This is a genomic window from Kribbella sindirgiensis (genome assembly GCF_004331435.1).
GTDB lineage: Bacteria > Actinomycetota > Actinomycetes > Propionibacteriales > Kribbellaceae > Kribbella > Kribbella sindirgiensis.
The window spans coordinates 1-50,629 of sequence record NZ_SJKA01000033.1 but is presented as its reverse complement, the minus strand read 5'-3'; the positions used below and the strand labels follow the sequence as shown (position 1 = coordinate 50,629).

Sequence of the window (50,629 nt, the reverse complement as noted above, 5' to 3'; positions counted from 1 at the left end):
CACCCGCCGAAGCCGAGGCCGACTACTATGCACAAACCCGAGACGACCAACCGGTCGCACTCACATAACCGAGGGCGCACCAAACCCGGGACGGTTCACGTTTCGGTGGCGACAGGGGCAGGTCCACTACTCGGGGTGGTGCATTCTCTTGTCTGCTCTATCCCGGGGTAGTTCCGTCCTTGGGAACGGGATCCTATTTACGGTGGTGCGATGAGCGTGTCATGGGGCGATTACTCGCCCTTCGATCCAGGTGTCACCCGGCCGCTGCATGAGGTGACGGGGCGTGAGGCGCGGGCGGCGTTCAGGCGGTTGATGGACGCCAAGCACGAGCGAGCTTCCGAGTTGCGTCGGTTGCTCGCGGGCAACGGTGTGGTGCTGGCGGGCGACGATGCAGGCTTGCAGTTGGTCAATGACTGGTTCCTGAGCGAGGTGGAGGGGGTTTCGGGGACTGGCCGGCTTCGGAGCCTGTGGTACGCGGTGGTCAACGATCTCGCCTTGTTCCTCGGCGACGTGATGATCGAGCGGAGCCCGAACTTGCAGTGGGTCATGTTCGACAAAGGGGTTCGTGACGTCGCGTTTCAGCGGCACGTGATCATGGGGTTCGAGGGCGTGGCCAACCCGAAGTACAACGTCGACGTCGATCGCCTCCTCGCTACGTACGGGCACCAGATCGTCGCCGGTGCGTCAGACGAGACTGACGCATTTCTCACTTGGATAGCAGCCGCGAGCGACAAGGCATGTGCATGACGACACAGGTCGACTCGAAGAACGCCGGTTCTCATCGTGCGTCGTCGTCTGTGGATCGGGTGTCAACCGCGTGAACTACCTGCTTGGCGTATCAATGGTCCGCATCGTCGAGCTCGGTCGGGAGCGGATCGCCGCGATCGGCGACCAGTTCGACGAGACGCGCCAGACCGGTCAGCTCCGGACGCAGGGTTACCGGGCCGACCTCCGCGCGGCGGGCCGGACGGTGGTTCCCGAGCTTGTCCGACCGACGGAGTACTTCCATCGGGCCGACGGCGCTGCCGCGATGGCTGACCTGCTTGCGCTCCCCGAGCCGCCCGACGCGGTGTTCTGCTACAACGACCTACTGGCCCTCGGTGCACTCCGCACCATCCTGAGCCGCGGCCTCCGCGTCCCCGACGACATCGCCCTGGTCGGCTTCGACGACATCGAGGACGGCCGCTACAGCACCCCGAGCCTCACCACGATCAGCCCCGACAAGACCCAGATCGCCAAGAACGCCGTACGGCTCCTGCTGAACCGCCTGGACGGCGACCGCTCCGCTCCCGCCGAACTGCCCGCCGACTACACCCTTGAGATCCGCGAGAGCACCACGGGGTCAGTGCGATGATGCCGGTATGACGAGCTCGGAGGTCGAGGCGCATCTCGCGAAGGTGCGTTCGGCGACCCGTCGCCGCGATGCCGAAACGATGATCGAGCTGATGCGCCGCGTCACCGGCGAGGAGCCGCGGATGTGGGCCACGGTCGTGGGCTTCGGTGAGTACCACTACAAGTACGCGAGCGGCCGCGAAGGCGACGCTCCCGCGGCCGGTTTCGCGGCGAGGTCAGCGGCGACCACGGTCTATCTCAACGACGGCGTCGGGGCGCACTCTGACCTGCTCGAGAAGCTGGGCCCGCATACGACCGGCGTCGGCTGCGTGTACATCAAGAACCTCGACGACATCGACCTGGACGTGCTCGAGACCGTCGTACGGCGCTCGTACCAGACGCTCACCGCCGGCATCTACACCAACCGCGCCCGCGAGAGCTAGGTGCCGCGCATCAGACGGTCGCCCAGGTCCGAGCGGCGGTAGAGGACGGAGCGGCCGTGGCGTGCGGAGATGAGGAGACCGGCGGCCCGTAGTGCGCGCAGGTGCTGGTTGACGGCGGTCGGGGTGACGTCCAGGCGTACGGCGAGTTCGGTCGACGAGGTCGGTGTTTCGAGGAGGCCCATCAGCCGGGCGCGGACGCGGCCGATCAGGCCCACCAGGGCGATGGCCGGCGTGCTGGTTTCGGTCTCCCAGAGCGTTCCGAGACCGCGCGCCGGGTACATGATGTGCGGTGGTTCGTCGGCGGAGATGGGCGCCGTCGCCCGCCTGCTGAACAGCGAGGGGGCGAGCGTCAGTCCGCGCCCGGCGGTCGACGTGCGGTACGAGAGGTCACTGCGCAGGCGTACGTACACGACGTTGTCCTCGAGGCGGACGTGCTGGTCGAGGTCGGCGAACATCACCGCGAGGCCGGAGCGTGCCGTGACCCGGCCGCGGTGGACGACGTCGGCTTCGAGCACGGTCCGCATGCGTTGCCAGTACGGCTCGAAACACGCCTCCCAGTACTCCCGCAGCCCGGCCAGGACGCGGGTGAGCACCCTGTCCGGACGGCCCCGGAGTACCGCGGGCAGTGTGCCGGGGTGGATCTCGGCGAGGTCCGCGCGGACGACACCGTTCGGGGTGCCGGTCAACGCCGCGAGCTCGTCGTCGATCCGGCCGAGCGGGGTGTACGGCCGCGGGGTGAGGAAATCCGGCGTCCACAGCGCTTCGTTCGTCAAGGCGCGAAGCAGGTCCAACGGCAGTCCGGCGCGGGCCGCCTCGGTGGCGCGCAGCCAGGGCAGCTGCAGCGGGAACCGGCCCGGATCGCGCAGGGTCCGCAGCGACAGGACGAGCTCGTTCAGCGGCGAGATCGCGAAGCGCACCTCGCCGAGATCGTTGCCGACCAGCTCGTACTCGATCATGAAGCAATACGCTACATCGATGGTGGCCTCGCAGGCCCGGATGCGACAACTGTCGCGTGCCCGAACTCCTCCGCGATCCTGTCGTCCGCGCGCTTGCCTCCGCCGTTGCCGCGCTGTCCCTGTCCCGCGGGATGTTCTTCGCGGTCAGCGCGCTCTACTTCACCCGCGGCGTGGGACTGTCCCCGGCGGCCGTCGGGATCGGCCTCACCATCGCCGGAGCAGTCGGCGTCCTCGCGTCGTACGCCGGTGGTTGGCTGAGTGACCGAGTCGGCGCCGACCGTCTTCAGCAGTGGGCCCTCGCGGCGAACGGGGTCGCACTGCTGGGATATGCCCTGGCTCGCGACGTCGTCTCCTTCGTCCTGGTCGCGGCTTGCGTATCGGCCTCCCGCGGTCTGCAGAGCACTGCCCAGATGACGTTGCTCGCGCGATGGTTCGTCGGGCCGGAAAGGGTCGCCGTTCGCGCCCGGTTGCGGGTGGTGATGAACGTCGGGATCGGCATCGGCACGCTGCTCGCGGGCCTGGCGCTGGTGGTGGACACGGCAACGGCGTACCGCCTGACCGTGGTGCTCGTCGGTGTGATCACCATCCTCGGCACGATCCCGCTGGCCGGTCTGCGCCACAGAGTTCCCGGTCTGGCGGAGCGGATGGATGCCTCGGCGAGTATCGAGGCGCCGCGCGGACCTTCGCCGCTGAAGGACCGCACGTACGTCGTGTCGACGGTTCTCAACGCCCTGCTGGCGATCCACTTCGCGCTGACGTCGGTCGGCATCCCACTGTGGGTGGCGGACCACACCGAGGCGCCGACCGTCGTCGTCTCGGTGCTCCTCGTGGTCAACACGGCGTACGTCGCGCTCTTCCAGGTCCGCGCGTCCCGCGGTACCCAGGACCTGCGCACAGCCGGGCGATCGGTACGCCGCGCGGGCCTGCTGCTGCTTGTGGCTTGTTTGCTCTTCGCCCTCGCCGGTCACCTCGGTGCCGCCGCGGCGACCGCTGTCCTGCTGCTTGGCGCGCTCGCGTCCTCGGCAGGCGAGACGCGCGGCGAAGCGGGCAGCTGGGGTATGGCGTTCGAGCTCGCCGATCCCGCCCGCGCCGGGGCCTACCAGGGCCTCAGCCAGACCGGCCTCGCGTTGGCGCTGATGCTCGGTCCCGCAGTCGTCACGACAACCGCCATCGATCACGGCACCATGGGGTGGATCGCACTCGGAGCCCTCTTCGCCATCATCGGCACCGCGACCGCGATCGTCGCAAACCGCGCTGCAGCAAGCAGAATTCAGCCCGCCGAAGCTCCCGCCGTGAGCTGAAGCCTCTCGTCAGGCGGTGTCGGCGGTGTGGGCGATGTTGCGCTGCATCCCGCCGAAGACGATGCCGTGGAACGGTTTGATCGCCCACCAGTACAGCTGGCCGGGCAGGCCGTGCGGGTGGAAGAGGGCACGTTGCCGGAACACCGTGTTGCCGGCCGTGTCCTGATCGACGATCAGCTCGAGCCAGGCGAGGCCCGGCAGCCGCATCTCGGCCTGCAGCCGCAGCAGCTTGAGGTCCTCGATCTCCTCGACCCGCCACCAGTCGAGCGGATCGCCGACGGACAGGTCGCGCGGATTCCGCCGGCCACGGCGCAGACCCGGGCCGCCGAACAGCCGGTCCAGCAGGCCGCGAGCCCACCACCCGAGTCGCCAGGAGTACCAGCCGTTTCCACCGCCGATGCCCTCGATCACTGTCCACAGCTGCTCGGGAGTCGCGCGGACGACGCTCTCGCGTTCGTCGACGTACAAGGAGCCGCCGGACCAGTCGGGATCGCTCGGTAGCGGATCGCTGGGTGCGCCGGGGGTCGAAGCGGAAGCCCAACTGGTTGTGACGTCGAACTCGCGCACCCGTTTCAGCGCGAGCTCGACGGCCCGGTCGAACCCGATCAGGCCCGGCTCGGGATCCGGAACGTACTTCGCGATGTCGTGCTCCTTGCAGATCACCTCGTGGACCAGGCTGTCCACCAGCGGTCGGGCGATGCTGCTCGGTACCGGGGTGACCAGGCCGACCCAGTGACTCGACAAAGACGGCGTGAGCAGTGGCAGCGTGACGATCCGGCGTCGGTTGAGCCGGGCGACCTTCGCGTAGCGCTGCATCATGCCGCGGTACGTCAGGATGTCAGGGCCGCCGATGTCGAAGCCGCGGCTGACCTCGGCCGGCAGGTCGGCGCTTCCGACCAGGTAGTGCAGTACGTCGCGGACGGCGATCGGCTGGATCCGCGTACTCAGCCAGCGCGGAGTGACCATCACCGGGAGCCGGTCGGTGAGGTGGCGCAGCATCTCGAACGACGCCGAGCCCGATCCGAGGATCACGGCCGCCCGCAGCACCGCAACGGGTACGCCGGACGCGAGCAGGATCTCGCCCACCTCGCGGCGGGAGTCCAGATGCGGCGATAGCTCCTCGCCCTCGGGGTACAGGCCGCCGAGATAGACGATGCGCCGTACGCCGGCCTCGCGAGCCGCGGTACCAAAGGTCAACGCGTTGTGCCGGTCGCGGGACTCGAAACGGTGCCCGGTGCCGAGTGAGTGGATCAAGTAGTACGCGATGTCGACGCCATCCATCGCCGTCCGCAGTTGGCCGGCGTCACCCGCGTCCGCCTCGGCGATCTCGACATCGCCGTACCAGGGCCGGTCACGCAGCCGCCGCGGGTTCCGGGCCATCGCACGCACGCGAAAACCGGCCGCGAGCAACTCCGGCACCAGCCGGCCGCCGATGTACCCGCTGACACCGGTCACCAACGCCAGACGCTGCTCCATGGCTCCTCCCAGCTCGAGATCCAGACCTCGCAGTACCCGTTCGAGGCGCCGTTAGTCCTCGGTGACGCCGGACCCATCTGCTGGTGCGGGTGCTCCGAATGCCCACGGGCGCTCGATGTGCCTGACAGCAGAGGGAGGAACAGTCATGAGTGACGCAACACGCCGGGGCTTCCTGGTGGTGGCGGGGGCGGGTACGGCGGCCGCGGTCGGGGCGGTCGCGGTGCCGAAGGTGTTCGGAGACCGGTCGACGGAGGCCTCGAGCCAGCCGCTGACCGCGGCGGACCTGGGGAACGCGGAGTCGTACGTCGTCCACGTGAAGGACGTCCGCGAGGGCCGGATGGCGATCCTGGTCGGCAATCGTGAGGTGCTGGTGACGGACCGCGAGCTCGCCGCGCGGATCGCCGGCGCGACCACCCCCTGATCACAGTCCGACTCTCAGTGAAGGAAACCTGTCATGTCTTCGCACCGTGAGGCGCCCGAGATCTCGAAGGACCCGGTCGCCGACAACACCGATGTCTACGCTTTCGTCAGCCCTGACAAGCCGGACACCGTCACCCTGATCGCCAACTTCATCCCGTTCCAGAACCCGTTCGGCGGCCCGAACTTCTACGAGTTCGGTGACGACGTGCTCTACCAGATCCACATCTCCAACAGCGGGACGGGCAAGGCCGACATCTCGTACCAGTTCCGGTTCCGTGCCGAGATCCGCAACAAGAAGACCTTCCTGTACAACACCGGTCCGATCACCTCGATCAAGGACCCGGCGTGGAACCGGCCGCAGTACTACTCGGTCACCCGGGTGGAGCGCGGCCGGTCCCGGGTACTGGCGCGCAACCTGGCCGCACCGCCGGTCAACGTCGGAGTCCGCGGTACGCCGGACTACGCGAAACTCGCCCGTCAGGGGATCCACACCATCGGCACGAACCGCAAGGTGTTCGCCGGCCAGCGCGCGGACGGGTTCTTCGCCGATCTCGGCAGCATCTTCGACCTCGGGACGCTGCGCCCGTTCCAGATGGCGCACCTGATCCCGTCCGCCGCGGCGATGGGCGTCAACGGGTTGCAGGGCTCCAACGTGCACACGATCGCGCTGCAGGTCCCGATCAGGGATCTCACGCGCGACGGCACGCGGCCGACCGATGTGCTGGACCCGAAGTCGGTGATCGGTGTCTACGCTTCGGCGAGCCGTCAGTCGTCCAGGATCCTCGACGACCAGCTCGGGATTCCGGTCTGGCACGGCCCGTACAAACAGGTGTCGCGGCTCGGCAACCCCTTGTTCAACGAGGTGATCGTGCCGATGGCCGACAAGGACCGGTGGAACGTGCTGCCTCCGCACCTGGACAAGCAGTTCGCTCAGTACGTGACGAAGCCCGAGCTGGGTGGGTTGCTGCCCGTTCTGTATCCGGGGGTGTTTCCGAGGCTCGCGGCGTACAAGAAGCCGCGGGCCGACCTGGCGGCGATCCTGCTGACCGGGATTCCGAAGGGTGTCGTTCCCGGGTTCCAGAACTACACCGGGCCGGTGCAGGCGGATCTGTTGCGGCTCAATGTCGCCGTGCCGCCGTCGGATTCGCCCAACCCGCTGGGGCTCGTGGCCGGCGATGCGGCTGGGTTCCCGAACGGACGCCGGGTGTTCGACGATGTGGTCACGGTCGAGTTGCGGGCCGTCGCGGGGTTGACGATTCCGCTGGTGGATCCGTCGTTCACGCCCGATGATGCGGCCGGGGCGATCAAGGACGGTACGTCGAACACGAACGCCGACTATTTGAGCTGGTTTCCGTACCTGGGCAATCCGGCCGGCGGGTACCAGTCCAAGCCGGGAAGGCCGGCCGCGTGATGTCCGGCGTGGAGAACCCGCATGCGGGCAAGGGGTCGTCGGTCTTGCTGGACATCGGCGGCGATGTCGGCGCACTCGTCGTCGAGATGCCCGCCACCCTTGAAGGGCAGGAGATCGAGCTCCGCGGCCTGCACCACCACGTCGGGCACAGTCATGGGCACGGACACGGGCACCTGCCGCATGTCGGCGTGGTGCCGCGGGCCGCGCCGGACGGGGAGATCATCCATTCGGCCGTGTTCTTCGAAGTACCCCAGGGCAGCTACGAGTTGTACGTCCGCCCGTCGGAGCCGGTGCAGTTGACCGTTGAGGTCGCGGGTGGGGCGGTCACCTACGCCAACTGGTCAGGTCCAGAGGGATAGGAGGACCTTGCCTGAGAGGTTGGAGTCGGCGGCTGTGGTGAAGGCTTCCACGGCTTGGTCTGCCGGGTACTCGTGGGTGACGACTTGCTCGAGGGCGGGGTTCGTGGCGAGGAGTTGAACGGCCTGGTCGATCTCGTCCTTGAAGTGCAACGTCCCGCGGAGTTGAAGTTCACGGGAGACCAGGGGAGCGAGGTTCACGCCGCGCGGCTCGTCGGCGGGGATGCCGACGAGTACGACGGTGCCTGCCCGACGGGTCGCGGTGAGCGCGGCAGTGATCGCGGCCGGCACGGCGGTGCACTCGAGGACAACATCGAAGTACCCCGCCGGGATCTCGTCCACGCCGACCTGGACCGTACCGTGCACTCCGAGGTCCCGGGCCCGCTGCAGCGGGCCCGGGAGCACGTCCGTCGTCACCACCTCGACCGCACCCGCGGACAGGGCCGCCGACGCCGTGAGCAGACCGATCGCGCCCGAGCCGGAGACGAGCACCCGCTTGTCCTTCACCCCGTCGGCAATCGCGATGGCGTGCAGAGCGACAGCCAGCGGTTCGGCCAGGGCGGCCCGGCGAAGCGGTAGCGTCCCGGGCAGGGTACGCACCATGTGATTGCCGACGACAACGAATTCGCTCAGGCCGCCCTGGGTGTGCGGCCAGGTCGAGGCACTCCCGAGATAGGCACCGTTCGGCCACAGGTGCGGGCGGTCCTCGATCCCCGGCTCCGGCGTACCGAAGGTGGCCGGGTGGATCGTGACCGGCGTTCCGGGGGCGAGTTCGCCGGACGGGTCGAGGTCGACGGTGCCCGACAGTTCGTGACCGGGCACCAGCGGTTCGCGGACGACGTACGCGCCGTTCGCGCCCTCGTGGTAGTAGTGCAGGTCGGATCCGCAGATCCCGCCGTACGCCATCCGGAGGCGGACCTGGCCGGCCTGTGGCTCCGGGGTCGGCAGCTCGGTCTCGACGAGCTCGAGCCTGCTCCGGATGACGATCGCCTTCATAGTTCTCCTTCAGGCCGTGGCGGTGGCGGGCGAGGGCGCGTCCTGCAGCGCCGGTGTGCGGTCGGTGGCGTTCTCCGGGGCGAGCAGGTCGCGATCCCGGGTCTCGGGCGCGAACAGTGCGGCACCGAAGGTGATCGCCATCGCGACGGTCATGTAGATCGCGACCGGCACCCAGGAGCCGAACGCGTTCATCAGCGCGACCGCGATCAGCGGCGCGAAGCCGCCACCGAGGACGGCGGCGAACTCGCGGCCGAGGGTGACACCGGCGTACCGGTAGCGGCTGCCGAAGAGCTCCGGGAAGTAGCTCATCGTCACCGCCACACCTCCTTGGCAGGCGAACACGAAGCCGACGATCATGGCCAGGTAGATGACCGTGAGATTTCCGGTGCTCAGGGCAACGAACGTCGGGAACGGCAGGAGCAGCAGCAGTCCGGCGATACCGAGGAACACCGAGCGCCGCCCGAACAGGTCGGACAGGTAGCCGAGTACGACCGCGCCGAGTCCGCCGAAGATCGCTCCCACCAGCAGGATCTCCGGCACGGTCTGCGCGTCGATCTTCACGGTTCCCTTGAGATAGGAGGCCATGAACACCTGGTACGTGTACGACTGCACGCTCAGTCCGACGGTCATCAAGGTGACCAGGGCAACGGCCTTCTTGCCGTTCCGGAACACCTCGCGGACTGGCGCGGCCGCGGCTGTGCGCTCGGCCTTGATCTCCGCGAACACCGGCGTCTCCTTGAGCTTGCGCCGCAGGATGTACGCCGCGACCGTGACGAACGCACTGCTCAGGAACACGAGCCGCCAACCCCACGACATCAACTGCTCGTCCGGGAGCAGCTGCACCAACGCCCACGCCCCGGCGCCGAGCGCCGTACCCGCGGCCGCACCGGTCATGATCAACGCGGCCAGCCGTCCGCGCTTCCCGCGTACCGCCGTCTCGGTCAGCAAGGTCGCGCCGCCGGACTGCTCGGCGCCGGCGCCGAAGCCCTGCAGGAACCGGCTCAGCACGAGCAGGATCGGCGCCCAGACGCCCACGGACTCGTACGTCGGCAGCACGCCGATCGCCATCGTCGCGACGCCCATCAGGGTCAAGGTGGCCACCAGGATCCACTTGCGCCCGAGGCGATCGCCGTACCGCGAGAAGAAGAACCCGCCGAGCGGACGGGCGCAGAAGCCGACCGCGTAGGCGCTGAAGCTGGCCAGCAGGCCGGCCGTCGCGGAGATGTTGGGGAAGAACAGATGGCTGAAGACCAGCGCCGACGCGGTCCCGTAGATGACGAAGTCGTACTGCTCCAGAGCGGTGCCGATCAGACCGGCGAGCGCGGCCCGGCGGGTGTCTTGAGGTTTCGGTTCCATGGCGGATTTCCTTCGGGGTCTCAGGCCGCGGGCGAGGCGTGCGGCCGGGACGTGCGGGAGCGCGCGGCCTCACGGGCCGCGGCGCGGACGCCGTCACGGGTGATGACGGCGACGTACTCGGCCACACGGCCGGTGAAGTCGTTGCTTTCGGCAAGTTCCGTGGGGAAGACCTGGGCGAGGACGGCGCGGACCAGGTCCACGCCGGGGCGGGTTCCGGCCGCGAGCGCCCCGAGCCGCTCGCGGGCCGGGTCGACCATGGCCCGCGCGTGCGGACCGGGGTCGAAACCGGGCAGGGGTACGACGCAGCACAGCCAGGCCGCGCAGGTCAGCGCGAGATGCTCGGGCATCACGCCCTGTCCCAGCAACTGGATGGCCGGTGCGGGGACGCGCTGGGGGAGTTTGACCGAGCCGTCCGTGCCGACCTGCTGGGTGCGGTGGCCGAGCGCGGCGTTGGACCAGCGGTCGAAGAGCGAGGCGACGTACGCCTTGACGTCGAAGTCCCGGGGCAGGGTGACGGTCGGCAGGTACTCGTCCTCGAGCACCGAGCGGGCGGCGGACTCGATGAAGTCGACGGCACGCGCTTCGGGAATCGTCGCGCGGTCGTCGAGCGCACCGAGGTACGCGATCAGCGAGTGGGTGCCGTTGAGCAGCCGGAGTTTCAGCAGCTCGTAGGCTTCGACCTCGTCGGAGAACACCGCGCCGCCACGTTCCCAGGCCGGTCGGCCGGCGGCGAACCGGTCCTCCATCACCCACATCGTGAACGGCTCGGCCGGCACCGGACTGAGGTCGTGCACGCCCAGCAGTTCGTACGCCGCCGCGCGGTCGGCGTCCGTCGTCGCCGGGACGATGCGGTCCACCATCGAGTTCGGGAAGGCGACGTTCTCGGCCACCCAGTTCTCGGCCTTGCTGCCGTGCAAGAACTCGAGCACCAGGCGACGGGTCTGTGTCCCGTTCGACTGCATGTTGTCGCAGTTCAGGACGGTGATCGGGGCGCCGTGTGTCGCGGCCCGGCGTTCCAGGGCACGTGCGATCTGCCCGATGACGGTGCGCGGCGCCGCACCGGACCGGTCCGCCACGATGCCGGGATGATCCAAGGCGAGCCGGTGCGTGCTCGGGTCCATGCAGTAGCCGTGTTCGGTCACCGTCGTCGAGACGATCCGGGTGTCCTCGGCGGCGATGGCGTCGACCACCGCGGCGGGGTTGCCAGCGGCAACGATCGCGCCGGTGTGGACACCCGGGACGCTGATCGAGGAACCTTCGGGTGACCGTTCGAGCACCGAGTAGAGACCGTCCTGGCGGTGCATCGCGTCCGCGACCGCCGCCGAGCGGCTGGCGACGCCGAGGATGCCCCAGCCGTCGCGGGCCTGTGCGGTGTAGACGGCCTGGTGGGCTCGATGGAAGTTGCCGAGGCCGAGATGCACGATGCCCGTGCTCACAGGTCGGTCGGTCAACAGATGCTTGCGGACCGAGGCGCGGTTCAAGGCGCTCACCAGTCGGTCACAGAGCCGTCGAGACGGCGCGCGACGGGCAGGTAGGCGGGTTCGTACGGGAACTTCGCGGCCAATGTCTCGTCGACCTCGACGCCGAGGCCGGGTGCTTCGCCCGGGTACAGGTACCCGTCGCGGAACGACCAGGCGTGCGGGAACACCTCGTGCGCCAAGGCGTCGTACCCCATGTACTCCTGGATGCCGAAGTTGTGCGTCGACAGCCCGAGGTGGACGCTCGCGCCGAACGAGACCGGCGAGACGTCGGACGGCCCGTGCGGTGCCGCCTTCACCTGGTACACGGCGGCGAGCGCGAAGATCGAACGCAGGTGACTGATGCCGCCGGCATGCGCGACCGCGACTCGGATGTAGTCGATCAGCTGTCCGGTGATCAGGTCCTTGCAGTCGTAGATCGAGTTGAAGACCTCGCCGATCGCGAGCGGAGTGGTGGTGTGCTGCCGGACCAGGCGCAGCGCCTCCTGATTCTCCGCGGGAGTGACGTCCTCGAGCCAGAACAGGTCCGCGGGTTCGAGCGCCTTGCCGAGTCGCGCCGCCTGCTGCGGAGTCAGCCGGTGATGCGCGTCGTGCAGCAAGGCCAACTCGGGGCCGACGTGCTCCCGCACCTTGGCCAGTACGCCGGGCACATGGCGCAAGTAGGCATCGGTGTCCCACGCCTCGACCACCGGTACGGCGCCGCGTTTCGCCGGCTCGTATCTGCCGGCGTCGCGATGAACGCCGTACACGGTCTCGAGCCCGGGTACGCCGGACTGCGCGCGAACCGCCCGGAATCCGTCCTGTCGCCGCGCGTCGACCTCGTCGAGCAGCGCCGGGAGCTCCCATGCGGAGGCGTGCGTGTAGGCGAGGACCTTGTCGCGGACCGCGCCGCCGAGCAGTTGGTACACCGGCATCCCGGCGGCCTTGCCCTTGATGTCCCACAGCGCAAGGTCGACCGCGCTGATCGCGGCCATGGTGATCGGACCGCGGCGCCAGTACGCCCCGCGATAGAGGTACTGCCAGGTGTCCTCGATCCGTGCCGGGTCGAGTCCGGTGAGCAGCGGTACGACGTGGTCGCGCAGGTAGCTCGCGACGGCGAGTTCACGGCCGTTGACGGTGGCGTCGCCGTACCCGACGAGGCCGTCGGCGGTCTGCAGTTTGAGGGTGACGTAGTTGCGGCCGGGGCTGGTGACGATGACCTCGGCGGCGATGATGCGATCGCTCATAGCGGGTACCTTCAGGTGAGGTTGCGCAGTTCGTTGCCCTCGGCAAGGGCGGTGAGGTTGGCGGCGATGTCGTGGATGCGGCCGCGGAACGTCTGCCGGGTGATCCCGGACAGGTGCGGTGTGAGCAGGACGTTGTCCACGTCCCCGAACGGTGCTTCGGACGGTTGCGCCTGGTCGCCGCCGGACGGGTACGAGTACCAGACGTCGAGGGCGGCGCCGCGGATCGTCCGGTCGCGCAGGGCGTCGTACAGCGCCTGCTCCTGGACGAGCGGACCGCGGGCGACGTTCACGAGTACGCCGTCTGCGCCGAGTTGGCTCAGCTCCGCGGCGCCGATGATGCCGCGGGTGGCCTCGGTCAGCGGCGCGGAGACGACGAGGACGTTGGACTCTTCGAGTAGGCGTGGGAGTTGGGACGTGTCACCGGACCAGCTCAGGCCGTCGGCTTTTCCACTGGCGGTCACGGCTTGGGCTTGGGCGCCGAAGGCTTGCAGCACTCGCCAGGTGGCTCGGCCGATGTGGCCGAAGCCGAGGAAGCCGACCCGCGCGCTCGCCAGCGTCTCGGGCTGGGTGAGTGCTGCGTCGTACACGGGCGAGCGCCAGCGGTTGCGGCGCAGGGCCGCGTCAGCTTGGGGAAGCTCGCGACGCAATGCGATCAGGGCCCAGACAATGTACTCGGCGATCGAGTCCTCGTGGTGATACGTGTTCGCGACCGGTACGCCGGTGGCCTCGACGCGGTCGGTGCCGGCTCCAGCGACCTGCACGAGCCGGAGGCTCGGCGCGGCGTCCGCCATCTCCTGGGTGAACGCCGGACCCACCAGGACGTCGGCGGTCTTCAACGCGCCGAGGAGGTCGTCGGGAAGCCAGACCAGCTCAGCTTGAGGTGCCAGCGCCTCGAGCTCCGCGCGCAAGGGCAACAGGTTGGGGTCGGTGACGACGACTCTCATGCGTCGCCCCGTTCGCGGCGCGCAGGAGTCCATCCGGCCACCGGGCCAGTGCTCTGGCGAACGACCAGCTGGGTCGGCAGCGTGACGGCGCGCGGCTCGGCCGGGGTCTGCCCGGGCTCGGCGGTCAGCTGCTGGTGGAGCATGTCGATGCTCATGACACCGGCCCGCGACATCGGGACCTGGATGCTGGTCAGCGTCGGCCGGCCGACCTCCGCGAGCGGGGTGTCGTCGATGCCGATGACGCTCAGCTCGCCGGGCACCTCGACACCGAGCGCGGCTGCTCCGGCGATGATGCCCAGGGCCATCAGGTCGTTGTGGGCGATCACCGCGGTGGCGCCCGAGGCGACGACACTGGCCGCCGCAGCCTGGCCGCCGGCCACCGTCTCCGCCTGCCAGCCGAGCACCTCCAGCTCGATGTCCGCCTGGTCGGCCAGCTGCCGGATCGCCTCCACCCGGGTTTGGTTGGACCAGGACAGCGGCGAGCCCTGGGCGTAGGCGACATGCTCGTGACCGAGAACGCGCAGGTACTCCAGCGCCTGGCGGAGCCCGTCGGCGGCATCCGGTACGACGCTGCTCGTCTCGTCGCTCGTCCGGTTCACCAGGACGAGCGGGGTGTCGCCGCACAGCTCGACGATGTCGTGGGCGGGCAGCCGGGGCGAGCAGACGACGAACCCGTCGACCCGCTCGTGCAGTTCGCCGATGATCTCCCGCTCGCGGTCCGGACTGCCGTCGGTATCGGTCAGGACGACCGTCTGGCGGCGGTTCCAGCCGTGCGCCTGGGCGGCCTTGACGAAGCTCGCCCAGACCGGGTTGCCGATGTCCGGGACGATCATCGCGACCGTCGCCGAGCGGGTCGGTAGCCCCGACCGGGACCGGCGGCCGGCCGAGGCGACGTACCCGATCTCCTCTGCGGCACCGATGATCCGGCGCAGCGTGTCGCGGCCGATCCGGTCCGGGTCGCTGAACGCCCGGGACGCGGTCGACAACGACACACCAGCGCGCTGTGCGACGTCGGTCAGGGTGGGGTTCACGGCGAGCTCCCGAGGTTGCGGCAAGGTTTCGCCAAGATTGCGGCAAGTTGCGCAACTCTGTCAAGAGCTCGGTCGGTCAGCCGTCCAGAAGCTGCACCTCCGCGAGGTTGGTGAAGCCGCCGTGCGTGTCGGCGATCCGGATCATCGGGTACGTCGCCTGCGTGGCCAGCGGGAACGCGTACCACTGATTGCCGTCGGTGATGCCGTTGATCGTGGTGAGCGTGGTCCAGGTCGCGCCGCCGTCCGTCGAGCCCTGAACGAGGTCACCGTTGGCCCGCGCGGGGAGGTTGCTGCGCGGGCGGACCCGGACGGCGTCGAAGGTCAGGTTCGTGCCGGCCGGGGGAGTGACGGAGACCCAGCCGTTGCCGGAGGTCGTGTCGGTGAAGGTGTTCAGGTCCCCGTCGAACATCCGCCAGCCGTTGGCCTCGGGAGTGCCGACGCCGGGGAAGGCCGGACTGGAGGCGACCACCCAGCCCTGCTGAACTTCCACCGTTCGGACGCGAGTGTTCCAGAGTTCGAGCGCTGTGCCGTCGGTGGTGCCGATGATCGTCGCCCCGGCCTGGCCGCTCGCGGTCGTGTAGTCGACGGTGAAGGTCAGCGGGCGACCGTAGCCGACGTCGTCGGGCAACGTGACCTCGGCGGTCCAGTGCTCGCCGTCCTGGCTCGTCGCCTGAGCATCGAGTCCTTCGATCGAGGCATCGACCTGGCTCAGTGGTTCAGTGGCCGTCATCGTCAGCGTGACGGTGTCGCCGTTCTGCGCGCGCTTCGGGTCGGTGCCGTCAGAGGCGATCGACACCGAGTTGATCGCCGTACTCATCTCCTGCCGCTGGCCGTAGACGCGGAACTCGCTGAAGCTCGACAGCCCCGGGTACGCCGGATCCGTGGGAACGCCGGGATGGTCGACCTGGAGCTTGAGGAACCGGAAGCTCTGGCCGCGGGCCTCGTCGCGGACCGGGATTCGCTCGAGTGCGAAGCCTTCGTCGGAGGTGTCCGTGGTCTCGCGCGACGTCAGCAGGGTCCACGTGCGGCCGTCGTTCGACCCGTACACGTTCGCGCCCTGGGTGCGGTTGCCGAAGTTGTACCGCGCCTGCAACCCGAACGCGTCGGCCGTGACCCGGAAACCGGCGCCGAGATCGATGACGGCCGGAGCGGTCAGGTCGCCGGAGAAGGTGTTGAAGTCCCCGTCCAGCATGTTGCCCAGGGCAACCTGTGACAGCGAGGCCGAGGTCGCGCGTCCCCAGTAGTCGAACGAGCCGTCGTCCGGCATCGTCGGCGTCAGCTTCTCGAGCCGGCCGACCGCGGCCTGCAGCGCGACGAGATCAGCGGCGAACGTCGCCGGGTCGGCGGTCGCGAGATCCGCCTCGGCCGCCGCTTTCGCCGCGTCGACGGCGGAGCGGGTGGCTCGGACGTACGTCGTACCGGCGTCGTAACCCGCGAGCGCCGCGGTCACGGCGTCCTGGCGGGTCGCGCTGACGGTCAGCCGCACCCGCAGTACGGCGTCGGTGGCCGCGTCGGAGGCGACGACGAACGTGTTGTGGTCGCCGACCTGGGTCGTCGTCGGCGTCCAGGTGAGTGCGCCCGTTGCCTGGTCGAGCGATGCGCCGGCGGGGAAGTTGGTGCCGGGGGCATAGGACAGCTGATCGGGGTCGGACGCCGAAAGCGTTGTGGACAAGGGCTCTCCGGCGATTGCGAGCAGTCGCACGTCGGGCCTTTGCGTGAACTGCGGAGGCGTGAGCTGGGCCTTCGCCTGGAGGTTGATCGCGTCGACGTCGACGCTGACCCCGGGCGAGCCGACGACCGTGTAGTAGGCGAGGGACTCGCCGCCGGCGCTGCCGCGGAGCTTGCTCGTGTCCATGTCGTAGGTGACGTACCGCCAGGCGCCGTGCGTGTTCGGCAGCGTCAGCGTGTGGTACGGCGCGAGCCCCTGCTCCTTCCTGATCTGCAACGTCGCCGTGCCGTTCGTGCGAATCAGTACGCCGACCGGGCTGTAACCGTTGCGGTTGTCGTACAGCAACGTCCGTACGGCGATCGTCGTCCCGGCGGACCGAGCCCACATCCGGACGAACCCGTCGCCCACCGACGTGCCCGGCGTGATGGGAGTGGTTCTCGTCTCCGCCTGCACCAGGGCGTCGCGTTGGACCGGCGGCGCCGATCCGGCGACGGAGGCCGGAAAGGACAGCCAGGAATCCGGGTTGAAGTCCGGGTTGCTGTTCCAGAAGTTGTACGGCGCCGTACCCCAGTAGAACCGCGCGCCTGCGTCCTGGGTCGTGGCCAGCGTGGTGATGCTCGGTGCGATCTTGGCGATGGCCGAGCCGAGCCTCGACCTGTAGATCGTGTAGAGCTCGTTGGTCGGGTCGAAGATCCGGCCACGGTACGCCTGGGACAGCACGCCGCCGCGCTGGGTGGTGTCGATCCACGGAATCGTCTTGCCCATCATGAACGCGAAGAACTGTTCGGAGCCGCGCAGCAACCGGTCACCGCCGAACGCGTACACCGAGACCGCGTCCCGCCGCGTCGACACGGTCCCGCGAACCGGGTCCAGCCGGGTGCCCTGGATGTCGATGACGCGGGCGAGCTGGGTGAGCATCGTGACGTCGTCCCAGGCATGGGCCTGGTCCCGTCCCATCTCCTGCAACTGCACGAACGTCTTGCCGTACGGGTTCCGCGGATCGCTCTTCGCGATCACCGGCATGACCTTGCTGAGCGCGCCGTTGGTGTCGTCGTCAGGGTTGGTGGAGTTCACCGAGAACCACTCGACCGCCTCGCGGTAGCGCGGGAGGTTGTCGGTGAAGACGTAGCCCGCGATCGCACCGATGAGCGAGTAGCTGTGCTGATTCATGAAGTTGCGATTGCGGTACAGGAAGGTCTGCGTGAGCGGCACGATCAGGTTGCCGGTGAGGTCCGTGGTGTCGGTGTCGCTCCAGCCGAGGTCGTAGCCGTCGTCGGCCGGGGCCGTCACGGTCGAGTAGCGCACGATCTCGGCGGCCGCGAGCATCCGCATCAGCGGCGCGCCGCTGTGGATGTGCGCGTCGGGGTAGTAGACGTAGCCGGCGGGATCCATATGGGCCCAGATCCGGATCAGCTTCAGGCTGTTCTCGCGGTAGACCGGGTCGCCGGTGACGAAGTACAGGATCGACTGGGTGTACGCCCGGAAGGCGTCGTCGATGAACCTCGACTGGATGCCCTGCGAGTTGAAGGCGCTGCTCGCCGGCCGGTCGAGGACCGTGCCCTGGTTCTTGGAGCTGAAGGTCCGGGAGGCGTACGGCGTGGCGGTCATCGCGGCGTAGTACGAGGCCCACGGCTCGACTCCGGCGCGGGTCTGCTTGCGCGCGAGCTCGAGGGACGACGCGCTGACGGCGAGTCCTGGATGGACGAAACCGGCGCTCGAGGTGACCCGGGTCAGCTCTGGCAAGGGGGCCGCTGTGGACATCGCCGGCGTGGTGGGTGCGGCGCCTACCGGGACGACTCCGGCGACTGCGAGGAGTGCGGCCAGCAGGGCGGTCAGGACGGACGATCTCAGAACAGCCATCAGGACACTCTCCAGTGTGGTGGCGGCCGCCTGTGCTTATGGAAGGCGGGGGAGCGGTCGGAGCCTCGCATCGCACCGAGGCGGCCGCTAGCTCGCGGCCGCCTCCGAAAATTTTGATCCGCTGATAGTTAACGTTTTCTATGCCAGCCTGACGGCATGCCTCCCGTACCCGAAAAACTGCCGGCGCTCGTCGCGATGTCCCCCGAGCACTGGCCGCAGCTGTTCCCGGCCGACGTCCGCCGGCGGCTGGAGCAGTTCGCCCTCGTCGACCCGGCCGGTCCGGTCGATCGGTTCGACGATCCCCGCGCCCTGGATCGCCTGGCCGAGGTGGAAGTTCTGGTCAGCGGATGGGGATGCCCAGCCGTCGACCGGGCGTTCCTGGACGCGGCGCCGAAGCTGCGCGCGGTGCTGCATGCCGCCGGTAGCGTGAAGGGCCACCTGAGCCGCGAGGTCTGGGAGCGCGGCATCGTCGTCTCGTCGGCGGCAGCGGCGAACGCCGTACCGGTCGCGGAGTTCACCCTCGGGGCGATCCTGATGGCCGGCAAAGGCGCCTTCGACCTGCGGGAACGCTATCGCCGCGAGCGGACCTTCGAACTCGGCTACATCCACCCGGAGATCGGTAACAACGGTCGCACCGTCGGGCTGATCGGCGCCTCGCGGATCGGCCGGATGGTCCTGGACCTGCTGCGGCCGTTCGGGTTCCGGGTCCAGGTGTACGACCCGTACGCCGGGACTCTCGACGTACCGACCGTCGATCTGGGGACGCTGCTGAGGACGAGCGATGTCGTCAGCGTGCACGCCCCGTTGACCGCGGAAACCCGGCATATGCTGGGCCGTTCGGAGCTCGCGCTGCTCCGCGACGGCGCGACGCTGATCAACACCGCGCGCGGCCAGGTGGTCGACACCGACGCGTTGACCGCGGAGCTGATCTCCGGGCGGATCACGGCGGTGCTCGACGTCACGGAGCCCGAACCGCTGCCGTCCGGATCACCGCTGTTCGAGCTGCCGAACGCGTTCGTGACGCCCCATATCGCCGGCTCGCACGGCAACGAGCTCGCGCGTCTCGGCCTGTGCGTCGCGGACGAGCTGGGGCGCCTGGTCGCCGGTGAGCCGCTCCGCTTCGGGATCGGCATCGCGGACCTGGACCGCGCCGCCTGATCCTGGCGCCGATCCACGGGGCCGATCCACGGGGCCGATCCACGGGGCCGATCCAAAAAGGCAACGATTGCCACGCCTTGACACGTCTGAAAGCCAGCGCTACCTTCACGGCAGATGGAAAGCGCTTTCTAGATCCTGGTGAAGGAGTCGCTCCCATGAGTACTCGAACCTCCGTGCGTTCCAGCCTCTGGCTGGGATTGCTGGCGGTCCCCGCTGTCGCCTTCTTCCTGGTGTTCAGCTACGCGCCGATGGCCGGCCTGGTGGTGGCGTTCAAGGAGTTCGACATCAGCAAGGGCCTGTTCGGCAGCCCGTGGAACGGCCTGGACAACTTCCGCTACTTCTTCGCCTCCGGTGACGCGCAGCGGATCCTGCTCAACACGATCGTGCTGAACGTGCTGTTCCTGGCCGCCACGCTCGCCGCCGGCGTGACGCTGGCGATCATGCTGAACGAGATCCGCGGCCGCTTCTTCAAGCGGGCGGCCCAGTCGACGATCTTCTTCCCGTACTTCGTCTCGCCGGTCGTCATCGCGATCATGCTGCAGGTGCTGCTGTCCGGCCCGGCCGGAGACGGGGGCGTCGTCAACGACGCACTGGCCGGCTTCGGGCTGCCGACGGTCAGCTGGTACACGGAGCCGGGACCGTGGCCGTGGATCCTGACCTTCGTCAAGATCTGGCAGCTGGGCGGCTACATGAGCGTCATCTTCCTGGCCGCGATCACCTCGATCCCCGAAGACGTCTACGAGGCGGGCCAGATCGACGGGGCGAGCCGCGCGCAGATGGCGCTCCGGATCACGCTGCCGCTGCTGAAGCCGACGGCCGCGGTCCTGCTGGTGCTCGGTGTCGGCCGGATCTTCTACGGAGACTTCGGCACGATCTACGCGATCGTCGGCGACAACGGCACGCTCTTCCCGACCACCGACGTGATCGACACCTACGTGTTCCGGTCACTGCGCCAGATCGGTGACTTCGGCACCACCGCGGCGATCGGCCTGTTCCAGTCGGTGGTCGGTTTCGTTCTGGTGTCGACCGCGGTGCTGATCCAGCGCCGGTACTCGAAGGAGACGAGTCTGCTGTGACGACTGCGACCTCTACGACCTCGAGCCTGGCCAAGGCTGCCGGCCGGACAGCCGCCAAGCGGCGCACCGGTGGCTGGGAACCGTTCACCGTCGTCAGCGTCATCGGCGTCGCGCTGTTCATGCTGATCTGCCTGATCCCGTTCTGGGTGATCCTGTCCGGGTCGTTCACCGACGAGCAGACCCTGGCCGGCAAGGGCTACAGCCTCATCCCGCAGCCGTTCTCAACAGCGGCGTACAAACTGATCTTCACCGGGCCGACGCTGGTCAGCGCGTACGTCGCCAGCATCTTCATCACCGTTGTCGGTACGGTACTGGCGCTCAGCATCACGTCCGGCCTGAGCTGGGTGATCGCGCGGCGGCTGCCCTACGTCAGCCGGCCGCTGGCGATCTTCGCCTACATCCCGATGCTGTTCGCCGGCGGTCTCGTCCCGCTGTACCTGCTGGTCACCCAGTACCTCAAGCTACAGAACAGCTACTTCGCGGTGATCCTGCCGTTGCTGGTGGCACCCTTCCTGGTCTTCATCCAGGTCTCGGCGTTCCGTCAGCTGCCGGAGGAGATCCTCGACTCGGCCCGGGTCGACGGCGCGGGCGAGATGCAGATCTTCTTCCGGATCGGGCTGCCGCTGTCCAAGCCGATCCTGGCCGTCGTCGGCCTGTTCTACGCGGTCCACTACTGGAACGAGTGGTTCACCGCGCTGCTGTTCATGTCGGACATCCACAAGTACCCGCTCCCGCTGCTGTTGCAGAACCTGATCTCGAACGTCACGTTCTCGCAGATGCTGCCGACAGCCGCGGAACAGTCGACGCCGGTCTACCAGCTCCGGCTCGCCCTCACGGTCGTCACCATCGGCCCGATCCTGCTCGCGTACCCGTTCGCGCAGCGCTACTTCGTCAAGGGCATCACCCTGGGAGCCACCAAAGGCTGACGGTCTCCCCACCACGCCATCTGAACCTGGAACATCTGGAGGCATTGTGCCCGCCACATCCCCCGCCGGCCTCAGCAGGCGCGGCTTCCTGGCCGCCGGCGGCGGCCTGTCACTCGCAGCCATGCTCGGACTGAGCGGCTGCGGAGACTCGTCGTCGTCGAACTCCGGCAAGGCCGCAGACACCCTCACCCTGCTGCTGCCCGGTGACGCACCGACCGGCTGGGACGCGATCCTTGCCAAGGTCAACGAGAAGCTCAAGAACGACCTCGGCTTCACCATCGCTCCGCAGTTCGTCGCCTGGTCCAACTACCAGCAGCAGTCGCTGCTCAAGTTCACCGCCGGCGAGAACTTCGACACCGCGCTGCAGGCCCGCTGGCTGAACATGATCCAGCTCGTCGCCAGCAAGTCGCTCGTCCCCGTCGACGGCCTGATCAGCAAGTACCCGAACCTGAGCAAGACCCTGGACCCGCAGCTGCTCGAGCAGAACAAGTGGTCCGGCAAGCTGTACGGGATCCCGCAGGTGAACTCCGCCGCACGGTTCCACCACTTCACGGTCCGCCAGGACCTGGCCGACAAGCTCGGCATCGGGGAGATCTCGACGTTCGACCAGCTGGAGAAGTTCTGGTACGACGTCAAGCAGAAGGAGAAGCTCACCCCGATCGGAATCTCGTCGAACATGCCGGATCTCCTCGTGGCCTTCGCGCCGGTCGGCTGGCTGAACCAGCACGACTGGGAGAACCCGCACGTCAGCGTGCAGACGTTCAGCGGCGGTTCGCTCCCGTTCTACCTGGCGCAGGACGGGAAGAGCACCGGATCCGCGAAGCCGATCCCGTTCTGGGAGGCTCCGGGCGTCCTCGACGCGCTCCGTAAGGTCCGCAAGTACTACCTCGACGGCATCATCAACAAGGATGCGCTGAACGTGGACTCGAGCACGATCGGCTCCCAGTTCGAGTCGGGCCGGATCGCCACCCGGTGGGCGATGACGGACGGCTTGTCGTCGCAGGCGCTGACGCCGTTGCGGAAGGCCGTTCCGACCGCGCAGATCGCCAACGTCGTACCGCTGCGTGGCGGCAAGGACGCGAAGCCCAACCAGACGTTCCAGGCCGACAACTTCGTCGTACTCAACGTCAAGGGCCGCAGCAACGAGCGGGCGATGCAGCTGGAGGACTGGGTCTCGATCAAGGAGAACCACGACCTGCTCAGCTACGGCGTCGAGGGCACTGACTGGAAGCCGGTGGGCACGGACAAGTTCGAGCAGCTGTCGCAGTACAGCTTCCCGGGGTACGCGCTGTGCTGGCGGCAGAAGCTCGAGCTCAAGATCAAGGGCATCACGCCGACCGAGGAGGCGTGGTTCGACTGGGCGCAGAAGTACGACAACTTCACGCTGGACCCGTACGCGTCGTTCGTGCCGGACGTGACACCGGTGAAACGTCAGGACAGCCAGGTCAACGCGGCGATGACGCAGTACGGCAATCCGCTGTGGATCGGGGCGGTCGACGTCGACAAGGGGCTCGACAACCTCAAGAAGGCGGTGGACAAGGCCGGTCTCGCCGACTTGCAGGCGGAGATGGAGAAGCAGGCGAACGCATATCTCAAGGGCCAGTGAGGCCGTCTTCGATGTCCGCCCCACGGAGGAAGCTCGCGGTGGTCGCGCGCGAGGCCGGCGTGTCGATCTCGACCGTCTCGAAGGTCTTGCGCGCGTACCCCGATGTCGCGCCGGCCACCAGGACCCGGGTCCGTGAGGTACTGCGTCGCGCCGGGTACCCACTGGACTCCGATGCCGCGGGCAACCGTCGCGAGGAGTCCGAGCTGGTCGACGTGGTGGTCGCCAGTCAGAGCAGCGGCTGGGCCGGCGACGTACTGGCCGGCCTGGCCGATGCTGCCCGCGGGCCGGGGCTGGCGCTCGTCGTCACCACAGTGAACGGGGGAGAGCCGGTGCCCCGGCTCTGGCTGGAACGGCTGTTCGCCCGCGGTACGCGCGGCGTGATCGGCCTCGATGTCGAGTTCACCGACACCCAGCGGGCGTACCTCGCCGCCTACGACATCCCCTGTGTGGCCGTCGATCCCGGCTCATCGGCCTCGGAGACGCTGGCAGCGGTTGTCGACGGTACGCCGTACCTGGCGCCCGTGGTCAGCCGCGTCGGCTGACCGAGTTCCGGACCACGACGTGGGTGGTGAAGAGGCGGTGGGCTCCGGTCCAGTCGAGTTGCTGATGCTGGGAGTCCAGCGCGATCTTCGCCGCCGCTCGGCCCAGTTCCTCGTACGGGACGTGGACCGACGTCAGTCTGGGGCGGAGATCCTGGGCCAGTTCGACGTCGTCGTAGCCGACCACTGAGAGGTCCTCGGGGACTCTCAGGTCGAACTCGGCGGCAGCGGCGTACACGCCCGCGGCCACGACGTCGGTCGCGGCGAACACCGCGGTGAAGTCCTGTCCGGCGGCCAGGCGGTTCTTCGTCAGCTGATAGCCGGAGGCACGGGTGAAGACGCCGTGCTCGACCAGTTCCGGCGCGTCCGGTACGCCGAAGTCGTGGAGCGCTCGTCGATGCCCGGCCAACCGCTGCATGCTGGTGCTCTGACGCTCGGGACCGGCAAGGAAGAGCGTCCGGCGATGACCCTGTGACAACAGGTGGCTCGTCATCGCGTAGGCGCCCTGCTCGTTGTCGTACTCGATGACGGCGGTGGGGACGTCGTCGCCGAGCGGAGGCCGTCCGCACAACACCAGCAGTGAACCCGCGGAGTGCAGCGAGCGGGCCAGGTCGGTCATCTTCGCGCGGTAATCGGCTGCTTCGTTGGTGACACCACCGATCAGGATCACCGCGCCGGCGCGCTGCTCGCGCATCAGTTGCACCAGGGCGAGCTCGCGCTCCGAATCGCCCTGGGTCGTGCCGATCAGGCTGAGCCATCCACGGCGCGACGCTTCCTGCTCGACGCCGTGCGCGGCGTCGGCGAACGACTGGCCGCGGACATCGGCCAGGATGAACGCGATCGTCTTCGTCTGCACTCCGGCCAGGGCGCGGGCGTGCGTGTTCGCGGAGTAGTTGAGCTCGCGGATCGATCGCTGGACGCGCTGGTTCGCCGACCGGGACACCGGGTAGTTGCCGGCCAGAACGCGCGAGACGGTCGCGGGCGACACCCCGGCGTGTGCGGCGACATCGGCCAAGGTGGGTGAGCTCGAGGACTTGCGCCGTCCGGCCACTATCCCTCCCTGGGCGGAGCGGTCGACTTTCTGATCACCACATGCGTACCGAGCATCAGATGCTGGTCCTGCGCGTAGTCGTCCCGATGCAGCGCGAGCCGTACGGCGGAACGCCCGAGCTCTTCGTGCGGGATGTGCACCGTGGTCAGCGCCGGGTTGAGGTCGGCGCTGAGCGGAATGTCGTCGTACCCGGCGACCGAGACGTCCTCGGGCACGCGGAGCCCGGCCTCATGGAGCGCGGCGAGGACACCGCTCGCGACGATATCCGTGATGCCGACGACGGCGGTCATCCCGGTGTCGCGGGCCAGCAAGGCTTTGGTCTGCCGGTAGCCCGACTCGCGATCGAAGGTGCCGCCGGCAACAAGCGCGGGATCGACGGTCAGGCCGTGTGCCGCGTGGCCTCGGGTGAACCCGTCGAAGCGGGCGCTGGTCGTGGTGTGCTCCGGCTCGGCCGCACCGACGAACGCGATCCGGCGATGGCCGAGCGAGAGCAGGTAGTTCGCCACCGCGAACGCGCCGCCCTCGTTGTCGTACTCGACGACGGTGGCCGGTGCGTCCGGGCCGATCGGCGGGCGCCCGCAGAGCACCAGGCGCGAGCCGACGCGCTCCAGGGACCGGGCGATCTGCGCCATCCGCTCGACGTGTTCCGGCGTCCGCAGGCCGCCTCCGACCAGTACCACCGCTTCGGCCTGTTGCTCGCGCATCAGCTCGATCAGTTCGAGCTCGCGATCGGCGTCACCGTGATGGGTGCAGACCAGACACACCCGGCCCTCGGCGGTCGCCTGCTGCTCGACGCCCTGCCCGATGTAGGCGAACAGCGGACCGACGAGGTCGCGGACGATGAACGCGACGGTCCGCGTCGTGCCGCCGACCAGGGCGCGGGCCTGCGCGTTGATCACGTAGTCGAGGTCCTGCACGGCTCGCAGCACCCGCTTGCGGGTCGAGGCGCTGACCGGATAGTTCCCGGCGAGCACCCGCGAAACCGTCGTGGCGCTCACGCCCGCGGCCGCTGCGACGTCCTTCACCGTCGGACGGCTCCCGAGACTCACTCCCGCCACGCGCCAACCCCTCTGTCCGCTCGAAACTTTCTGTCTCGCCTTGCTCTGACTCGGTCTAGAAAACGTTAACTATGCTGCCATCCATGGCGGCGAATGTCGAAGCCCGCGGGGTTCCGATCTGGCTGAGCGACACCGGTACGGGTGATCCGCTGCTGCTCGTCCACGGCTGGGGCGGCGACAGCCGCGCGTGGAGCGGCCTGAGCTTCGCGATACACCGCGTCGTCACGGTCGACTTGCGCGGCCACGGGCGTTCACCGGTACTTCGGCACGGGTATCGGCCGGCGGACTACGCGGGCGATCTCGCGGTGCTTGTCGAGCGGCTGAACCTCGGTCCGGTCGTCGCGATCGGCCACTCGATGGGCGGACAGATCGTCGCCGAGTTGGCGCTGGAACGTCCCGATCTGGTCGCGGCGGTCGTTGTCGTCGATCCGGCGTACGGGGCGGACGAGGCCGAAGCGGCCACGTTCGAAGAGCGGTTGGCCGCGCTCCTGGACGACGGATCCGAGGCGGCAGTCCGCCAACTCGGACTGCCGGCCGGCGCGATCCGCGACCAGTTGCTCGCGACACCGGGGCACGTACTTGCCGAAAGCTATGCGGGGATGTACACGGACCCAGCTGCCTTCGGCGCGCGTCCGGCCGCTGCCGCGCGATTGGCCGGCTTGACCCAGCCACTCCTCTGTCTCCGCCCAACCCCAGGGATGGCTGCCTGGGACACAGGCCTGTCGCTGCCCTACGGATCACGCGTAGTCCTCTGGAACGGCTGCGGCCATTTCCTCCACCACGAGCGTCCGGCCCAGTTCGTCAACCTGATCGAGAGCTGGCTGACCTCATTGCCCGAGGCGCCGACCTCCCGAACGGCGACCGAGTGATCGCCCCCACCGTGGGTCAGGGCCTCGGCAGGGTCTTCGAACTCTTCCGTTCCGGCGGCACCGAGCCGGTCTTCTTCGACGACCAGCCTCGTCCGGAGGGTGTCGTCATCTCGTTCGAGCAATGGTCGGAGACCTTGAAGGGAGACGGGGAAACGGCCGGCGCCGGGAGGACATGGTCCGCCAACACCTCGCCGACGACGATCCGGCGAGGTGGGAGATGTACGAGGAAATGATGGACCGGTTCGGTTCGACCCCGGCAGCGACGAGTCGAAGCCGAAGCGCGGTGGCAAGACCGCCGGTGACTTACGGGCCGCGGTCGTACGACCTGCGGGACTGCGCGGAGCTGAAGGTTCCCGTGGACCGTCAGTTAACGCCGGATGGCTTCGAACGATCCCGCGAACATCGCCGGACAGCGACTGCGCCTGAGGTGAACGTCAACCGACTGCCTGGTCCAGGTCCGTCCAAATCGAACGAGCGCTGACAACCCCCGATCAGGCACCCGTGAACCCAGAACCCGATCGGTTCCGAGGGTGTGTGCCCGCTGCCCGAGGCGCAGCGTGAAGACGTGTCCGGCGTGACGGCAGGCTTCGAGAGGGACGGTTGGGTTGGAGCGGGGTCTGGTCCAAGCCGTTGTTCGCATCAGAACGGTGGAGGGTCGTGGGTCATTGTCTCCTGTGTGATGGGGCCGCGGGCGGGTGGGACGGTGGTGTAGCGGTGGCCGGTGGGTGCGGTGAGGGTGACGGAGCCGTTGGGGTGGGCGGTGGTCTTCCAGCCCCAGGCTGGGGTGTCCTTGATGACGTGGTGGTATTCGCAGTAGGGCACCAGTCCGGTGAGGTTGGTCCGGCCGGATTGTCTGAAAGGTGTGGCGTGGTCGCGGTCGCATTCGCGTGAGGTGCGGTTGCAGCCGGGCCAGGCGCAGACGGGGTGGCGTGCGAGCAGGGTTTCGCTGACTACGGCGCCGGGGTCGTGGCGGTGGGTGGATGCTTCGAGGACGGTGCCGTTGGTCGGGTCGGTGAGGAGTCGTCGCCAGGTGGCGTCACGCGCGATCCGGCGTGCCATTTCCGCTGGAACAGGTCCGTACCCGCTCAGCTCGCAGGGGTCGTCGTCCACCCCGAGGAGGGTGGTGATCGGGATCAGGACTTCGATGTGGGGTCGTCGTCGGTGGCGGTCGGGTAGGCGGCGGCCGAGCCAGTCGAGGCCGTTGTGCAGCATGTGGTCGAACACGTCGGTCACGACGTCGGCGCGTCGTTGCTCGGCGGTGCGATGGTCTCGCACCCGTTCCCCGTCTGCCGCAGCACGAACTGCCCCGGTCCCTGCCTCGGGCGATCGATCGGTTGCACAGTTGCCGGCGGCATCGGTTGCTTTAGCATCGTCGACCCGGGCGGTCGGCACGGAAGCGGCCTCCGCGGCGACCGGTTCGGACGCGGAGGGCGTCGCTGCGGACCCGGGCTCCGCGGTCGGAGCCTCTGCGGTCGGAGCCTCTACGGTCGGAGGCTCTGCGGTCGGCGGCTCTGCGTTCGCAGGTTCTACGGTCGCAGGCCCGCCAGGTGCGGTATCGGCAGGGGTGCGTTCCGTGGCGGTGCCTCGTTTGGCGAGGTCGGCCATGGCTTGGATGACGATCCACATCTGCTGGATCTTGTCGGCGGTGTGCACGACCCACAGCCCGGCCATGCCGTCGGCGAGTGGCACGATCTTGCAGGTGCGGTCTGCGATGGCGGCGCGGTGGCCGGTGGCTTCGGCGGCGGCGTTGTGTTTGGCGACCTGGGTGCGGAGGGATTTGCGTAGGTTGGCGTTGGTCTGTCCTGCGGCGCGGCGCAGCACGTGGGCCTCGACGGCGCGTGCGGACTGGTCGTCGAGTGCGCGGGTGGCTTCGGAGATCGCGAGTGTTTTGGACCAGGTCAGGGCACCGCAGCGCAGCGCGGTGTGGGTGGCGGTCAGGGTGCCGGTCAGGTGGAGTGCGGTGTCGATGTGGCGGGCTGCGGTGTTCGTGGACAGGTGCAGGGCGGCGCCGATTTCGGCGGCCCAGGAGCGTTCGGGGTCGATGGGGCGGCCGGCGGTGTCGACCTGGGTTGGGCGGGGGATCTCGGTTGCCTGGGCTTTGCGCTGGCGGACGAACGAGGCGATCGCGTCGGCCTTGATCGACTCGCCCCAAGACACCAGCCGGCTTGCGGCTTTCATCAGCTCGATCAACGCAACGGGCGACTCGCACTGCGGGCGCACCGATTCCAGTGCGGCGGCCAGTGCGGCGCCGGGTGGCAGGAACGCCCACGCCGGTGCCTTCAGCCGCAGCATCTCGCGTTCGGCCTCGTCCTGCTCGACCCCGGCCCACAACTCCCACTCCAGCCCGTCCACACGTGACATCGGCGGCAGGTCGTCGTACAGATCCTCTTCGCTCAAGAACCGCGGAGCATGAGGGTCCTGGGGGTCATACAGATCATTGGGAGGATCCACCGCGTCCAGCCAAGGCGCCTGCGCCGTACCCGGCGACGACGTTGCCTCCTTCTCCAGGCAGGCAGTGATCCAGCGTGGCGTGGCGGCAAACCCGGCGAGATCAACGTCGCCGGGGAACCGAGATGCCATCTCCACTGCCATGGCATCATATTAGAACAAATGTTCGATCGAATCAAATCGGCGGAGCAGGTCGCGTGTGTCATGTCGCAGGACATCGGTGACGGTTCTGCATCAGGACATCGGTGACACTTTCGGGGGTCTTGGTGGTGACACTTCGGGGAGTCGTCGGCGTTGGTGGTGCCGGGGCCGGTCGACTGCGCCGGTGCCGGGGTTGGATCCGGCGGGTGGTCCTGTCAGGTGGTCGGATCCGGGAAGCCGATGCCGTGTTGCCGGGGCCATAATGCCGGGATGCGTGTGGCTGTCGACGACGTGTCGCTCTACTTCGATGTCGAAGGCTGTGGCTTGACTGCTCAGGGGGACGCGATGCTGTCGCGGCCGACTCTTCTCCTCCTGCACGGGGGACCAGGTGCGTTCCTCAAGTGGCGGCAGGGTCGCGATCGAGTGCGCAGCTGGGCATCCGGACCTGGTCGCCAGCCTGGTCTTGGAGAGCACTCTCGGCGTGCCCACCTCTCTCGACGAGAGCCTCGAAGTATTCGAGCCCCGCAGAGGGCAGGTAGCACGGGATGCTGCCGCCAGGTACTTGGGCGGTGACACCAGCCCTTCGGCGGCCAGGGCGTGGGCAGATCATGGGTTGCCGTTGTATGCCGGCGCTTCGGACGGTGACATAGCTGCGCGCAGGGCACGGGCGCTGATCAACGACGAGGTTCAAGCGCATTTTCGGGCGGGCGGCTGCGGGCCTGCCGAAGTGACCGCAGCTCTCGCGACCGCGGTTACCTGCCCGACGCTGGTCCTGGCGGGCGAGGACGATCCAGTATCACCCGCAGCCGCGGCCCGGCGTTTACCAGCGATCCGCACCAGCACCGCCACCCAAGTGGAGGTGCTGGCAGGCGTGGGGCACGGGGTGTTCCGCCAAGCATCGCAGAAGTCCTTCGATGCCCTACGCACCTTCCTTCGCGACATCCCCGGCCGCGCGACACGACGGCGATGGACACCGCCCGGAGACCACCTTGGCGTAGCCGCGAACGTCACCGAAGTCCTGAGACATGACACTACTGGCCTGTTCAGTGGGTTCCTCGAAGGTTGATCTGAGGTCTGGCGAAAGTTTCCGTCCGGGCAGGACGCCCTCGAACCGTTGACCGGTTGTGCCTGCCGCTCATTACCTTTGGCCGCTCAACCAGCGGTTTTCGAGGAGGAGCGCAGATGCCGGAACCCGATGTCACCTCGTTGTCGACCGTGACCCGCCGGACGTTGCTGATCGCGTCCGGAGCTTCGGTGCTCGCGACTGAACTCGGATCGCCGGCCACGTCGATCGCAGCATCCATCGGCACCGCAGCATCCACTGGCGTCGCGGTACCCGCATCGTTGAGGCATCCGGGGTTGCTGCACGATGCGGATGACCTGGAGCGGATGCGGCAAGCCGTGGCTGACCGGGTGAGTCCGGCGTACGACGGTTTTCTGGCGATGGCCGTGAACAACAGGTCGTCGTACGGCTATGTGATCCGCAACGTCGGCCAGATCACCTCGTGGGGTCGTGGTCCGTCGAACTTCATGAGCGAGGCGGTGAACGATTCCGGTGCCGCCTACCAGAACGCGGTGATGTGGGCGGCTACCGGCGACGTACGGTACGCCGACAAGGCACGGGACATCCTCGACGCCTGGTCGGGCAGCCTGACCGCGATCACCGGTGCGGACGGGCAGCTCGGCGCCGGCCTGCAGGTCTTCAAGTTCGCGAACGCCGCCGAGATCCTCCGGCACAGCGGGTACGACGGATGGCCGGCCGGTGCTGTCCGGCGGTGCGAGGAGTCGTTCCGCAAGGTCTGGTACCCGGCCGTGTCGGGCTACGCGCTGTTCGCCAACGGCAATTGGGATCTCGCCGCTCTGCAGGCGATCCTGGCGATCGCCGTGTTCTGCGACGACCGGGTGATGCTCGAGAACGCCGTCCGGTACGCCGTGGCCGGCGCGGGCAACGGCCGGATCGAACACATCGTCGTGGCGGGGACCGGCCAGGGACAGGAGAGCGGCCGGTCGCAGTCGTACGCGCAACTGGCGCTCGGCCTGCTCGCCAACTGCGCCGCGGTCGCCTGGAACCAGGGCATCGACCTGTTCGGACACCTCGACGACAGGATCCTGCACGGGTTCGAGTACACCGCTCGCTACAACCTGGGCGATGACTCCGTGCCGTTCACACCCGATCTCGATCGCACGGGGAAGTACATCAAGACCGCGATCTCGACGATCAACCGTGGGGCGTTCCAGCCGATCTACGAGCTCGCCTACGCGCATTACGTCAGTCGGCGCGGACTGTCCGCGCCGAACCTCGAACGCGTGGTGTTCCGCGGCGCCGGTGGCGCGCGGTTCGTCGAAGGCAACAGCGACGACCACCCCGCGTGGGGCACCTTCACGCAGGCCCGGACCGCGGCGTCTCCGAGCGATCCCGACGTACCACCGGGCGTTCCGAGCGGCTTGACGGCGCGGACGTCGGCCGGCGGGGTGGTGGTGTCGTGGGCGGCGTCGGTCGAACCGCGCAGCGGCGCGGACGCGAGCAGCTACACGATCAGCAGAGCGACCGGCCGCGGCGGGCAGTACGTGGTCGTTGCTGACGGCATCCGATCGACGACCTGGACCGACGGCGCCGCACGCGGGCGGCTCTACTCGTACAAAGTTCGGGCCGTGAACTCGGCGGGCGCGAGCGGTGAGTCGCTGCCGGTGACAGTGGCGCACCCGAGTCCGTGGGCGAGTCAGGACGTCGGCCGGGTCGCGGTTACGGGCAGTACGGGCTTCGACGGGGAGACGTTCACGGTCGAGGCGGGCGGCGTGGACATCGGCGGCGTGCAGGACAGCTTCCGGTTCGTGTCGGTGCCGCTGGGCGGCGACGGGGTGCTGACGGCGCGGGTTGTCCACCCGGTGAGTTCGCAGTACGCGACCGTCGGCGTGATGATGCGGCAGAGCCTGTCGGCGTCCTCGGCGCACGCCTCGATGCTGATCAAAGGACTGCCGTTGCACACCTGGAGCGGTGTGTGGACGGTTCGTTCCGTCGGCTGCGGCTCCACGAGCGCGACAGGCAGCACCGGCGTACCGCCGACCCAGCAGCAGACGATCACTGTCAACGCGGGCTTCCCGATCTCCGATCTCGGAACGCTTCCGCAGTCCGCGACTCCGCTGCCGGCGCCGTACGTCGAGGCCGCGAGCGACGGGTACCGGCTGCGACGCCCGTACTGGGTCCGGCTGGTCCGCAGAGGCGACGTCCTGACCGGATCCATCTCGCCCGACGGTGTTGTCTGGACCGAGGTCGGCTCGTCCCGGGTTCACCTCGGTCGGGACGTGTACGCGGGGCTCGCGACCTGTGGAGCGCTCGGGGTCGACCAGCCGTACGCGGAGTCGACTACGGCGGCCTTCGACAATGTGACCGTCCAGCAATGGACGACCGAGGCGCCAGGTGCGCCGGCCGGAGATCTTCGGGCCGGTCTCGCGGGGAGTGCGATCGAGCTGGCGTGGTCCGACCAGGACATGTCGGCGACGTACACCGTCAAACGCCGGCACGCCGGTGGACCGTACCGGGCGATCGCTTCGGGTGTGGGGCCGATCGGGTTCGGCGTGGAGACCCGCTATCGGGACGTCACGGCGGTGCCGGGTCAGAGCTACGACTACGTGGTCGCGAAGACGAATGCGGCCGGAAGCGGACCGGACTCGCCGAGGCTGACGGTCACGATGCCGACGCCGGCCGTGCCGTCGATCACCAGCGCGGTCACCGCCTTCGCGAACACCGGCATGGACTTCCGCTTCCGCGTTGCCGCGAGCAACGATCCGATCAGTTTCGCGGTGACCGGGCTCCCGGACGGCCTGTCGCTGGACCGGAGGACCGGTGTCATCAGCGGCAAGCCGCGGCAGACCGGGACCGCCGAGCTGACCGTCTCCGCGCGCAACGCCGCTGGTGTTGGCTCCGCGGAGGTCACGCTCACCGTTGGAGCACCGCCGCCGGCGCCGTGGCGGTACGCCGATATCGGAGACTACGTGCTCGACGAGCGGCAGCTGGGGAGCTTCAGCGCCGTCGCGATCCGGACACCTGGGATCACCAGCTACGACGGTCAGTTCACCGTGCGGGGTACCGGCTCGGACCTGAACGTGATCGGGCAGGGCATGACGGTCCAGTTCGCCCATGTCCCGGTGACTGGTGACGCGACGTTGACGGCGCGCGTCGTACGGCGTGAAGGTACCGGTCGGGTGGGGTTGCTGATGACCAAGTCGCTGTCGCCGTTCGACCAGTTGGCCGGCGTGATTCTCGACGGCAGTACGCCGCAGTTCGTTCAGCGGCTGCGGGTGGCGACCAGCCTCGTGACCACGACCGGTACCGGTACGCCGGACTGGTTGCGCATCCGGCGTACCGGTAACACCTTTTCGGCAGAGGTCTCCACCGACGGCGCGAGCTGGAGCGGGATCGGCGTACCGGGTCAGATCGAGACGTTCGGTTCCGCGCCGTTCTATCTGGGGCTGGCTGTTGTCTCCGGCACCGCCGTCTTCGATCACGTAGACCTGGACTACTTCGCGTAGGCCAGGGTGCCGAAGCCGGTCTGGTCGAAGCCGCCGCTCGTCGAGCCGTAGTCGCCGCCCCCGCCCTCGGGGCGGACCTGCGCGGCCATCGCGGAGATGTACGGCACCGACAGGTTCTTCCGCCTGGTGTAGTGGAAATGCAGGATCTCCCACACCGGCCGGATCTGGCCGCGGCTCGCACTGGAGATCACCGTGTGCTCCTGATAGGCACAGTTCTGGCCGGTGCCCCACGTGTACTTCGTGAACGGTACGTCCTGGCCGAGGTTGTACTTCGCGACGTACTGCGCTGCCTTCAGGAAGCGGTTGTTGTCGTACCCGTACAGGTCCTCGCCCTGGTTCCAGGCCATCTCACAGAACGCCCCCATCTGGCCCATCCCCATCATGGTGTGGCCCTGATCGCGTCCCGACTCCTGCCACTGCGCGAGGCCCTGGTCGTCGTACACGAACGGTACGGCGTGCTTGATCGAGCCGTTGCCGGCGCCGTTCTTGAAGTAGTTCACCGCCTGGTCGTACTTCGCCGCGTCGTCGCAGAGGATGCCGATGGCAAGGATCGAGTTCATGCTGCACAGATCCCAGTTGGCCCAGTAGTTCGTGATACAGGCGTCGTTGTGGTTGACCAGGAACGAGTTGTTCATCGGGTAGAAGACGTTCAGCATCATGGTCTTGAACCGGGCGAGATCGAAGCCGGAGTAGCCGCGCATCAGCTCCGCGACGTTCGCGAACTGGTAGCCGTAGATGCCGGCCGCCAGGAACCGGTCCGCGTTGCCGGTGACCGAGGTCAGGGTGGCGGACCAGGCGTTGAGGATGTCGCGCGCGCAGTCGCCGTGGGCCGTCGATCCCTGCACCCACCAGCGGAGGGCGTTCTGGTAGGCGGCGTGAATGTCGTTGTAGAGGATGCCGTAGTTCTCGCCGGTGCCGCCGCGGATGATCGTTGCCTGCGGCCTCGGTGTCCAGGTGGACTGCGCGCGCGAGTTGGCGGTCAGCCGGTTCCAGCCGGACAGCCACGGGTCGTCGCCGGCGGCGACCCGGACCTTCGCCCGGTTGAGATCACCCCAGTTGTGCAGCGCTCCGGGGTGGGTGAAGGTGGCCGGCGCGGCGTCCGCGCGCCGGTCGAGCGCGGCGACACCCACTCCTGCGGCAGCCACACCTCCGGCGGCTTTCAGCATGGTACGTCGATCGATCTTCCTCTCGTGCATGTCCTTCTCCTTCGGGGCGGTGGATGTGCGCATGCGGTCAGCGCACGGTCAGGATGAGGCTCTTGGTGGTGGTCCCGGCGACGTTGGCGGCGCTCAGGTTCGTGTTGTACGTGCCAGGTCCGGTCGGGGCGCCGGTGATGACGCCGGTGGTCTTGTCGACGGTGAGGCCGGCGGGCAGGTTCTGCGCGTCGAAGCCGGCGGGGAAGCCGGTCGCGCTGATCGTGAGGACAACCGGTACGCCCGCGGTGAGGACGCCGGTGTCGGCGGTCGTGATCGTCGGTGCCGTTGCCGTCGGGGCCGTGGCCGCGTCGAGCCAGCGCAGGTTGGTCACGTGTTCGTTGACGTGCATGTCGGCCATGTCGGCGACCGTGAACCACCCGGGCTTGCGCATCGTCGAGGCCATCACGGTGCCGTTGACGACGAGGTTCTGGAACGTCACGTCCTTGATGCCGCGCGTCTCGTCGTACCCGAGCATCATCGCGGACTCCGCGTTCTTGCCCGTGTAGGTGAGGTTCTTGACGTAGACGCCCTCGATGCCGCGGCCCGCCGACGTGTTGTACGACTTGTTGTAGGCGACCCGCAGATGGATGAACTGGCCCCAGCGGAAGTCCTCGACCCGCACGTTCTCGATCCGTACGTTCCGGACGAGGTTGCTGTCGCCGGGATTGATCGCGATCGCTCCCTGGTACCACTTCTGCGGTTCGCGGTGGTCGAGGATGTCGACGTTGCTGATCGTGAGGTTCTCCAGGACCTCGGGATCGGCCGTGTTGCCGTGGGTGCCGATGTTGATCGGGTGCGCGACATCCGCCCAGAGGCTCGTGTTGGAGACGGTGACGTTCCGGGTGTCGCCGTAGTAGTCCCAGCGGTGGGTGTAGAGCGCGATGCAGTCGTCGGAACAGCGCAGGAACGAGTTGTCGATCAGTACGTCGGTGCTGGAGAAGATGTCGATCCCGTCGCCCCACCGGCCGGCGCTGAAGTAGCCGAAGTCGGTGATGCTGACCTGTTCGGACATCCCCGCGGTGATCGCGTAGCCGGTGGTCAGATCGAGCATCGAGATACCGTCGACGCGGACGTTCTTCGAGCCGACGATGGTGCAGCCGCCGCCGTTCGTGCCGTAGATCAGTCCACGTCCGGTCAGTGCGGCGTTCGTGACGTTCTTGAAGATCACCGAGGCCTTCAGTACGGCGCCGCCGGCCAGGTAGACCGTCTTCCCGCTCGGCACCTCCAGCTGCCCGGTCGCGGTCGTGTGCACGCCGGGCCCGTAGTAGATGACGTCCGGGTCGTCAGGGGAGGGGGCGTCGGTCTCGATCGGGCGGGCGAGCAGGTGCAGGCAGTCGAAGATCTCGCCGTTCACCTCGATCATGATCTTGCGCGGTTCGGTGAGCGTGAAGCGCAGCGTGTCCGCGTCGACGACCGGCTCGATCCCGAGCGACAGCGGCCGGATCCGCGCGGTGTCGACGGTGCCCTTGGTGTACTTGATCCGGACCTCGACCGACCGGGCGAAGTCGAAGTACGCCATCGACGACTTCAGCACCTGACCGGCGCCGGTCGTCGCGTTGATCTGCTTGAGGTCGACCGAGTACGTCGGCACCGTGGTCCAGGGACCGGCCTTCGCCCGGACCTCGACCTCGAAGGTCGACGCCTGCGCGATCCCGGCAGGAACGGGGTAGGTGACCAGCGGTGGAGCGGACAGGGGTGCGGCGGTCGCAACCCCGGACTCGGACAGAACGTAGCCGGCGGCAACGGTCGCACCGGCGGTCTGAAGCAGGCGTCGGCGGGTGAGATCTCCGGTCATCTTCGGGCTCCTCGACATCGCGGGCGGAAGGCCCTGAAACCTTGTCCGGAGAACCGGGCCCGATCAATAGCAACCGCTTACCACGAAATTTTCGCTCCCGCGATGCGGGGTGGTGCAACCTGAGGGTTGCGGGGAGACGCTGGTGGCGAACAGTCCCGAGTACGGCGACTTCCCGGTGCGGGTCGAGAAGGTCGATCCGCCGACGTACCTCGCGTATCGGTGGGCGAGTGCCTTTCCGGGGCAGGAGTTGCGGGACGACAACAGCACGCTGGTGGAGTTCACGCTCAGCTCCGAAGGTGACCAGACGCGCCTCAAGGTCGTGGAGAGCGGCTTCGCGGCCTTGTCCGGCGCCGTGGACGTGCGCGATCAGGCATGGAAGGACAACTCGAGCGGCTGGCCGATGGAGCTGGATGCTCTGAAGAAGCGCGCGGAAGAGCCATCCGTGTGACCAGCAGTGACACCGAGGCTGTCGACGGTGTGCTGACCGCGTTGGCTGATCCGACCCGCCGCCGGCTGCTGGATCTGCTCGCGTCCAGGGCGAAGCGACCGCGACGATCCTCGCCGAGCGACTGCCCGTCTCGCGGCAGGCGGTGGTCAAGCATCTCTCGGTGCTGGACGCCGTCGGGCTCGTCGCCGGCAGCCGGATCGGGCGTGAGGTGCGGTACTCGGTCCGGCCTGCAGCGCTCACTGCGACGGCGCAATGGACGTCCGCGCTCGCGGCCGACTGGGACCGGCGACTCGCGGCCATCAAGCAGGCCGCCGAAGCCGCGGAGGCCGCCGAGACCGCAGAGGTCGCAGAGTCCGCCGGGGGTTCTGCTGGACACACCTGACCTGGTTGTCAATGGCCGCCGACGATATGGTTCACGGTAAGCCCTTTCCGCCGGATCGCCTCGGAGGCACCCTTGACTTCCAGCCAACCCATCAGGTTCGCCGCCGTCGGGCTCGACCACGCGCACATCTTCGGGCAGGTCGCCGGCCTGCTCGCGGCCGGTGCGACGTTCGTCGGGATGGCCACCGACGACCCGTCGGCAGCGGTCGCGGGCACGATGCGGGAGCGGTATCCCGACGTACCCGTGATCGAGGATCCCGACGAGTTGATCGCGCAGGACGGGATCGACCTGATCGTGACCGCCGCCGTCCCGGACCGGCGCGGGCCGATCGCGGTCGCGGCGCTGCGGGCCGGCAAGGACGTGATGGCCGACAAGCCCGGGTGCGTCACCCTCGAGCAGCTGGAGGAGGTCGAGAAGGCGGTCGACCAGAGCGGCCGGTTCTGGTCGGTGACGTTCTCCGAGCGGTTCGAGGTCAAGTGCGTGGTCAAGGCCGGTGAGCTGGTCCGCGAGGGCCGGATCGGCACCGTCGTACAGACGCTCGGGACCGGGCCGCACCGGATCGGGGACCGCGGTCATCTCGCCGGTGGCGGCGGCCGTCCGGACTGGTTCTACGACAAGGCCCGGTACGGCGGCATCCTGACCGACATCGCCTCGCACCAGATCGACCAGTTCCTCTGGTTCACCGGCGCGCGGACCGCCGAGGTGGTGACGAGCGCGGTCGGGAACTTCGCCAACCCCGACGAGCCGGGTCTGCAGGACTTCGGCGAGCTCCTGCTGCGCAGCGGCAACGCCCAGGGCTACATCCGCGTCGACTGGTACACCCCGGACGGGCTGCCGACGTGGGGCGACGGCCGGCTGACCGTGCTCGGCACGGAGGGCTACATCGAGATGCGCAAGTACGTCGACATCGCGGGCCGGGACGGCGGCAACCACCTGTTCCTGGTGGACAAGGACGGCACGCACTACATCGACTGCTCGGACGTCGAGCTGACCTACTACTCCGACGTGCTGAACGACGTCCGAAACCGGACCGCCACCGCTGCGCCGCAGGAGCACACGTTCGAAACCATGCGGCTGGCGCTGACCGCCCAGCAGAACGCCGCCGTCCGCGGAGCCGCCCAGTGACGGTGAGGATCGCGATCGTCGGCTGCGGCAACATCAGCCGCCGGCACGCGGAGGCCTACGCGAACACCGGCCGGACCGAACTCGTCGGTGTCGCGGACATCGTCGAAGCGAAGGCGCAGGAGCTGGCCGGCAAGTACGGCGGGACGCCGTACGCGAGTGTGACGGAGCTGCTGGCGGCGGAGGACCCGGATCTGGTCTCGGTGACGACACCGCCCGGCAGTCATGCCGAGATCGCGATCGAGATCCTCGCCGCGGGCAAGTCGGTGCTCCTGGAGAAGCCGCCGGTGCTGAGTCTGGCCGAGATGGACGCGGTTGCGGAGGCCGAGCGGGTGAGTGCCGGCTCGGTGTGGGTGATCTTCCAGCACCGGCACGGATCCGGCGCGCTGCGTGCGGCCGACCTCCTCGGCCGCGGCGCGCTCGGCCGTCCGCTGGTCGCGGTCTGCGAGACGCTGTGGTTCCGGCCGCTCAGCTATTTCGACCCGGACTGGCGCGGCACGTGGGTCGGCGAGGGCGGCGGGCCGACGCTCGGGCACGGCATCCATCAGATCGACCTCCTGCTGCATCTGCTCGGGCCGTGGCGGACGATCAACGCCACCGCCGTACGGCTCGGTCGGCCGGTCGAGTTCGAGGACGTGTCGATGGCGTCGGTGATCTTCGAGAGCGATGCGGTCGGGACAGTGATCAACAGCCTGCTGTCGCCGCGGGAGCTGAGCAGGATCCGGATCGACACTTCCGGTGGAACGCTCGAGGTGAACCACGTCTACGGCTACTCCGACGGGGACTGGACGTTCCACCCGGCCCCCGACGCGGCGAAGGCGGCGGCGCTCGGCATCGATCCCGGAGTCCGGAAGACAGCGATCGAGTCGAGTGTGGCCGACGATCCGTGGACCGCGTCGGCGGGTGACGATGTGCCGAGCAATCACGAAGCGCAGATCAGCCGCCTGATCGACGACCTGCAGGCCGGCCGGTCCCACGAGACCACCCTGGCGGGCACGCGGCCGACGATGGAGTTCGTCACCGCGCTCTACGCGTCGGCGATCACCGGCCGACCGGTCCACCGCACCGACCTGACACCGGACCACCCGTTCTACCAAGCCCTCCACGGCAACACCCCGAAAACCGAACTCAGCGAGTCGTTCCGCACCTGAGGGCGGACCGCTGCGCAGGCACAACCCGCCTTTGGAGCGGTCCAACTGGCCATTCAAGGGGTTTCAGCCGCGTGGGCCCAGTGGGTCTTCGGTGGGAGGTGTGGGGGTGCGGCGGGTGGTGTTGGTGAGGGAGCGTTCGGGGAGCCAGATGACGAAGGTGGTGCCGATGCCCAGTTCGGAGTGGAGGGTGACGGTGCCGCCGTGGGATTCCGCGATCTGGCGGACGATGGCGAGGCCCAGACCCGCTCGGCGCTGGCCCGTCGATGGGTCGGTGGGAGGGACGGTGGCAGGAGGCTGTTGCTGGCCGGCGCGGTAGAAACGGTCGAAGACGCGGTCGGCGTCGTCGGGAGCGATGCCGGGGCCCTCGTCGCGGATCGCGATCCAGGCCCAGCCGTTGCGGCTGCCGACCGCGAGCACGAGTTCGCTGCCGCCGCGGGCGAGGCGGACCGCGTTCGAGAGCAGGTTGTCGACGGCGCGTCGCAGCGCGGACGCGTCCCCGGCGGCGGTCGGGCCGGGCGAGAGGCGGCGTACGACGTGCAGCTCGCGATCGGCTGCCAGCAGTTCGTACTCCTCGGCCGCCTCGCCCGCGATCGTGGCGAGGTCCACGTCGGCGTCGACGAAGGCCGGTGACGACCGCCGGGCCGACGCAAGCAGGTCCTCGACGAGGCGGGTCATCCGCTGGATCGCGCGGCCGACGATCGCGGTGGCCTGGGCGCGGTCGTCCGGCGGCGTGTCGTCGTGCGCGAGGACGGCGTCGACGTTCGCCTGGATCACGGCGAGCGGGTTCCGGAGTTCGTGGGAGGCGTCGTCGACGAGCTGGCGCTGGGTCAGGAACGCCGTCTCGAGCCGGCCGAGCATCCCGTCGACGGTGTCGGCCAGGTTGCGCAGCTCGTCGTGCGGTCCTTCGAGGGCGATCCGGCGGGACAGATCGGTCGCGGAGATCTCCTGTGCGGTCGCCGTGATCCGCCGTACCGGACGCAGTACCCGGCCCGACAACCACCAGCCGGTGCCGAGGCTGACCAGGAACAACGCGCCCATCCCGGCCGCGGAGTAGTCCCGCAGGGTCTGGAGCGTCTGGTAGTTCACCGCGGACTGCACACTCGAGAGCTCGGCGGCCTGGATCACCTCGCCCTGCTTCAGCTGGATGTTGCCGTGGGCATCCTTGTAGTACTTCTTGACCGGGATCTGGTCCAGCGGTTTCGGCTCGAGGATCTGCGACAGCGCGACGTACACGCCGCCGAGCAGGAGCGCGGACAGCGCGATGAGTACGGCGGAGTACGTGAGCGTCAGGCGGAACCGGATGGTCTGCGCCCAGAGCGGAAGTTTCATGTTTCACCTCTGAGGCGGTAGCCGCGGCCGATCACGGTTTCCAGGATGGGGTCTTCGCCCTCGCGCGCGAGTTTGCGGCGCAGGGTGCCGACGGTGACGCGCACGGTCTGGGTGAACGGGTCCGCGTTCTCGTCCCAGACGTGTTCGAGCAGTTCCTCGGCAGAGATGACGTGCCCGGGGCGTGACATCAGGTAGCGCAGGATGCCGAACTCCTTCAGGGTCAGCGGGAGCTCCCGTCCGGCGCGGGTGGCGAGATGGCGGGACGAGTCCAGCACGAGGTCGCCGACGTGCAACTGCGTCGTACCGTTGGTGACGTCGCGGCGGAGCAGGGCGCGGATCCGGGCGAGCAACTCGACGAGCGCGAACGGCTTCGTCAGGTAGTCGTCGGCGCCTTCGTCCAGCCCGCGGACACGGTCCGCCAGCGAGGCGCGCGCGGTCAGCATCAGGACCCGCAGCTCCCGTCCGGACGCCACCTCGATCTCGCCGCGGCGGACCGCGCGGCACAGGTCGAGGCCGCTGGTGTCGGGCAGCGTGATGTCCAGGATCGCCAGGTCGTACGGCGTGGTCGCGAGCTTCTCGATCGCCTCGGCGCCCGTGGTGGCCGCGTCCACGGCGTACCCGGCCCGGCCGAGTCCCGAGCGCAGCGCGCTGACCAGGCCTTCCTCGTCCTCCACCACAAGTAGTCGCACGCAACCAAGGTAGCGGGGGAGCCGAGTGCCGCCGCTCTGCGCTTTCGCCGGGCTTTCGGTCGGCTTTCCGGTCGTTTTCGTGGCCTCTTGATGAGCTGTGGCCAATCGAAGCGAAGGAGATCCTGATGAAACTCCCGGTAAAACGACTGATCCTCGGTAGTGCGGTGGCGGTCGCGGCGCTCGGCGCCGGCGGGATCGCGTACGCGGCCGGCAGCGACCCGGCGGTTCCCGAGCAGGGCTACGTGACGGTCGAGGAGGGTGCGACCACGCCGTCGCCCTCGAAGGACTGCCCGGAGAAGAACGGCAGCGGCGCCGGCGAGGGTACGCCACAGCCGTCCGAGCAGAACCCTGCTGGAAACGCATGAATGCGGCAACGCTCGAACACGCCTTGTTCGAGGTGAAGCGGGTCGTCGTCGGGCAGGACCATCTGGTCGAGCGGATGCTCGTCGGGTTGCTGGCCCGCGGCCACTGCCTGCTGGAAGGCGTGCCGGGAGTCGCGAAGACGCTCGCGGTCCGCACTCTGGCGGAGGTGATCGGTGGGCAGTTCTCGCGGCTGCAGTTCACCCCGGACCTGGTGCCCGGCGACATCATGGGCACCCGGATCTGGCGGCCGTCCGCGGAAGGGTTCGACACCGAGCTCGGTCCGGTGTTCGCCAACCTGGTCCTCGCGGACGAGATCAACCGTGCGCCGGCGAAGGTACAGTCCGCGTTGCTCGAGGCGATGGCCGAACACCAGGTCAGCATCGGCGGTACGTCGTACCCGCTGCCGGAACCGTTCCTGGTGCTCGCGACCCAGAACCCGATCGAGTCCGACGGGGTGTACGCGTTGCCCGAGGCACAGCGGGACCGGTTCCTGCTGAAGATCACGGTCGACTACCCGACACCGTTGGAGGAGCTGACGATCCTGCAGCGGATGAGTGCGCATCGCCCGCACGCGAACGCCGTACTCACGCCGGAGCAGGTCGCACAGTTGCAGGAGGCAACGGACGACGTGTTCGTCCACAACGCGGTCGCCGAGTACGTCGTACGCCTGGTGCACGCGACCCGGGTGCCGGCGCAGTACGGGATCCAGGACCTGGCCGGCGTACTGGAGTTCGGCGCGAGCCCCCGGGCCACGCTGGGACTCGTCGCGGCCGGCCGTGCCTTGGCGTTGCTGCGCGGGCGGGACTACGTGTTGCCGGCCGACGTGTACGACGTCGCGCTCGACGTGATGTCGCACCGGCTGGTGCTCACGTTCGACGCGCTGGCCGACGGGGTCGATCCGCGGTCGGTCGTCGCGCGGATCCTGCAGACCATCGAACAGCCGCACGTCGTACCCGCCGACGACGCTCAAGGGTCGGCGGCATGAACGACCTGCTGGCCGGCCGGGAGCGTGCGCTGCGCGCACTCGAACTGACGGTGAAGCGCAAGCTGGAAGGCTTCCTGCACGGCGAGATCACCGGTCTGCGCAGCGGTCCTGGCAGCGAGCCCAACGAGGCGCGTCCGTACCAGGCAGGCCAGGACGACGTACGGCGGATGGACTGGAACGTCACCGCCCGCTCGCTGGAACCGCATGTGCGCGCACCGCTGGCCGAGCGGGAACTGGAGACGTGGGCGTTGCTGGACGCGTCGGCGAGCATGGACTTCGGAACCGCGCTGAGCGAGAAACGCGACGTGGCCATCGCTGTCGTCGGGGCGGTCGGTCTGCTGTCCGACCGCCCGGGCAACCGGCTCGGCGTACGGATTGCCCTGGGCAACGACCTTCGCCGGCTCCCGGCGGCGTCCGGCGCGGTCCAGCTTCGCCGAACCCTCCGCACCCTGCTCTCCCTCCCGCGCCCCGAACCCGGCACCTTTCCCAGAACAGATCTGGGTCACGCGATCGGCCGCCTGAACCGCGATCACGCACGCCCCGGACTGCGGGTGATCGTGTCGGACTTCCACGAAGACGACTGGTCGGACCAGTTGCGCAGGCTGGCCGCCCGCCACGAGGTGATCGCGGTAGAAGTGCTGGACCCCCGCGAGCTGGAGCTCCCCGAGGTCGGCCTGCTGACACTCGTCGATCCGGAGACCGGCCGGCGCCGCGAGGTCCAGACCGCGAACCGCAAACTCCGCCGCCGGTACGCCGACGCGATGGCCGCGCACCGCTCGAAAACCGCCCAGGCGATCCGGTCCGCCGGTGCGGCGCATCTCGTACTGCGCACCGACACCGACTGGGTCCGTGATGTCGCGGCGTTCACCACCGCGCGGCGCCGGGCCGGCGTACGGCGGAACCCGACTGCTGTGAGGACCAGATGAGATTCGAGCAACCCCTGTGGCTCTGGCTGCTGGTGCTGGTCGTCGCGCTCGTGGCGGCGTACCTCATCGCCCAGCGACGCAGGACGAAGTACGCCGTCCGCTTCGCGACCCTCCCGATGCTGGAGAAGGTCGCCCCTGTACGGCCCGGCTGGCGCCGGCACGCGCCGGCCGCGGCCTTTCTCGCCGCGCTGACCGTACTGACGATCGCGATCGCCCGGCCGGTCGCCGACATCCGGGTCCCACGCGAGCGCGCCACCGTGCTGGTCGCGATGGACGTCTCGAACTCGATGGCGGCCACCGATGTCGCGCCGAACCGGTTCGAGACCGCCAAGCAGGCGGCGATCGAGTTCGTGCGGGACCTGCCGGAGAAGTTCAACGTCGGGCTGGTGTCGTTCGCGCGGACGGCGACCGTGGTGTCGGCGCCGAGTACGAACCATCAGGCGACGGTCGACGCGATCAACAGTCTGCAGCTGCGCGACTCGACAGCGATCGGGGACGCCGTCCTCACCAGCCTGCAGGCGGTCCGGTCGATCGACCCGGACGATCCGCCGCCGAGCCGGATCGTGCTGCTGTCCGACGGCGGCAACACCGCGGGCCGCCCGGTCGACGAGGCAGCCGAGGCGGCGGCGCAGGCCGGCGTACCGGTGTCGACGATCGCGTACGGCACACCTGAGGGGACCGTGAACCTGGAAGGGCGCGACGTTCCGGTTCCTGCTGACACCGAGGCGTTGAAGGGCCTCGCGGACGCGACCAGCGGATCCTTCTACGAGGCCGAGAACGACGAGCAGTTGCGCGACGTGTACTCCGACCTGCAATCCTCCATCGGCTGGACCACCGAGCCCCGCGAGATCACCAACCTGGTCGCGGGCATCGCCCTCGCCGCAGCACTCCTGGCCGCCCTCGCCTCGCTGCTCTGGTTCTCCCGCCTCCCTTGATCAGGAGCCCTCATGCCACCCCACCTAGGCAACCCCTTCCGAGGCCCCGACTACATCCCAGGCCCACCACCTTCCGGCTCCGTCACCCCGGCCACCGTTCGGGAGAGGATCCCCTCATTTGTTCCCTCCCCTCCCGCTGCGGCACCTCCGGCCGGGGTGACGGTCACCCCACCCATCCCGCCGTTGGCCGCTCCACCTCGCGCGGGCCGTCGGCGAGCCGGTCTCATCGTCGGCACGCTCGCCCTCTCCATCGCAGCCGGTGGACTGGCCGGCGCCGTCACCGGCTCCCGCGACTCCGCACCCGTCGACCTCCCGCAAGCCGCGGCCCCACCGGCAGCAGCCCAAGGCTCCATCACCGCGGCCGCCGCGAGCGTCCTACCAGGAGTGGTCTCAGTACGCGCGGGCCGCGCAACCGGCTCCGGGTTCGCGATCGACCAGCAAGGTCACGTGGTCACCAACGCCCACGTCGTGGAAGGAGCGAGTGATGTCTCATTGGTCCTGTCGAACGGCCGTACCGTCGACGCCCGCGTCATCGGCGCGGACGAGGACAACGACCTCGCCGTACTCCAGGTCTCGACCGCTGACGCCGCGGGCCTGCGTGCGCTCACGCTCGGCCGGTCCGCACAACTCCGGGTCGGCGACCCGGTGCTGGCCGTCGGATCCCCACTCGGCCTGGAAGGAACCGTGACCGCCGGCATCGTCAGCGCCGTCGACCGACAGGCCCGCTTCGGCGACAACAACACCCGCCAGTCCGCCATCCAGACCGACGCCGCCATCAATCCGGGCAACTCCGGCGGCCCCCTCGTCAACACCGCCGGCCAGGTAGTAGGCGTCAACACCGCCATAGCCACCCTGGGAACCACCCGAGCAGGCAACATAGGAATCGGCTTCGCCATCCCAGTAGACCGAATGACCACCATCGTCAAGTCCCTCCTCGACTGACAACCAGTCCGTCCCCCAGGCCGGAGCCTCAGTCCCGATAGAGGCCGTCGTCGCCGGTTGTCCGGCGACCCGGGTCCGAGCCGACCGGTGTGATGGTGATGTCGTAGTCCTCGCTGGACTCCCAGACGACCGCGTCGTAGTGGGTGGTGCGACCGCGTGCGAGGACGCGGACGAGGTGAAGTCCTGGGGTGGGTGGTGTGTAAACCACGTACGCCGGTCCTCCCATCGGGGGCACGAGGTAGAGGTCACCCTCAACAGGTATGACGAGCTGCTCACCGACCTCCCACCTATCACCGGCCGTTGCCAGGTCCGGCAGCGGCTCGACGCCGATCCGAACCGTCACGTTGACCGGACCGTCAGCGCAACCAGTGCGAACAATCACCGCGGACGGCACCTGTGGATCCAGCGCCAGAACCGGCCCAACGGTGGCGGGGTCGAGAACAGGACTCGCGTCTTGTACCACCAGATAGAACTGGTGGTACGAGACCTCGATCTCGTACGCCGAATCCGTCACTCCACGAACCTAGCCGGTGGGACCTGCAGGTCGACAGTACGTATATGTCTGCTACGCGCGGGCGTACGCCTGGCGGCTGGCTGGATTGCCGGGCGGTGGGCGTATACGTACTGTCGAGCTGCAGAACATCCGAGGTGCAGTCGACGGGGTCGGCCTCAGCTGTCTCACCACCGATCGGGACATTAAGGTTTCGGCTTCATCTTCTCGTGGCGGGCGGGGGCCTCTGTCACACTCGCGGCATTCGTCAGCCCGAACAGAAGGGTTCCGCCCATGCCCTCGAAACTGTCTGTCAGAATCTCCGCGGCAGCGTTGGCCGCGGCATCCGTCGTCGTCGCGCCCACGGCGTCGGCGGCACCTCGCTCTGCCGATGCGCACCCGAGTCCGGCAGCGGCCGAGGTGAAGTTGCCTGCTGAGGTTGCGGGCGTTCTCGGCGCTTCCAGCCGGGCTCTGGTCGACACGGTCGCCGCCGACGCGTTGGGCAGGTCACAGATGGGCCGAGGCGTCGCCCCTTCAGTTGCCCTCAGCAAGCTTGCCGAACAGGGCCGGAAGGTCGTCGTCGACGTCCGGTGGGCCGCGCCGGGCTGGGCGCGGGGCGTGGCGTACGTCGAGGCGCCCGCCACCGATGGCGCTCATCCGGAAGGCTGGCTGTACATCGCGCGCAACGTCGGTGGTCGCTGGGTCAGCGGAGTCGAGGGTGACGGTGAGTTCGCGGAGTACATCGACTCGTCGCCACTTGTCGGCACTGCAGAACGCCGGACGATGACGGCGTACGCGCAACACCAAAGCGCGATCACCACGGCCAACACCGGTGGGTTGTTGCTGCCGTGGATGCCGAACTACTACATGACTGTCACCGGCGGCCCGCACGCCAGCGATGGTGTGAACGGCTATTGGAGCAGCTTGGACCTTGCCGGCGGCAACGCGAGCGGGCGCGTCCGATCCTCCCGCGACGGCACTGCCACGTCCATGTGCGGCGCCGGTGGTGGCTGGACGCGGGTGATCCACCCGAACGGCTTCTCGACGGACTACTACCACATGTACAACGCCACCTACTACAACGCGACCCAGGTCGGCACGAGCGCGCTGCTGGGCACCATCGGTCGAGACGTCTGCGCCGGCGGGTCTGCGACGGGCGACCACGTCCACTGGAGTCTGCGGACGTACGACGCCAACTACAACGGCACGTACACCTGGCTGCACGGCCGCACCATCGGCGGCTGGACCTGGTGGAACGGCTCGAGCCAGTACACCGGCTGCGCAACCCGCCTCGGCGTCACCGCCTGTCCGGGTACCGCGATCTACAACCGCACCAGCTGACCCCATGCTTACAATCGGCCGTGGCGCGCTATCAGCTCGAGCCTGGCGACTACGGACTGGTGCGCTTCGCGGTCTCGCCGCTCACTGAGCTCGCCAACTCGCTGCGCGCGCTGCGGTCGCCCACCAGTTACCCGTTCCAGGCTCCCTGGTACGCCGCCGCGTGCCGGGTCCGCGATCAACTTCCGCTCGATGTGCTGAGCGGGCTGATCGGCCCGAACTTCGACACCCCCGACCTGTTCAATCCGCGGGTAGGCGTACCGCTGACCATCGACGCTCAGCTCGCCTACCTGCGGGACCAGGATTTGCGGACCCTCGGTGCGGACATCGAGTTCGCGGTCGGCGGCGTACCCCGTCGGCTGGGATCGAGCGGGCGATCCTTCGGCGACCGGTTGGCCGACGCGCTGGCGGCGTACTGGCGATCGGCGTTTCAGCCGCACTGGCCGCGGATGCGCGCGACCCTCGACGCCGACGTTGCGGTCCGCGCCAGATCACTGGCCGCGGAGGGAGTGATCGCCACCCTGAACCGTTGTGGACCAGGCATCCGCGCTGACCCGACGTCCATCACAGCCCAGATCCTGAACGGCCACGACGACCTCACCCTGTCCACACGGGGCGACCGATGTTCGTCGTACCGTCGCTGTTCACCCTGAGCAGCTCGACCCCGCTGACCGACTCGGACCCGATGGTGGTGTACCGGGCGACCAACCAGCGGGCGATGTGGTCCGACGCCACCGTCCCCGGCGGCGCGGGACTGCTCAGTCCGCACCGCCTGCGCTACCTCCGAGCCATCGGCCCCGGCCAGTCGACGACCGCACTGGCCGAACGGTTCGGCGTCTCCCCATCGGCCGCAAACCAGGCCCTCCGCGCCATGGCCGCACAGGGTCTGGTCCGCCCACGCCGCGACGGCCGAGCCGTGATCTACGAACGCACTCCGCTCGGAGATCAACTCGCCGAATAGAGGATCGGGTTCAGGGGGGACTGGGGGATCTGGCCGATCTCGGTGTCTGGCATCCAGTTGGCGAGGTCGGCTGTTTGGTTGCGGTTGGTCGGTTCGGTGGTGCGGAGGTCGGCGTCGAGGTAGATGACGGTCATGACGCGGCGCGGCTCGGTGCCGCGGTTCGGGCCGGCGTGGTGGAAGGTCCAGCCGCGGTGGAAGCTCGCGTCGCCGAGTGCGAACGGTTCCACGACGTCCTCGAAGTGCTGCTCGGCCACGGCGTTCTGGAGTTGTGCCTCGGACTCGTCGGAGATTGGGAGGTCGCGACCGAAGGCGAAGTTGTGGCTGCCGCGGGCGAAGGCGAGCGGGCCCATCTCCAGCGGGGTCTCCTGCAGCGGCAGCCAGAGCGTCACGCACCGGTCGGACGACAGCGGCCAGTAGTACTGGTCGGCGTGCCACGGGGTGATGCCGCCGCTCGGCTCCTTGTACAGCGCCTGGTCGTGATAGAGCCGTACGGCGTGAACCCCGAGGAGCTGCGCCGCGATGCCGGCCAGGCGGCGGGCGAACACGAGGTCCTTGACCTTCTCGTTCTGCCGCCACAGGTTCGTCACCTGCAGGAACGCCTTGCCGTACGTGTCGCGCTCGGCCAGCGGCAGGTGCTGGGTGTTCAGCCGGATCACCTCGGAGGTGATCGTCGGCTCGTACTGCGCGATCGTCTCGGGGGTGAGTACGCCGGACAGGTGCACGAACCCGTCACGGTTGAAGTCGGCGGTGGCGGTCGGCGGCAGGCCGTCGTACGGCGTCTCGAGCTCCTCGACGGAGATGTCCGTGGTCGTCATGGCATCCACGATTCCAAGCCGAGATCTCGGGTGCTACGCCGCTGATACCCAGTTCTGGTACTCAGTTGCCCACTTAGAATGTGTGGATGAAGCCGCGCTACGAACGGCCGGGCGTCCCCAGTGGTACGACGTTCACGTGCTTCACGAGGCGTGAACGGGGCTTCGACTTCGCCTGGCACTTCCACCAGGAGTACGAGCTCACGCTCATCTCGGCAGGATCGGGAACGAGGTATGTGGGTACCACCGTCGAGCGGTATCTCCCGGGTGACCTCGTCCTCCTCGGACCCGATCTGCCGCACACGTACGCGTCCGAGCAGTCCGAGCAGCCGTCCGAGGCCGCGGTGACACAGTTCCGGCACGACTTCCTCGGTGCGGGTTTCTTCGACCTCCCGCAGTTCGCAGCCGTCCACGATCTCCTCGAGGGTTCGGCCCGCGGGCTGGCCTTCAGCGACGTCGCACCGGAACTGCGAGCGGACATCGCCGGTCTCCCGCAACTCACCCCGTCGGCCCAGACGACGCGGCTTCTCGACGTACTGCGTCGCCTCGCCGACACCACCGCGACCCCGATCACCGGCGCCGGGTACGCCGCGGCGCCGAGCACCGCCGTACGTGATCGGATCGATGTCGTGGTCCGGTACCTCCAGAAAGCTCATACCGAACCGGTGCTCCTGGACGAGGTCGCGGCGCTCGTGCACCTGTCGCCGACGTCGTTCAGCCGCTTCTTCCGCCGTGCCATCGGCTGCACGCTCACCGACTACGTCAACCAGTTGAGAGTGGAGACAGCGTGCCGTCTGCTCACGACGACCTCGCTCCCGGTGACCGAGGTCGCGGCGCGCAGCGGGTACCGGAACCTCGCCAACTTCAACCGCCGGTTCCGCGAGCTGAAGGCGATGCGCCCGACCCACTACCGAGCCGCCCACCCCACCTGCTGAACGCGGAGCCTTCTACCACAGACCATTTAGTTGCCTAGCGCAATGTCCACAGGGAGTTGTGCTTGTGGATAACAGATTCCCTTGAAAATAAGGGGTTCTGGCTTTGAAAACTGTCGGTGGGGGTGTCTAGGCTTTGATGCATGGACAAGCCGCCTGAGTTGATGAGCGACGCC

46 protein-coding genes are annotated in these 50,629 nt (G+C 68.5%); 28 read left to right on the top strand and 18 right to left on the bottom strand.

Features of this window, described 5'->3' with window-relative positions:
• Positions 1-210: 210 nt before the first annotated feature.
• From E0H50_RS41955 to E0H50_RS41945, 3 genes are all read left to right on the top strand, one after another.
• On the top strand, positions 211-747 hold the full coding sequence (locus E0H50_RS41955; protein ID WP_131296858.1) for a hypothetical protein: 537 nt from the start codon (positions 211-213) through the stop codon (positions 745-747).
• A 70-nt stretch (positions 748-817) separates the two neighbouring features.
• On the top strand, positions 818-1,354 hold the full coding sequence (locus E0H50_RS41950; RefSeq protein WP_238151708.1) for a LacI family DNA-binding transcriptional regulator: 537 nt from the start codon (positions 818-820) through the stop codon (positions 1,352-1,354).
• 7 nt (positions 1,355-1,361) lie between these two features.
• On the top strand, positions 1,362-1,775 hold the full coding sequence (locus tag E0H50_RS41945) for a DUF1801 domain-containing protein (RefSeq protein WP_131296856.1): 414 nt from the start codon (positions 1,362-1,364) through the stop codon (positions 1,773-1,775).
• Here the strand turns inward: E0H50_RS41945 and E0H50_RS41940 are convergent.
• Positions 1,772-2,731: an ArsR/SmtB family transcription factor gene (locus E0H50_RS41940; RefSeq protein WP_131296854.1), complete on the bottom strand. Its 960-nt coding sequence runs from the start codon at positions 2,729-2,731 to the stop codon at positions 1,772-1,774. The genes E0H50_RS41945 and E0H50_RS41940 overlap by 4 nt on opposite strands.
• 56 nt (positions 2,732-2,787) lie before the next feature.
• Between E0H50_RS41940 and E0H50_RS41935 the strand changes: the two genes are divergently transcribed.
• Positions 2,788-4,032, top strand: a complete 1,245-nt coding sequence (locus E0H50_RS41935) for an MFS transporter (RefSeq protein WP_202868582.1) — start codon at positions 2,788-2,790, stop codon at positions 4,030-4,032.
• Positions 4,033-4,041: 9 nt separating this feature from the next.
• Here E0H50_RS41935 and E0H50_RS41930 read toward each other — a convergent pair whose 3' ends face one another.
• Positions 4,042-5,508 carry an SDR family oxidoreductase gene (locus tag E0H50_RS41930; protein ID WP_131296852.1) on the bottom strand — a complete coding sequence of 489 codons (1,467 nt, stop codon included), beginning with the start codon at positions 5,506-5,508 and terminating at the stop codon, positions 4,042-4,044.
• A gap of 145 nt (positions 5,509-5,653) precedes the next feature.
• Between E0H50_RS41930 and E0H50_RS41925 the strand changes: the two genes are divergently transcribed.
• Genes E0H50_RS41925 through E0H50_RS41915 form a run of 3 tightly spaced genes read left to right on the top strand, consistent with a single transcriptional unit; the run spans position 5,654 to position 7,698 of the window.
• Complete coding sequence (locus E0H50_RS41925) at positions 5,654-5,929, top strand: twin-arginine translocation signal domain-containing protein (RefSeq protein WP_131296850.1); 276 nt, start codon at positions 5,654-5,656, stop codon at positions 5,927-5,929.
• A gap of 33 nt (positions 5,930-5,962) precedes the next feature.
• Positions 5,963-7,339: a DUF4331 domain-containing protein gene (locus tag E0H50_RS41920; RefSeq protein WP_131296848.1), complete on the top strand. Its 1,377-nt coding sequence runs from the start codon at positions 5,963-5,965 to the stop codon at positions 7,337-7,339.
• Positions 7,340-7,347: 8 nt separating this feature from the next.
• Positions 7,348-7,698 (top strand): hypothetical protein, encoded by a 351-nt coding sequence (locus tag E0H50_RS41915; protein ID WP_238151707.1) that lies wholly within the window; start codon positions 7,348-7,350, stop codon positions 7,696-7,698.
• On the opposite strand, the gene E0H50_RS41910 is transcribed toward E0H50_RS41915, so the two are convergent.
• The 7 genes from E0H50_RS41910 to E0H50_RS41880 all read right to left on the bottom strand — a co-directional run bounded on the left by E0H50_RS41910 (position 7,681) and on the right by E0H50_RS41880 (position 18,255).
• Positions 7,681-8,691 (bottom strand): zinc-binding dehydrogenase, encoded by a 1,011-nt coding sequence (locus E0H50_RS41910; protein ID WP_131296844.1) that lies wholly within the window; start codon positions 8,689-8,691, stop codon positions 7,681-7,683. The genes E0H50_RS41915 and E0H50_RS41910 overlap by 18 nt on opposite strands.
• Before the next feature lie 9 nt (positions 8,692-8,700).
• Positions 8,701-10,047: an MFS transporter gene (locus E0H50_RS41905; protein ID WP_131296841.1), complete on the bottom strand. Its 1,347-nt coding sequence runs from the start codon at positions 10,045-10,047 to the stop codon at positions 8,701-8,703.
• A 20-nt stretch (positions 10,048-10,067) separates the two neighbouring features.
• Complete coding sequence (locus E0H50_RS41900) at positions 10,068-11,537, bottom strand: mannitol dehydrogenase family protein (protein ID WP_202868581.1); 1,470 nt, start codon at positions 11,535-11,537, stop codon at positions 10,068-10,070.
• Complete coding sequence (gene manD / locus E0H50_RS41895; protein WP_131296839.1) at positions 11,534-12,751, bottom strand: D-mannonate dehydratase ManD; 1,218 nt, start codon at positions 12,749-12,751, stop codon at positions 11,534-11,536. Before manD ends, E0H50_RS41900 begins: the two co-directional genes overlap by 4 nt.
• Positions 12,752-12,762: 11 nt before the next feature.
• On the bottom strand, positions 12,763-13,695 hold the full coding sequence (locus E0H50_RS41890) for a 2-hydroxyacid dehydrogenase (RefSeq protein WP_131296837.1): 933 nt from the start codon (positions 13,693-13,695) through the stop codon (positions 12,763-12,765).
• Positions 13,692-14,726, bottom strand: coding sequence for a LacI family DNA-binding transcriptional regulator (locus E0H50_RS41885; RefSeq protein WP_131296835.1), 1,035 nt, complete (start codon positions 14,724-14,726; stop codon positions 13,692-13,694). Before E0H50_RS41885 ends, E0H50_RS41890 begins: the two co-directional genes overlap by 4 nt.
• Before the next feature lie 76 nt (positions 14,727-14,802).
• A complete protein-coding gene (locus E0H50_RS41880) occupies positions 14,803-18,255 on the bottom strand; it encodes a putative Ig domain-containing protein (RefSeq protein WP_131296833.1) in 3,453 nt (1,150 codons plus the stop codon).
• Between the two features lie 156 nt (positions 18,256-18,411).
• On the opposite strand from E0H50_RS41880, the gene E0H50_RS41875 reads away from it, so the two are divergent.
• The 5 genes from E0H50_RS41875 (at position 18,412) to E0H50_RS41855 (ending at position 23,563) form a co-directional block, all read left to right on the top strand.
• The gene (locus E0H50_RS41875) at positions 18,412-19,413 is read left to right on the top strand and encodes a hydroxyacid dehydrogenase (protein WP_202868580.1); all 1,002 of its coding nucleotides are present in this window, start codon (positions 18,412-18,414) and stop codon (positions 19,411-19,413) included.
• A gap of 155 nt (positions 19,414-19,568) precedes the next feature.
• Complete coding sequence (locus tag E0H50_RS41870) at positions 19,569-20,489, top strand: ABC transporter permease (RefSeq protein WP_131296831.1); 921 nt, start codon at positions 19,569-19,571, stop codon at positions 20,487-20,489.
• On the top strand, positions 20,486-21,415 hold the full coding sequence (locus tag E0H50_RS41865; protein WP_131296829.1) for a carbohydrate ABC transporter permease: 930 nt from the start codon (positions 20,486-20,488) through the stop codon (positions 21,413-21,415). The genes E0H50_RS41870 and E0H50_RS41865 overlap by 4 nt, the downstream gene beginning before the upstream one ends.
• A gap of 46 nt (positions 21,416-21,461) precedes the next feature.
• On the top strand, positions 21,462-23,021 hold the full coding sequence (locus E0H50_RS41860; RefSeq protein WP_131296827.1) for an ABC transporter substrate-binding protein: 1,560 nt from the start codon (positions 21,462-21,464) through the stop codon (positions 23,019-23,021).
• Positions 23,022-23,032: 11 nt separating this feature from the next.
• On the top strand, positions 23,033-23,563 hold the full coding sequence (locus E0H50_RS41855) for a LacI family DNA-binding transcriptional regulator (protein ID WP_131296825.1): 531 nt from the start codon (positions 23,033-23,035) through the stop codon (positions 23,561-23,563).
• Here E0H50_RS41855 and E0H50_RS41850 read toward each other — a convergent pair.
• Both E0H50_RS41850 and E0H50_RS41845 read right to left on the bottom strand, forming a co-directional pair.
• Positions 23,547-24,611 carry a LacI family DNA-binding transcriptional regulator gene (locus tag E0H50_RS41850; RefSeq protein ID WP_202868579.1) on the bottom strand — a complete coding sequence of 355 codons (1,065 nt, stop codon included), beginning with the start codon at positions 24,609-24,611 and terminating at the stop codon, positions 23,547-23,549. The two genes, E0H50_RS41855 and E0H50_RS41850, sit on opposite strands and share 17 nt — an antisense overlap.
• Positions 24,611-25,636 (bottom strand): LacI family DNA-binding transcriptional regulator, encoded by a 1,026-nt coding sequence (locus E0H50_RS41845; RefSeq protein ID WP_202868578.1) that lies wholly within the window; start codon positions 25,634-25,636, stop codon positions 24,611-24,613. Before E0H50_RS41845 ends, E0H50_RS41850 begins: the two co-directional genes overlap by 1 nt.
• A gap of 116 nt (positions 25,637-25,752) precedes the next feature.
• Here E0H50_RS41845 and E0H50_RS41840 point away from each other — a divergent pair, with 116 nt between their 5' ends.
• Positions 25,753-26,538 (top strand): alpha/beta fold hydrolase, encoded by a 786-nt coding sequence (locus E0H50_RS41840; RefSeq protein WP_165547485.1) that lies wholly within the window; start codon positions 25,753-25,755, stop codon positions 26,536-26,538.
• Positions 26,539-27,177: 639 nt separating this feature from the next.
• Here the strand turns inward: E0H50_RS41840 and E0H50_RS41835 are convergent.
• Positions 27,178-29,130 carry an HNH endonuclease signature motif containing protein gene (locus tag E0H50_RS41835; protein ID WP_131296819.1) on the bottom strand — a complete coding sequence of 651 codons (1,953 nt, stop codon included), beginning with the start codon at positions 29,128-29,130 and terminating at the stop codon, positions 27,178-27,180.
• A gap of 385 nt (positions 29,131-29,515) precedes the next feature.
• Between E0H50_RS41835 and E0H50_RS44640 the strand changes: the two genes are divergently transcribed.
• Both E0H50_RS44640 and E0H50_RS41825 read left to right on the top strand, forming a co-directional pair.
• A complete protein-coding gene (locus E0H50_RS44640) occupies positions 29,516-30,193 on the top strand; it encodes an alpha/beta fold hydrolase (protein WP_165547484.1) in 678 nt (225 codons plus the stop codon).
• Positions 30,194-30,309: 116 nt separating this feature from the next.
• The gene (locus E0H50_RS41825; protein WP_131296818.1) at positions 30,310-33,657 is read left to right on the top strand and encodes an alginate lyase family protein; all 3,348 of its coding nucleotides are present in this window, start codon (positions 30,310-30,312) and stop codon (positions 33,655-33,657) included.
• On the opposite strand, the gene E0H50_RS41820 is transcribed toward E0H50_RS41825, so the two are convergent.
• Together E0H50_RS41820 and E0H50_RS41815 are read right to left on the bottom strand one after the other, a co-directional pair.
• Positions 33,645-34,853: an alginate lyase family protein gene (locus E0H50_RS41820; protein WP_202868577.1), complete on the bottom strand. Its 1,209-nt coding sequence runs from the start codon at positions 34,851-34,853 to the stop codon at positions 33,645-33,647. The genes E0H50_RS41825 and E0H50_RS41820 overlap by 13 nt on opposite strands.
• 37 nt (positions 34,854-34,890) lie before the next feature.
• Positions 34,891-36,648 carry a glycosyl hydrolase family 28 protein gene (locus tag E0H50_RS41815; protein ID WP_131296814.1) on the bottom strand — a complete coding sequence of 586 codons (1,758 nt, stop codon included), beginning with the start codon at positions 36,646-36,648 and terminating at the stop codon, positions 34,891-34,893.
• 142 nt (positions 36,649-36,790) lie between these two features.
• Here E0H50_RS41815 and E0H50_RS41810 point away from each other — a divergent pair, with 142 nt between their 5' ends.
• The 4 genes from E0H50_RS41810 (at position 36,791) to E0H50_RS41795 (ending at position 39,751) form a co-directional block, all read left to right on the top strand.
• Positions 36,791-37,096 carry an SRPBCC domain-containing protein gene (locus E0H50_RS41810; RefSeq protein ID WP_202868576.1) on the top strand — a complete coding sequence of 102 codons (306 nt, stop codon included), beginning with the start codon at positions 36,791-36,793 and terminating at the stop codon, positions 37,094-37,096.
• Positions 37,097-37,238: 142 nt separating this feature from the next.
• Positions 37,239-37,478 (top strand): hypothetical protein, encoded by a 240-nt coding sequence (locus E0H50_RS44140; protein ID WP_238151706.1) that lies wholly within the window; start codon positions 37,239-37,241, stop codon positions 37,476-37,478.
• A 72-nt stretch (positions 37,479-37,550) separates the two neighbouring features.
• Entirely contained in the window at positions 37,551-38,603 is a 1,053-nt protein-coding gene (locus E0H50_RS41800) for a Gfo/Idh/MocA family protein (RefSeq protein WP_131296810.1), read from the top strand.
• A complete protein-coding gene (locus E0H50_RS41795; RefSeq protein WP_131296808.1) occupies positions 38,600-39,751 on the top strand; it encodes a Gfo/Idh/MocA family protein in 1,152 nt (383 codons plus the stop codon). The genes E0H50_RS41800 and E0H50_RS41795 overlap by 4 nt, the downstream gene beginning before the upstream one ends.
• A gap of 63 nt (positions 39,752-39,814) precedes the next feature.
• On the opposite strand, the gene E0H50_RS41790 is transcribed toward E0H50_RS41795, so the two are convergent.
• Entirely contained in the window at positions 39,815-41,080 is a 1,266-nt protein-coding gene (locus E0H50_RS41790) for a sensor histidine kinase (RefSeq protein WP_131296806.1), read from the bottom strand.
• Entirely contained in the window at positions 41,077-41,769 is a 693-nt protein-coding gene (locus tag E0H50_RS41785) for a response regulator transcription factor (RefSeq protein WP_131296804.1), read from the bottom strand. The genes E0H50_RS41790 and E0H50_RS41785 overlap by 4 nt, the downstream gene beginning before the upstream one ends.
• Positions 41,770-41,894: 125 nt before the next feature.
• Here E0H50_RS41785 and E0H50_RS41780 point away from each other — a divergent pair, with 125 nt between their 5' ends.
• The 5 genes from E0H50_RS41780 (at position 41,895) to E0H50_RS41760 (ending at position 45,920) form a co-directional block, all read left to right on the top strand.
• Positions 41,895-42,134 carry a hypothetical protein gene (locus E0H50_RS41780; RefSeq protein WP_131296802.1) on the top strand — a complete coding sequence of 80 codons (240 nt, stop codon included), beginning with the start codon at positions 41,895-41,897 and terminating at the stop codon, positions 42,132-42,134.
• Positions 42,131-43,117 (top strand): AAA family ATPase, encoded by a 987-nt coding sequence (locus E0H50_RS41775; RefSeq protein WP_131296800.1) that lies wholly within the window; start codon positions 42,131-42,133, stop codon positions 43,115-43,117. The genes E0H50_RS41780 and E0H50_RS41775 overlap by 4 nt, the downstream gene beginning before the upstream one ends.
• Positions 43,114-44,043: a DUF58 domain-containing protein gene (locus tag E0H50_RS41770; RefSeq protein WP_131296797.1), complete on the top strand. Its 930-nt coding sequence runs from the start codon at positions 43,114-43,116 to the stop codon at positions 44,041-44,043. Before E0H50_RS41775 ends, E0H50_RS41770 begins: the two co-directional genes overlap by 4 nt.
• Positions 44,040-44,978 (top strand): VWA domain-containing protein, encoded by a 939-nt coding sequence (locus E0H50_RS41765; protein WP_131296795.1) that lies wholly within the window; start codon positions 44,040-44,042, stop codon positions 44,976-44,978. The genes E0H50_RS41770 and E0H50_RS41765 overlap by 4 nt, the downstream gene beginning before the upstream one ends.
• Positions 44,979-45,161: 183 nt before the next feature.
• On the top strand, positions 45,162-45,920 hold the full coding sequence (locus tag E0H50_RS41760; RefSeq protein ID WP_238151705.1) for a S1C family serine protease: 759 nt from the start codon (positions 45,162-45,164) through the stop codon (positions 45,918-45,920).
• 28 nt (positions 45,921-45,948) lie between these two features.
• On the opposite strand, the gene E0H50_RS41755 is transcribed toward E0H50_RS41760, so the two are convergent.
• On the bottom strand, positions 45,949-46,434 hold the full coding sequence (locus tag E0H50_RS41755) for a hypothetical protein (protein WP_131296791.1): 486 nt from the start codon (positions 46,432-46,434) through the stop codon (positions 45,949-45,951).
• Positions 46,435-46,704: 270 nt separating this feature from the next.
• Here E0H50_RS41755 and E0H50_RS41750 point away from each other — a divergent pair, with 270 nt between their 5' ends.
• From E0H50_RS41750 to E0H50_RS41740, 3 genes are read left to right on the top strand one after another with little or no spacing between them, the layout of a single operon-like run.
• On the top strand, positions 46,705-47,751 hold the full coding sequence (locus tag E0H50_RS41750) for a M23 family metallopeptidase (protein WP_131296789.1): 1,047 nt from the start codon (positions 46,705-46,707) through the stop codon (positions 47,749-47,751).
• A 20-nt stretch (positions 47,752-47,771) separates the two neighbouring features.
• Entirely contained in the window at positions 47,772-48,401 is a 630-nt protein-coding gene (locus E0H50_RS41745) for a hypothetical protein (protein ID WP_131296787.1), read from the top strand.
• Positions 48,371-48,709: an ArsR/SmtB family transcription factor gene (locus E0H50_RS41740; RefSeq protein WP_131296785.1), complete on the top strand. Its 339-nt coding sequence runs from the start codon at positions 48,371-48,373 to the stop codon at positions 48,707-48,709. Before E0H50_RS41745 ends, E0H50_RS41740 begins: the two co-directional genes overlap by 31 nt.
• Here E0H50_RS41740 and E0H50_RS41735 read toward each other — a convergent pair.
• A complete protein-coding gene (locus tag E0H50_RS41735; RefSeq protein ID WP_131296783.1) occupies positions 48,694-49,524 on the bottom strand; it encodes a phytanoyl-CoA dioxygenase family protein in 831 nt (276 codons plus the stop codon). The two genes, E0H50_RS41740 and E0H50_RS41735, sit on opposite strands and share 16 nt — an antisense overlap.
• An 86-nt stretch (positions 49,525-49,610) precedes the next feature.
• Between E0H50_RS41735 and E0H50_RS41730 the strand changes: the two genes are divergently transcribed.
• On the top strand, positions 49,611-50,456 hold the full coding sequence (locus E0H50_RS41730) for an AraC family transcriptional regulator (RefSeq protein ID WP_131296781.1): 846 nt from the start codon (positions 49,611-49,613) through the stop codon (positions 50,454-50,456).
• Positions 50,457-50,629 lie beyond the last annotated feature (173 nt).

Excerpts from the sequence above, each read along its gene's own strand:
- E0H50_RS41890 (WP_131296837.1), bottom strand. The coding sequence starts at position 13,695 with ATGAGAGTCGTCGTCACCGACCCCAACCTGTTGCCCTTGCGCGCGGAG.
- E0H50_RS41780 (WP_131296802.1), top strand. The coding sequence starts at position 41,895 with ATGAAACTCCCGGTAAAACGACTGATCCTCGGTAGTGCGGTGGCGGTC.
- E0H50_RS41875 (WP_202868580.1), top strand. The coding sequence starts at position 18,412 with ATGCCTCCCGTACCCGAAAAACTGCCGGCGCTCGTCGCGATGTCCCCC.
- E0H50_RS41855 (WP_131296825.1), top strand. The coding sequence starts at position 23,033 with ATGTCCGCCCCACGGAGGAAGCTCGCGGTGGTCGCGCGCGAGGCCGGC.
- E0H50_RS41930 (WP_131296852.1), bottom strand. The coding sequence starts at position 5,508 with ATGGAGCAGCGTCTGGCGTTGGTGACCGGTGTCAGCGGGTACATCGGC.
- E0H50_RS41925 (WP_131296850.1), top strand. The coding sequence starts at position 5,654 with ATGAGTGACGCAACACGCCGGGGCTTCCTGGTGGTGGCGGGGGCGGGT.
- E0H50_RS41870 (WP_131296831.1), top strand. The coding sequence starts at position 19,569 with ATGAGTACTCGAACCTCCGTGCGTTCCAGCCTCTGGCTGGGATTGCTG.
- E0H50_RS41770 (WP_131296797.1), top strand. The coding sequence starts at position 43,114 with ATGAACGACCTGCTGGCCGGCCGGGAGCGTGCGCTGCGCGCACTCGAA.
- E0H50_RS41905 (WP_131296841.1), bottom strand. The coding sequence starts at position 10,047 with ATGGAACCGAAACCTCAAGACACCCGCCGGGCCGCGCTCGCCGGTCTG.
- manD (WP_131296839.1), bottom strand. The coding sequence starts at position 12,751 with ATGAGCGATCGCATCATCGCCGCCGAGGTCATCGTCACCAGCCCCGGC.
- E0H50_RS41880 (WP_131296833.1), bottom strand. The coding sequence starts at position 18,255 with ATGGCTGTTCTGAGATCGTCCGTCCTGACCGCCCTGCTGGCCGCACTC.
- E0H50_RS41750 (WP_131296789.1), top strand. The coding sequence starts at position 46,705 with ATGCCCTCGAAACTGTCTGTCAGAATCTCCGCGGCAGCGTTGGCCGCG.
- E0H50_RS41840 (WP_165547485.1), top strand. The coding sequence starts at position 25,753 with ATGGCGGCGAATGTCGAAGCCCGCGGGGTTCCGATCTGGCTGAGCGAC.
- E0H50_RS41790 (WP_131296806.1), bottom strand. The coding sequence starts at position 41,080 with ATGAAACTTCCGCTCTGGGCGCAGACCATCCGGTTCCGCCTGACGCTC.
- E0H50_RS41955 (WP_131296858.1), top strand. The coding sequence starts at position 211 with ATGAGCGTGTCATGGGGCGATTACTCGCCCTTCGATCCAGGTGTCACC.
- E0H50_RS41765 (WP_131296795.1), top strand. The coding sequence starts at position 44,040 with ATGAGATTCGAGCAACCCCTGTGGCTCTGGCTGCTGGTGCTGGTCGTC.
- E0H50_RS41775 (WP_131296800.1), top strand. The coding sequence starts at position 42,131 with ATGAATGCGGCAACGCTCGAACACGCCTTGTTCGAGGTGAAGCGGGTC.
- E0H50_RS41945 (WP_131296856.1), top strand. The coding sequence starts at position 1,362 with ATGACGAGCTCGGAGGTCGAGGCGCATCTCGCGAAGGTGCGTTCGGCG.
- E0H50_RS41820 (WP_202868577.1), bottom strand. The coding sequence starts at position 34,853 with ATGCACGAGAGGAAGATCGATCGACGTACCATGCTGAAAGCCGCCGGA.
- E0H50_RS41910 (WP_131296844.1), bottom strand. The coding sequence starts at position 8,691 with ATGAAGGCGATCGTCATCCGGAGCAGGCTCGAGCTCGTCGAGACCGAG.
- E0H50_RS41920 (WP_131296848.1), top strand. The coding sequence starts at position 5,963 with ATGTCTTCGCACCGTGAGGCGCCCGAGATCTCGAAGGACCCGGTCGCC.
- E0H50_RS41835 (WP_131296819.1), bottom strand. The coding sequence starts at position 29,130 with ATGGCAGTGGAGATGGCATCTCGGTTCCCCGGCGACGTTGATCTCGCC.
- E0H50_RS41940 (WP_131296854.1), bottom strand. The coding sequence starts at position 2,731 with ATGATCGAGTACGAGCTGGTCGGCAACGATCTCGGCGAGGTGCGCTTC.
- E0H50_RS41730 (WP_131296781.1), top strand. The coding sequence starts at position 49,611 with ATGAAGCCGCGCTACGAACGGCCGGGCGTCCCCAGTGGTACGACGTTC.
- E0H50_RS41815 (WP_131296814.1), bottom strand. The coding sequence starts at position 36,648 with ATGACCGGAGATCTCACCCGCCGACGCCTGCTTCAGACCGCCGGTGCG.
- E0H50_RS41740 (WP_131296785.1), top strand. The coding sequence starts at position 48,371 with ATGTTCGTCGTACCGTCGCTGTTCACCCTGAGCAGCTCGACCCCGCTG.
- E0H50_RS41825 (WP_131296818.1), top strand. The coding sequence starts at position 30,310 with ATGCCGGAACCCGATGTCACCTCGTTGTCGACCGTGACCCGCCGGACG.
- E0H50_RS41735 (WP_131296783.1), bottom strand. The coding sequence starts at position 49,524 with ATGACGACCACGGACATCTCCGTCGAGGAGCTCGAGACGCCGTACGAC.